At 63.6% G+C, this 56119-nt stretch carries 49 protein-coding genes (1 of these 49 only partly in view); 38 read left to right on the top strand and 11 right to left on the bottom strand.

Features of this window, described 5'->3' with window-relative positions:
- From RMO89_RS10635 to RMO89_RS10690, 12 genes are all read left to right on the top strand, one after another.
- Positions 1-450, top strand: the 3' portion of a protein-coding gene (locus tag RMO89_RS10635) for a pyridoxal-dependent decarboxylase, exosortase A system-associated (protein ID WP_310533013.1). 777 nt of this gene lie to the left of the window's left edge; the window shows 450 of its 1227 coding nt (coding positions 778-1227); its start codon lies beyond the left edge, outside the window; the stop codon is at positions 448-450.
- A gap of 200 nt (positions 451-650) precedes the next feature.
- Positions 651-1295: an XrtA/PEP-CTERM system exopolysaccharide export protein gene (locus tag RMO89_RS10640; protein ID WP_310533014.1), complete on the top strand. Its 645-nt coding sequence runs from the start codon at positions 651-653 to the stop codon at positions 1293-1295.
- A 23-nt stretch (positions 1296-1318) separates the two neighbouring features.
- A complete protein-coding gene (locus tag RMO89_RS10645; RefSeq protein ID WP_310533015.1) occupies positions 1319-2839 on the top strand; it encodes an XrtA system polysaccharide chain length determinant in 1521 nt (506 codons plus the stop codon).
- A gap of 10 nt (positions 2840-2849) precedes the next feature.
- On the top strand, positions 2850-3917 hold the full coding sequence (locus RMO89_RS10650) for an AAA family ATPase (protein ID WP_310533016.1): 1068 nt from the start codon (positions 2850-2852) through the stop codon (positions 3915-3917).
- A 4-nt stretch (positions 3918-3921) separates the two neighbouring features.
- On the top strand, positions 3922-5628 hold the full coding sequence (locus RMO89_RS10655) for a preprotein translocase subunit YajC (RefSeq protein ID WP_310533017.1): 1707 nt from the start codon (positions 3922-3924) through the stop codon (positions 5626-5628).
- Positions 5629-5649: 21 nt separating this feature from the next.
- Complete coding sequence (locus RMO89_RS10660; RefSeq protein ID WP_310533018.1) at positions 5650-6846, top strand: XrtA/PEP-CTERM system-associated ATPase; 1197 nt, start codon at positions 5650-5652, stop codon at positions 6844-6846.
- Between the two features lie 38 nt (positions 6847-6884).
- Positions 6885-7748, top strand: coding sequence for an XrtA system polysaccharide deacetylase (locus RMO89_RS10665; RefSeq protein WP_310533070.1), 864 nt, complete (start codon positions 6885-6887; stop codon positions 7746-7748).
- Positions 7745-8818: a FemAB family XrtA/PEP-CTERM system-associated protein gene (locus RMO89_RS10670; RefSeq protein WP_310533019.1), complete on the top strand. Its 1074-nt coding sequence runs from the start codon at positions 7745-7747 to the stop codon at positions 8816-8818. The genes RMO89_RS10665 and RMO89_RS10670 overlap by 4 nt, the downstream gene beginning before the upstream one ends.
- Positions 8818-10041 carry a TIGR03087 family PEP-CTERM/XrtA system glycosyltransferase gene (locus RMO89_RS10675; protein WP_310533021.1) on the top strand — a complete coding sequence of 408 codons (1224 nt, stop codon included), beginning with the start codon at positions 8818-8820 and terminating at the stop codon, positions 10039-10041. Before RMO89_RS10670 ends, RMO89_RS10675 begins: the two co-directional genes overlap by 1 nt.
- Positions 10031-11590 (top strand): exosortase A, encoded by a 1560-nt coding sequence (xrtA, locus tag RMO89_RS10680; protein ID WP_310533022.1) that lies wholly within the window; start codon positions 10031-10033, stop codon positions 11588-11590. The genes RMO89_RS10675 and xrtA overlap by 11 nt, the downstream gene beginning before the upstream one ends.
- An 11-nt stretch (positions 11591-11601) precedes the next feature.
- Positions 11602-13497 carry an XrtA/PEP-CTERM system amidotransferase gene (locus tag RMO89_RS10685; RefSeq protein ID WP_310533023.1) on the top strand — a complete coding sequence of 632 codons (1896 nt, stop codon included), beginning with the start codon at positions 11602-11604 and terminating at the stop codon, positions 13495-13497.
- Positions 13498-13628: 131 nt separating this feature from the next.
- Positions 13629-15854, top strand: coding sequence for an EAL domain-containing protein (locus tag RMO89_RS10690; RefSeq protein WP_310533024.1), 2226 nt, complete (start codon positions 13629-13631; stop codon positions 15852-15854).
- 418 nt (positions 15855-16272) lie between these two features.
- Here RMO89_RS10690 and RMO89_RS10695 read toward each other — a convergent pair whose 3' ends face one another.
- From RMO89_RS10695 to RMO89_RS10710, 4 genes are all read right to left on the bottom strand, one after another.
- Positions 16273-16971, bottom strand: coding sequence for a pirin family protein (locus tag RMO89_RS10695; RefSeq protein WP_310533025.1), 699 nt, complete (start codon positions 16969-16971; stop codon positions 16273-16275).
- A 72-nt stretch (positions 16972-17043) separates the two neighbouring features.
- Positions 17044-18159, bottom strand: a complete 1116-nt coding sequence (zapE, locus tag RMO89_RS10700; RefSeq protein ID WP_310533026.1) for a cell division protein ZapE — start codon at positions 18157-18159, stop codon at positions 17044-17046.
- Positions 18156-18620: a PaaI family thioesterase gene (locus RMO89_RS10705; RefSeq protein WP_310533027.1), complete on the bottom strand. Its 465-nt coding sequence runs from the start codon at positions 18618-18620 to the stop codon at positions 18156-18158. The genes zapE and RMO89_RS10705 overlap by 4 nt, the downstream gene beginning before the upstream one ends.
- Positions 18621-18639: 19 nt before the next feature.
- Positions 18640-19422 (bottom strand): succinate dehydrogenase iron-sulfur subunit, encoded by a 783-nt coding sequence (locus tag RMO89_RS10710; RefSeq protein ID WP_310533028.1) that lies wholly within the window; start codon positions 19420-19422, stop codon positions 18640-18642.
- Between the two features lie 357 nt (positions 19423-19779).
- Between RMO89_RS10710 and RMO89_RS10715 the strand changes: the two genes are divergently transcribed.
- On the top strand, positions 19780-21711 hold the full coding sequence (locus RMO89_RS10715) for an acyltransferase family protein (protein WP_310533029.1): 1932 nt from the start codon (positions 19780-19782) through the stop codon (positions 21709-21711).
- Between the two features lie 33 nt (positions 21712-21744).
- Here RMO89_RS10715 and RMO89_RS10720 read toward each other — a convergent pair whose 3' ends face one another.
- A complete protein-coding gene (locus RMO89_RS10720) occupies positions 21745-25008 on the bottom strand; it encodes an amidohydrolase family protein (protein WP_310533030.1) in 3264 nt (1087 codons plus the stop codon).
- Between the two features lie 158 nt (positions 25009-25166).
- Between RMO89_RS10720 and RMO89_RS10725 the strand changes: the two genes are divergently transcribed.
- From RMO89_RS10725 to RMO89_RS10745, 5 genes are all read left to right on the top strand, one after another.
- A complete protein-coding gene (locus tag RMO89_RS10725; RefSeq protein ID WP_310533031.1) occupies positions 25167-25886 on the top strand; it encodes an SDR family NAD(P)-dependent oxidoreductase in 720 nt (239 codons plus the stop codon).
- A 10-nt stretch (positions 25887-25896) separates the two neighbouring features.
- Positions 25897-26343 (top strand): cupin domain-containing protein, encoded by a 447-nt coding sequence (locus tag RMO89_RS10730; RefSeq protein ID WP_310533032.1) that lies wholly within the window; start codon positions 25897-25899, stop codon positions 26341-26343.
- Entirely contained in the window at positions 26340-26975 is a 636-nt protein-coding gene (locus RMO89_RS10735) for a glutathione S-transferase family protein (protein WP_310533033.1), read from the top strand. The genes RMO89_RS10730 and RMO89_RS10735 overlap by 4 nt, the downstream gene beginning before the upstream one ends.
- A 19-nt stretch (positions 26976-26994) precedes the next feature.
- Positions 26995-27945 (top strand): alpha/beta hydrolase, encoded by a 951-nt coding sequence (locus tag RMO89_RS10740; protein ID WP_310533034.1) that lies wholly within the window; start codon positions 26995-26997, stop codon positions 27943-27945.
- A gap of 81 nt (positions 27946-28026) precedes the next feature.
- The gene (locus RMO89_RS10745; RefSeq protein WP_310533035.1) at positions 28027-30204 is read left to right on the top strand and encodes a molybdopterin-dependent oxidoreductase; all 2178 of its coding nucleotides are present in this window, start codon (positions 28027-28029) and stop codon (positions 30202-30204) included.
- 64 nt (positions 30205-30268) lie between these two features.
- On the opposite strand, the gene RMO89_RS10750 is transcribed toward RMO89_RS10745, so the two are convergent.
- Both RMO89_RS10750 and RMO89_RS10755 read right to left on the bottom strand, forming a co-directional pair.
- Positions 30269-33088, bottom strand: coding sequence for a ribonuclease E/G (locus RMO89_RS10750; RefSeq protein WP_310533037.1), 2820 nt, complete (start codon positions 33086-33088; stop codon positions 30269-30271).
- Positions 33012-33548 (bottom strand): hypothetical protein, encoded by a 537-nt coding sequence (locus tag RMO89_RS10755; protein ID WP_310533038.1) that lies wholly within the window; start codon positions 33546-33548, stop codon positions 33012-33014. The genes RMO89_RS10750 and RMO89_RS10755 overlap by 77 nt, the downstream gene beginning before the upstream one ends.
- On the opposite strand from RMO89_RS10755, the gene RMO89_RS10760 reads away from it, so the two are divergent.
- From RMO89_RS10760 to RMO89_RS10790, 7 genes are all read left to right on the top strand, one after another.
- Positions 33547-34413: an N-acetylmuramoyl-L-alanine amidase gene (locus RMO89_RS10760; RefSeq protein ID WP_310533039.1), complete on the top strand. Its 867-nt coding sequence runs from the start codon at positions 33547-33549 to the stop codon at positions 34411-34413. The two genes, RMO89_RS10755 and RMO89_RS10760, sit on opposite strands and share 2 nt — an antisense overlap.
- A gap of 46 nt (positions 34414-34459) precedes the next feature.
- Entirely contained in the window at positions 34460-37006 is a 2547-nt protein-coding gene (locus RMO89_RS10765; protein ID WP_310533041.1) for a transglycosylase domain-containing protein, read from the top strand.
- A 47-nt stretch (positions 37007-37053) separates the two neighbouring features.
- On the top strand, positions 37054-37617 hold the full coding sequence (locus RMO89_RS10770; RefSeq protein ID WP_310533043.1) for a peroxiredoxin: 564 nt from the start codon (positions 37054-37056) through the stop codon (positions 37615-37617).
- 157 nt (positions 37618-37774) lie between these two features.
- The gene (gene prfB / locus RMO89_RS10775; protein ID WP_310533044.1) at positions 37775-38902 is read left to right on the top strand and encodes a peptide chain release factor 2; all 1128 of its coding nucleotides are present in this window, start codon (positions 37775-37777) and stop codon (positions 38900-38902) included.
- A gap of 26 nt (positions 38903-38928) precedes the next feature.
- Positions 38929-39618 carry a class I SAM-dependent methyltransferase gene (locus RMO89_RS10780; protein ID WP_310533045.1) on the top strand — a complete coding sequence of 230 codons (690 nt, stop codon included), beginning with the start codon at positions 38929-38931 and terminating at the stop codon, positions 39616-39618.
- Positions 39619-39631: 13 nt separating this feature from the next.
- Positions 39632-41038: a nitronate monooxygenase gene (locus tag RMO89_RS10785; protein WP_310533046.1), complete on the top strand. Its 1407-nt coding sequence runs from the start codon at positions 39632-39634 to the stop codon at positions 41036-41038.
- The gene (locus RMO89_RS10790) at positions 41038-41751 is read left to right on the top strand and encodes an alpha/beta fold hydrolase (RefSeq protein WP_310533047.1); all 714 of its coding nucleotides are present in this window, start codon (positions 41038-41040) and stop codon (positions 41749-41751) included. The genes RMO89_RS10785 and RMO89_RS10790 overlap by 1 nt, the downstream gene beginning before the upstream one ends.
- Here RMO89_RS10790 and RMO89_RS10795 read toward each other — a convergent pair.
- From RMO89_RS10795 to RMO89_RS10805, 3 genes are all read right to left on the bottom strand, one after another.
- Positions 41736-42818 carry a glycosyltransferase family 1 protein gene (locus RMO89_RS10795; protein ID WP_310533048.1) on the bottom strand — a complete coding sequence of 361 codons (1083 nt, stop codon included), beginning with the start codon at positions 42816-42818 and terminating at the stop codon, positions 41736-41738. The two genes, RMO89_RS10790 and RMO89_RS10795, sit on opposite strands and share 16 nt — an antisense overlap.
- The gene (locus RMO89_RS10800; RefSeq protein ID WP_310533049.1) at positions 42815-43675 is read right to left on the bottom strand and encodes a UDP-2,3-diacylglucosamine diphosphatase; all 861 of its coding nucleotides are present in this window, start codon (positions 43673-43675) and stop codon (positions 42815-42817) included. Before RMO89_RS10800 ends, RMO89_RS10795 begins: the two co-directional genes overlap by 4 nt.
- 149 nt (positions 43676-43824) lie before the next feature.
- Positions 43825-45129 (bottom strand): ammonium transporter, encoded by a 1305-nt coding sequence (locus RMO89_RS10805; protein ID WP_310533050.1) that lies wholly within the window; start codon positions 45127-45129, stop codon positions 43825-43827.
- A gap of 170 nt (positions 45130-45299) precedes the next feature.
- Here RMO89_RS10805 and RMO89_RS10810 point away from each other — a divergent pair, with 170 nt between their 5' ends.
- Entirely contained in the window at positions 45300-45782 is a 483-nt protein-coding gene (locus tag RMO89_RS10810; RefSeq protein WP_310533051.1) for an SH3 domain-containing protein, read from the top strand.
- Positions 45783-45950: 168 nt separating this feature from the next.
- Here the strand turns inward: RMO89_RS10810 and RMO89_RS10815 are convergent, their stop codons facing one another.
- Positions 45951-47144 carry an acetyl-CoA C-acyltransferase gene (locus RMO89_RS10815; RefSeq protein WP_310533052.1) on the bottom strand — a complete coding sequence of 398 codons (1194 nt, stop codon included), beginning with the start codon at positions 47142-47144 and terminating at the stop codon, positions 45951-45953.
- A 166-nt stretch (positions 47145-47310) separates the two neighbouring features.
- On the opposite strand from RMO89_RS10815, the gene RMO89_RS10820 reads away from it, so the two are divergent.
- The 12 genes from RMO89_RS10820 to RMO89_RS10875 form a co-directional block, all read left to right on the top strand.
- Positions 47311-48720 (top strand): coniferyl aldehyde dehydrogenase, encoded by a 1410-nt coding sequence (locus tag RMO89_RS10820; RefSeq protein WP_310533071.1) that lies wholly within the window; start codon positions 47311-47313, stop codon positions 48718-48720.
- Positions 48721-48822: 102 nt separating this feature from the next.
- Positions 48823-49197, top strand: coding sequence for an NADH-quinone oxidoreductase subunit A (locus RMO89_RS10825; protein ID WP_310533053.1), 375 nt, complete (start codon positions 48823-48825; stop codon positions 49195-49197).
- Between the two features lie 4 nt (positions 49198-49201).
- Positions 49202-49744, top strand: a complete 543-nt coding sequence (locus tag RMO89_RS10830; RefSeq protein ID WP_310533054.1) for an NADH-quinone oxidoreductase subunit B family protein — start codon at positions 49202-49204, stop codon at positions 49742-49744.
- Between the two features lie 11 nt (positions 49745-49755).
- Positions 49756-50601 carry an NADH-quinone oxidoreductase subunit C gene (locus RMO89_RS10835; RefSeq protein ID WP_310533055.1) on the top strand — a complete coding sequence of 282 codons (846 nt, stop codon included), beginning with the start codon at positions 49756-49758 and terminating at the stop codon, positions 50599-50601.
- Positions 50598-51809 carry an NADH-quinone oxidoreductase subunit D gene (locus RMO89_RS10840; RefSeq protein ID WP_310533056.1) on the top strand — a complete coding sequence of 404 codons (1212 nt, stop codon included), beginning with the start codon at positions 50598-50600 and terminating at the stop codon, positions 51807-51809. Before RMO89_RS10835 ends, RMO89_RS10840 begins: the two co-directional genes overlap by 4 nt.
- A complete protein-coding gene (locus RMO89_RS10845; protein ID WP_310533057.1) occupies positions 51806-52138 on the top strand; it encodes a hypothetical protein in 333 nt (110 codons plus the stop codon). Before RMO89_RS10840 ends, RMO89_RS10845 begins: the two co-directional genes overlap by 4 nt.
- Complete coding sequence (locus RMO89_RS10850; RefSeq protein WP_310533058.1) at positions 52131-52481, top strand: nuclear transport factor 2 family protein; 351 nt, start codon at positions 52131-52133, stop codon at positions 52479-52481. Before RMO89_RS10845 ends, RMO89_RS10850 begins: the two co-directional genes overlap by 8 nt.
- Before the next feature lie 217 nt (positions 52482-52698).
- Positions 52699-52902: a hypothetical protein gene (locus RMO89_RS10855; protein WP_310533059.1), complete on the top strand. Its 204-nt coding sequence runs from the start codon at positions 52699-52701 to the stop codon at positions 52900-52902.
- Positions 52895-53563, top strand: coding sequence for an NAD(P)H-dependent oxidoreductase subunit E (locus RMO89_RS10860; protein ID WP_310533060.1), 669 nt, complete (start codon positions 52895-52897; stop codon positions 53561-53563). Before RMO89_RS10855 ends, RMO89_RS10860 begins: the two co-directional genes overlap by 8 nt.
- 1 nt (position 53564) lies before the next feature.
- Positions 53565-54851, top strand: a complete 1287-nt coding sequence (gene nuoF, locus RMO89_RS10865; protein WP_310533061.1) for an NADH-quinone oxidoreductase subunit NuoF — start codon at positions 53565-53567, stop codon at positions 54849-54851.
- The gene (locus RMO89_RS10870; RefSeq protein WP_310533063.1) at positions 54848-55579 is read left to right on the top strand and encodes a hypothetical protein; all 732 of its coding nucleotides are present in this window, start codon (positions 54848-54850) and stop codon (positions 55577-55579) included. The genes nuoF and RMO89_RS10870 overlap by 4 nt, the downstream gene beginning before the upstream one ends.
- Positions 55579-56119 (top strand): 2Fe-2S iron-sulfur cluster-binding protein (locus tag RMO89_RS10875; RefSeq protein ID WP_310533064.1); only part of this gene is annotated, 541 nt, incomplete at its 3' end. The genes RMO89_RS10870 and RMO89_RS10875, both read left to right, overlap by 1 nt.

Consider the following 56119-nt stretch of genomic DNA (forward strand, 5'->3'; position numbering starts at 1 on the left):
GCCGTTGGGGCGGCGCTGGATGCTCGCTTCGCCGCGCTTCCGGAGGTTTTGCGCGATACCCGCTTCAATATCGAGTTGGGACGCTATCTTGTCGGCGAAGCCGGGATTTACCTGACCCGCATTGTCGATCGCAAGATGAGCCATGGCGAAGTCTTCCTCGTCACGGACGGCGGACTGCATCACCAACTGGCCGCTTCGGGCAACTTCGGCACCGTCGTTCGCCGCAATTACCCGGTGGCCATCGCCACGCGCTTCGGCGCGCCGGTCGAGGAAGAGGCGAGCGTGGTCGGCTGCCTGTGTACGCCAATGGACAAGCTGGCTGAAAAAGCCGGTTTCCCTCGTGCCGAGGTTGGTGATCTCGTCGCCATATTCTGTGCCGGGGCTTATGGGGCCAGTGCCAGCCCGGCGGCTTTCCTGGGCCATGGTCCGGCGCAAGAAATGCTCGTTTAGAGTTAAGGAATAGACTGTCCCATTAAGGGATTGTCCCTCAAAAAGCCGCCTGAATTCCGGAATATCCGTTCAAGGATAACGGTATGTTCACCCTTTTTGGCGATAGCCGCAGCTGAACTGGCGGCATGCCATGTGCACCAATGGGACGGGCCCGTCGTATTCTGCACCTCACAAGCCGCCACAACTGAGGGTGTGCTTGTATGCCGACCGATCGTTTGTCCCGACTGCTAGCCGGTACTGCCGTGGCCAGCCTGATGCTGACCGGCTGCGCCGGTTCGTCGAGCGGACCGCAGCTTCCTGCGGCCAGCTTCGTGTCGATGCAGGAAGGTCCGGGCGAGGAATACGTGATCGGGCCGCTTGACGAGTTGACCGTATTCGTCTGGCGCAATCTGGAGCTTGGCGCGAACGTGCAGGTCCGCCCTGACGGCCGCATCACCACGCCGCTGATCACCGACATGCCGGCCGTGGGCAAGACCCCCTCGATGCTGTCGGAAGACATCAAGCTCCAGCTTTCGCAGTACATTCAGGACCCGCTGGTCTCGGTCATCGTCAACAAGTTTGCCGGCACGTTCAGCCAGCAGGTGCGCGTGATCGGCGCGACCGAGAAGCCCGCATCGCTGCCATACCGCGCAAACATGACTCTGCTCGACGCGATGATCGCGGTGGGCGGCCTGTCCGAATTCGCCGCCGGTAACCGCGCCAAGCTGATCCGATTCGACAAGTCGACCGGCAGCCAGAAGGAATTCGCGCTGCGGCTCGGCGACCTGCTCAAGAAGGGCGAGAGCAAGGCCAATGTCATGCTGATGCCCGGTGATGTGATCATCATCCCCGAAAGCGCGTTCTGAGAGCGGTTGGGGCGGGGCAAGACATGAACTCGATCTTCGACGAACTCCGCTCGGCGGTTTACAGCGTCTGGCATCGCCGGTGGGTGGTGCTGGCCGTTGCCTGGGCCGTCTGCATGTTGGGCTGGCTGGTCGTGGCAATGATCCCGAACAGCTATGAATCGCGTGCCCGCATCTTCGTTCACCTCGACGATCCGCTGGCCGAACAGATCGGCGTTGGCGTCAACGATCGCAAACGCGACATCGAACGCGTTCGCCAGACACTGACCGGCGCGGTGAACCTGGAAAAGGTCGTCCGCTCCACCCGTCTTGGCGACGGCGTCACCACGCCCAAGCAGATGGAATCGGTGATCCAGTCACTGTCGAAGAAGATCAAGGTCGAGAGCGAGCAGGACAATCTGTTCAAGATCAGCGCTGTCGCCAGCGACGGATCGCTGTCCGATGCCGAAACTGCCAAGCTGGCGCAGGACATTGTCCAGAAGCTGATCGACATTTTCCGCGAGGAAAACCTCGTTGGCGGCAACGGCGCCATGGGCTCCAATCTCGAATTTCTCGACCAGCAGCTGGCATCGCGCCAGAAGGCGCTTGAGGAAGCCGAAAAGAAGCGCACCGAGTTTGAAGCGCGCTTCCCCGAGCTCGCTCAGGGCGGTTCGTCGGTGCTGCAGCGCATGGAGGCCAGCCGGTCTGAACTGCGCGGCATTGATGCTGACCTTGCGGCTGCACAAAGCGCACTTGCGGCCATCAATGGCCAGCTTGCCGGCACGCCGCAGACCCTGCAGGGTGTGGGCCAGTCAGGCGGCGCCCGCGGTGCACTCGCAGAAGCGCAGGGCCAATTAGCCGGAATGCGCGCGCGCGGGCTGACCGATAACCACCCGGACGTCATCACGCTCAAGAACCAGATCGCCTCGCTGCGTTCCGCCGCCGCCAATGAAGGCGGCCCGGTGGGCCAGCCGAACCCGGCCTATTCGTCGCTGGTATCGATCCGTGCCGAACGCCAGGCCAATGTCCAAGCGCTGCAATCACGCCGCGCCTCGATGCAGACCGAGATGGCGCAGGTCATGGCCAAGCAGATCCAGAATCCAGAGGTTGCCGCTGAAGCGCAGCGCATCAGCCGTGACTACGAACAGCTAAAGACGCAATACGACAAGCTGTTCGCCGACCGCGAGGCTCTGCGCCTGCGCGGCCAGGTGGAAACCGAACAAGGCACCGCCAAGTTCCAGATCATCGATCCGCCGACCACGCCGCGCGGCCCTGCGGCGCCCAATCGTCCGCTGCTGCTGTTCGGCGTACTGGTCATGGGTATCGGTGCCGGCGTCGGCGCGGCTTTCGCGGTTGGCCAGTTGCGCTCGACTTTTGCGACCACGGCCAAGCTGGAGCGCTCGCTTGGACTGCCAGTGCTTGGCGCGATCAGCCAGACGCTGAACGAGGCCGGCCGTGCGCTGCGCCGCAAGCGGATGAAGCAGTTCTATGCGGGCTGCGTCGCGCTGCTCGGCGTCTTCGTCCTGCTGCTGGTTTCAGAGATGATCCAGGTCGGCATGGTGGCGTGAGGGTGAAACGATGACCGAACAGACCAAAATCCCCCTTCCGTCAGATGCCGTGCAGCCGCGCCGCAAGTCGTCGCTCGAACGCGCAAGCGAAGGGCTCGACCTCGCTTCGCTGGGCGGCATGCCGATCCCGGCAGAACTGATCCCGCCGCGCCGGCAACTGCGCAAGGTGCGGCGTATGGACGAACAGCCGTTGGAAGCTGCGCCAGCCGCTCCCGAGCCTGCTTCGGCCCGCTTCGAGCGGATCAAGGAAGCACCTGCCGCGCCTATTGCTGCGCCGGCTCAGGCCCCAATTCCTGCCGCTCCCGCCGCGCCGGCGATCGCTGTCGAGCCGGTCACGTTCACCGGCCCGAACCACAAAATCGATCGCGCGCTGCTTCGCCAGCAAGGCATGATCCAGCCCGAAGGCGGCGTTTCCGGCCTGTTGGAAGAATTCCGCATCATCAAGCGGCAGCTTCTGCTGCAGGCCAAGGAACTGGCGCGCGGCGGCATGGGCTATGCCGCCCAGCGTATCCTCATCTGCTCGCCGCTTCCGGGCGAGGGCAAGACCTACACCTCGGTCAACCTTGCGCTGTCGATTGCGGCAGAGAAGGAAAGCGAAGTCGTGCTGGTCGATGCCGATTTCGCCAAGCCGTCCGTGCTGTCAACGCTCGGCCTGCCGGGCGGCAAGGGGCTCATGGATGCCTTGACCGATCCTTCGATCGACGTCGCGGATTGCGTGATTGGCACCGATGTCGGCGGCCTTTATGTGCTTCCGGCGGGGTCGATGACCAACAGCGATACCGAACAACTGGCCTCCTCGCACACCGCGCAGGTGCTCGACCGGCTGGTGCAGGGCGCGCCGAACCGCATCGTCATATTCGATTCCCCCCCGGCGCTGGCAGCTTCGCCTGCCGCTGAACTTGCCAAGTATGCCGGTCAGGCTGTTGTGGTCGCCCGGTGCGACAAGACCGGGCAGGGTGCCCTGGAAGACGCAATCTCGCTGCTTTCGGCCTGCCCAAACATCCAGCTGCTGCTCAACGGGGTGCACTTCAGCCCCAGCGGCCGCCGTTTCGGTTCCTATTACGGATACAGGGGATAGTGCGATGAACACGCGCACCAGCAAACTCGTACTCGCATCACTTGGCATGGCGCTGGCCTTGCCGCTGCACGCCCATGCGCAGACCATGTCCTACGACGGGTCGAGCAAGGTCGGTAGCAGTGACGATGACGGTGATGATGCCAAGTCGAGCGATTCGCGCGGCAAGCGCGGCCGCTCGGGCAAGAAGGTGTCGATCACGCCGTATATCGAGGCATCGCAGGTCGCCACGGCCGAACTTTCGCCCGGCAGCGATTTCCTCACGTACTCGGCGATTGCCGCCGGCCTTGATGCCAGCATCGAAGGCCGCAACACCAAGGGTGCCGCTTCGGTCCGCTATGAGCGCCGCTTCGGTTACGGCAAGGCAGCTGATGGTGACACGATCAGCGGCATCGCCCGCGTCGGTGTGGCAGTCGTGCCCAATGCGCTGAACTTTGAAGCCGGCGCCATGGCGGCGCGCTCCAAGGTAGAAGCCAACGGTTCGATCACCCCGGGCGGACGCTTTGTCGGCGGTGGTTCGACGCAGGTCTGGTCAGTCTACGGCGGCCCGACGATCAAGTCGCGCGCCGGCGATGTTGCTATCGATGCCGGCTACCGCATTGGCTATACCAAGGTCGGCACGGACAGCTCGATCGCCAATGCTGTGGGTGGACCGGCGGTCGACGTGTTCGATCATTCGACCTCGCACAACGCTGAGCTGCACGCCGGTGTCAGCCCCGGTGCCATGCTGCCGGTCGGCATCGGTGCCGGCGCCGGCTATTACCAGGAAGACATCTCCAACCTCGATCAGCGGGTAAAGGACCTGCATGCCCGGGTCGACGTGACCCTGCCGGTGTCGCGCGATCTCGCGCTGGTTGGCGGCGTCGGTTACGAAGACGTCGAGATTTCCGCGCGCGACGTTCAGCGCGATACGCTCGGCGCACCGATCCGCGGATCGAACGGCCGTTACGTCACCGACAAGTCCAGCCCGCGCGTGCTCGCATATGACACCAGCGGCTTCATCTGGGATGCCGGTGTGATGTGGCGCCCGTCCAAGCGCACCGCGCTCGAAGCCCACGTCGGCAAGCGGTACGGCACGACAAGCTATTACGGCACATTCGCCTACGCGCCCAATCGCCGCATGAGCCTGAACGTCGCCGTCTACGACAACATCGCCGGCTTCGGCGGCCAGTTGAACAAGGCACTCGCCAACCTGCCGACGAATTTTCAGGCCAACCGCAATCCGCTGACCGGTGATCTCAACACCTGCCTGTCGAGCATGGAAAGCGGCAACTGCCTCGGCAATGCGCTCGGTTCTGTACGCTCTTCGACCTTCCGTTCGCGTGGTGTCGCGGCGAGCTTGGGTTACGACCTCGGCAATCTGGAAGCAGGCGTCGGCCTTGGCTACGACCGCCGCAAGTTCATCGCTGCTCCGGGGACGATCCTCGCCTCCGCCAATGGTTTGGTGGACGAGAACTACTGGATGTCGGCCTATCTCAATGGCCGGATCGACGCGAACTCGCGCTTTGCCACCAACGTCTATGCGACCTGGTTCAATTCGGGCTTCGTGACGGCCGAGGACGGCACGACGCTGGGCGCCAGCGCCGCCTATTTCCGCAACATCACCGATCATCTGACGGCAAATCTCGCCGTCGGTGTCGATGGACTGAATCGCGAAACCCTGCCTGACCTGTGGAGCGCCTCGGCGCTGGTCGGCGTCCGGTATTCGTTCTGAGCCTGCTAGGGGAAGCTGACCATGTTTGATGATTTCTATGGCCTGAAGGGCAAGCCGTTCCAGCTGACGCCGGATGCGACATTCTATTTCGAGAGTGGAACGCACCGCAAGGCGCTGTCCTATCTGTCCTACGGTCTGGCCCAGGGCGAAGGCTTTGTGGTCATCACCGGTGAGGTGGGCGCGGGCAAGTCCACGTTGGTCGCGCATTTGATGGCGACAATCGACCCGGCGCGGCTGACCGCAGCGCAGGTCGTCACCTCGTCGCTTGATGGCGAAGAGATCATCCATGTCATCGCGCAAGCTTTCGGTCTGATGATCGAAGGCCATGACAAGGCCGCCGCGCTCGGCGCGATCGAGGGCTTCCTTCACGAAGAAGCCCGCGCCGGTCGCCGCTGCCTGCTGGTGGTCGACGAAGTGCAGAACCTGTCGATCAGTGCACTTGAAGAGCTGCGCATGTTGTCCAACTTCCAGCTTGGCGCGCATCCCCTGCTGCAGACGCTGCTGCTGGGGCAGCCGGAATTCCGCGACCTGATCCAGCTTTCGCCGCAGCTTGAACAGCTGCGCCAGCGCGTGATTGCGGCGCATCACCTGGATGCAATGCAGCCCGCCGAAGTGCAGCCCTATGTCGAACACCGCCTGTCGTGCGTCGGCTGGCAGGGCAACCCCAGCTTCGATCAGCGCGTCTTCTCCGAGCTTTATGAAGCTTCGGGCGGCGTTCCGCGCCGGATCAACCAGATCTTCAACCGCCTCATGCTGCTCGGCGCTGTCGAGGAACGAACGCGCATCGATGCCGCCATGCTGCAGCAAGTGCTCGCAGAGCTGGCCGACGATACGGCGTTGCCGCTATCGACCCGGCGGCCCCGTCCCGAGCCGGTCCGCGCCCCCGGCAATTTGCCGCGCCCTGCCGCCCACGCCGATGCTGCACCCGCTTATCAGGCAGTGGCTGTTGCCGAAGCGGCCCCCAGCAATGCGGATTTCGAAGCCGCTCTAGCCGCGCGCGACGCGCAGATAGCCGAGCTACAGCAGGCCGTGCTCGAACTCGCGAATGGCAGCGAGCATTCCGCGCCTGTGGTGAGCGTAGACAATGGCGCTGTCGATGCGCTCAACCAGCGGATCGAGGAACTCGAGGCGCGGCTTGTCGAACAGGAACAGACCGTTCGACACACGCTCGCCATGCTGGTCGAATGGCTTGAGGCCGACGAACAGATTGCAGCCTGATCGGGCGAAGAGGGGTCGCGCTCTTGGATCGTCAAGCGATCATCAACGGCCTGTCGGTCGACGTCGAGGAATGGTTCCAGGTCGGCGCCTTTGAACGCACCATCGCGCGTTCGGAGTGGGACGGTCATGCCAGCCGGGTCGAGCGAAATTGCGACCTGATTCTCGGTCTGTTTGATGATGCCGGCGTGAAGGCGACGTTCTTCACGCTGGGCTGGGTGGCAGAGCGTCATCCCGCCATGATGCGGCGCATTGCCGATGCCGGTCACGAAATCGCCAGCCACGGCTGGGATCACGCCCGAGTCTTCACGCTGGGGGCTGAGGCTTTCGCCGCAGACCTGAAGCGCGCCCGCGAGGCGATTGAACAGGCAAGTGGTCAGGCCGTCACCGGCTACCGCGCACCGAGTTTCTCGATCGACCAGCGAACACCCTGGGCCTTCGAGGTGCTCGCCGAGCAGGGCTACACCTATTCCTCAAGCGTCGCGCCGATCGCGCACGATCACTACGGCTGGCGCGCCGCGCCGCGCTTTGCCTTCCAGCCGTTGGAGGGTTCGGACCTGATCGAAGTTCCGGTGACCACCGCCGAATTTGCCGGTCGGCGCCTTGCCGCAGGTGGTGGGGGTTTCTTCCGCGTGCTGCCCTACGCTTTTTCGCGCTGGGCGATCCGTCAGGTGAATGAACGAGACCGCCGGCCCGCAGTATTCTATTTTCATCCGTGGGAGGTCGATCCCGACCAGCCGCGCATGAAGAATGCGCCGTTCAAATCGCAATTCCGGCATTACACCAACCTCGACGTCATGGCCGCGAAGCTGCGCCTGCTCCTCGGCGACTTCGCCTGGGGCCGGATGGATGCGCTGGTGGTCGGCGAGGCATCGCGCGCTGCGCCGCTCAGGCTTGCGGCATGAACGCGCCGTTTCGTCCGGAAGCAATAACGTTGCGCCAGATCGATCCCGCCGACGCCGGCGAGGCAGCGCGCATCGAAGGCTTTCTTGCTGACCATCCCGGCGCAACCCCGTTCCATCGCCCGGCCTGGCTCTGCGCCGTTGCCGATGGCACCGGCAACCGCGCGCTGGGGCTGGTGGGCGAACGGGGCGGGTCAGTCTGCGCCTGGCTGCCGCTGAACGAGATCCATTCGCCGATCTTCGGCCGGATGCTTGCATCGAGCGGATTTGCGGTTGGTGGCGGCCTCCTGACAGCCGGCTGCGACGGGGACGCGGTTCTGGCCGAGGCCGAGCGGCATGCGCTCATGCGCTCATGCCCATCAATCGAACTGCGCGGCGGCGACCTGCCGCAGGACCTCGTCGGCTGGGTGATCAAGACCGAATCGCATTGCGGCTTCGCGCGTCCACTCGCTGCCGATGATGAAGCTGAACTGCTTGCCATTCCGCGCAAGCAGCGCGCTGAAGTCCGCAAAGGCCTGGAGAAGGACCTGCGGGTTGAGATCGGCACTTCGGCAAAGGACCGCGCGGCCCACTACGCCGTCTACGCCGAATCGGTTCGCAACCTTGGCACGCCGGTATTTCCGCGCGCACTGTTCGATGCCGTCCTCGACCGGTTCGGTGACGCTGCCGATATTCTGACGGTCTATGAAGGCGAACGCTCGGTCGCTTCGGTCCTCTCGGTGTACCATCGCGGTGCGGTCATGCCCTATTGGGGCGGCGGCACGTGGGACGCACGGCGGCTGCGTGCCAATGACCGGATGTATTTCGAGCTGATGCTTCACGCCCGCCGCCGGGGTTGCTCCTCGTTCGATTTCGGCCGGTCGAAGACGGGCAGCGGTGCCTATCACTTCAAGCGCAACTGGGGCTTTGAGCCTGAGCCGCTGTCCTATGCCGCCTGGACTGCACCCGGCCAGCCGGTGCGCGATGCCGATCCGACGAGCGCCAAGCACGCCATGCAGATCGCCGTCTGGCAGCGTCTGCCACTCGCCGTAGCCAACCGGTTGGGGCCGCTGATTGCCAAGGGGCTCGGCTGATGGGAGAGATTCTGTTCCTCGCCCACCGCATCCCGTTCCCGCCCGACCGGGGCGACAAGATCCGCTCGCACCATGTACTGAAAGCACTGGCGAAGCTTGGTCCGGTCCATGTCGCGACTTTCGCCGATGACGAAAACGATGCCGAAGCCCAGCGCGATCTGGAAGCTCTGGCGCGAACCAGCTTTGTGGCAGAGCGCACGAAGCCGATGTGGCGCGCCGGGGCAGAGGCCGTTCTCCGGCGCCAGCCAGTCAGCCTGACCGCCTTTCACGATCCCGCTATCGAACAGTTTGTTGAGCGCACGCTCCGCACGCGCGACATTTCGGCGATCTACGTCTTCTCGGGCCAGATGGGACAATATGTCCCCGCTGACTGGCGCGGGAGGCTGGTGATCGATTTCGTCGATGTCGATTCGGCCAAGTTCGAAGCCTATGCTCAAGTAGGCAATCCGGCGATGCGTCTGATCAATGCGCGCGAGGGCCGGGTACTCAAGGTTGAGGAGAACCGCCTCGCCGCCCGCGCCGACACCAGCCTTCTCGTGTCGCACGAGGAGGCTAAGCTTTTTGCCAGCCGGCTTTCGGTGCCGGCGCGCGTCGAGGCGCTGGAGAACGGAATTGATTCGGCGACTTTCGACCCATTTTCTACGCTGCCGGACACAGTCTTTGCTGGCCTGCCCGGGCACAAGATCGTGTTCACCGGGCAGATGGACTACGCGCCCAATGTAGCCGCTGTCCTGCGGGCCGCGCGCAGTCTGTTGCCGCGCATCCGCTCGGTCATTCCCGGCGCGCAGCTTCATATCATCGGTCGCAATCCGACCGCGCAGGTCAAGGCGCTCGACGGCGTCGATGGCTGCCGGGTCTGGGGCAGGGTCGATTCCATGCCCGCCTATTTGCGCGCGGCTGACCTCGCGCTCGTCCCGCTAGAAATCGCGCGCGGGGTACAGAACAAGGTGCTGGAGGCGATGGCGATGGCCGTGCCCGTCGTCGCCTCAGAAGGCGCAGCTACCGGAATAGGCGCGCAGCACGGGCGCGAGATCATGATTGGTGAGGACGACGACGCACTTGTCCGCCACACCATTACCCTGCTGCGCGACCGTCAGCGTGCGAAGACCATGGGGCTAGCCGCGCGGCGCTACCTGCAGGACCGCCGCTCGTGGCAGGCAGTTCTGGCGCCGCTTCCTGGAATCCTCGGGATGACCGGGCAGGGTGAGAGCCATGCCGCCTGAAGCGCCGGCCATCGACTTTCCCCGCACTTATATCGACCGAATCCCGGCGCATTGGCGTGAACCGGCGGCGGGGCTGGCCGTTTCCTGGCTCCTGCTGATCACCTGCTTTGCACGCGATTGGGCGGCGATGTTCGACCAATGGTGGAACATTTCGACTTATACCCACGTGCTGCTTGTCCCGCCGATCATCGGTTGGCTGGTCTGGCAACGCTGGCCGCAACTGCGCGAAATGACGCCAATCGGCTGGCGGACCGGCCTTTGGTTATTTGCCTGTGCTGCGATCCTTTGGGTGCTGGGGGCCTTTTCGGGATTCAATCTGATTCGACAGTGCGCAGCCGTCGCTATGCTGGGTGCAAGCGCACTGGCCATTCTCGGCCCTAAAGTTGGCCGGGCGCTCCTATTTCCGCTGGGCTACATGGCATTCCTCGTGCCCTTCGGCGACGAGCTGGTACCAGCATTGCAGATGATCACCGCTGAAATGGTGATTCTGCTGACTCACTTGTCCGCCATTCCCGCCGTGATTGACGGCGTCTTCATTGATACGCCCGCGGGCCTGTTCGAAGTGGCAGAGGCCTGTTCGGGGGTAAAATTCCTCATCGCCATGATCGCCTTTGGCGTGCTGGCGGCGCATGTCTGTTTCATCAGCTGGAAACGGCGCATTGCCTTCCTTGTTCTGGCGATAGCCGCGCCGATCCTGGCCAACGGGGTACGCGCCTGGGCGACGATCTACGTCGCGCAGTTCAAGGGCGCCGAATATGCCACCGGCTTCGATCACATCGTCTACGGGTGGTTCTTTTTCGCGCTGGTGATCGCGCTGGTCATCGTGCTGGGCTGGCATTTTTTCGACCGTCCGCCCGGTGCGCCGATGATCGATGGCGAGGCTATCCTTGCCTCGCCGCTGCTCGATCGCTGGTCGCGGCGCTCGGTCGGCATCCGCCCGGCGCTGGTCATCATGGGCTTGGCCGTACTTGGCGCGACGAGCTGGGCGATGGCGGCCGAGCGGCTGTCCGCGCGTTTGCCCGAACAGCTGTTCCTGCCTGACGTCCCTGGATGGCAGCGCGCCGACTATGCGCCGCAAGCCCCTTGGGAGCCCCGCGCTTCCGGTGCGGAACACCGTCTGCTGGGCCGCTATGCGAATGCGCAGGGTGAGACTGTGGACGTTTTCTATGCGCTCTATTCGGGCCAGTCCGAAGGGCGCGAGGCCGGCGGCTTTGGCGAGGGCGCGCTGATGCCGCAATCCGAATGGTCGTGGCTTTCGCCGGGTCCGGCGCTTGATGCTTCAAAGGCAGACCGGCTGCTGGCACGCGGCCAAATCGAGCGGGTTGCCTTTACATGGTACCGCAGCGGCGGAACGCTCACTGGCAGCAATTTCCGCCTGAAATTGGCCAACACGCTGGATCGTCTGCTTTTGCGATCGCGGCCGACTGCCGTGCTTATTATTTCCTCGGAAAAGACGGGAACCCTGAAGCCTGAAGCCAGCGTCGCGCGCTTCCAATCCGCCATCGGCCCTGTCGACGTGTGGATGGACCGCGTCGGCGCGATCCGGTAGGCGCGCGGCATATGTGTGGAATTGCAGGAATTTTCCATCTCGAAACCCCAAAGCCGGTCGATCCGGCGCGGGTGGAAAAGATGTGCGACGCGATCGCGCACCGCGGGCCCGATGGCTCCGGGGTCTGGACCGCGCCGGGCGTCGGTCTAGGCCACCGGCGCCTGTCGATCATAGATCTCGCCGGCTCGCCGCAGCCCATGGCCTCGACCGATGGCCGCGCGATGCTGGTGTTCAACGGCGAGATTTACAATTACCGCGAACTTCGCGCCGAACTGGCCGGTCATGGCGCCGTATTCCACACCGATGGCGACAGCGAGGTCATTCTCGCCGCATGGCAGAAATGGGGGCCTGACTGCCTGCCCAAGCTGCACGGGATGTTCGCCTTCGCCATCTACGACCAGCCGAGCCGGCAGCTTTTCCTAGCCCGTGACCGGTTCGGGGTGAAGCCGCTGTTCCACGCCTCGCTGAGCGACGGAAGTGTAATTTTCGGTTCCGAACTCAAGGCTTTGCTCGCCCATCCGCTGCTGCGGCGCGAGGTCGATCCGCTGGCGATCGAGGATTACCTCGCTTGGGGTTATGTCCCAGACACGCGCTCGATCATCAAGGGCGTGCGCAAACTGCCGGCGGCGCATTCACTTCTACTGGCGCACGGCAAGCCGCTACCTGAGCCGAAGCGCTGGTGGGACATCTCCTTTGCTGATCGTCACAAGGGCAAGGAAGCCGATCTCGAAGCGGAATTGCTGCACTTGCTGGGCCAGGCCGTAACTTCACGCATGGCTGCCGATGTGCCGCTGGGCGCGTTCCTGTCAGGCGGTGTCGACAGCTCCAGCGTGGTCGCGCTGATGGCGGAAAGCAGCAGCCAGCCGGTCAAAACCTGCTCGATCGGCTTCGACGCCAAGGGTCTCGATGAGAGCAATTATGCGGCGCAGGTAGCAAAGCGCTTCGCCACCGATCACCGCGCCCGCAAGGTTTCGCCTGACGACTTCGAAGAGATCGACACGCTCGTCGCCATGTTCGACGAGCCGTTTGCCGATGCCTCGGCGCTGCCCACCTGGCGCGTTTGCCAGCTGGCGCGGGAATCGGTCACGGTGGCGCTTTCGGGCGACGGTGCGGATGAAGCGCTGGGCGGATATCGCCGGCACCGCTTCCAGTTGAATGAGGACCGGTTGCGCGGGCTACTACCGCAAAGCATCCGCTCGCCCTTGTTCGGCTCGCTTGCGTCGGTATGGCCCAAGGTTGACTGGGCACCGCGTCCGCTCCGCGCGAAATCCACATTTGAATCGCTCGCCTCGTCGAGCGAGGCGGCTTACGCGAAGTCGCTCTGCGTGATGGCGCCGGGCCTGCGTGACAGCCTGTACAGCCCTGATTACCTCACCCTGCGCGGGAATTACCGCGCCGAGCAGCCGATGATCGAGCTGATGCGCGGAGCACCCGCTCGTTCAGGGCTGGACAAGGCGCAATATGCCGATCTGGCGTTTTGGCTGCCCGGCGACATTCTGACCAAGGTTGACCGCGCTAGCATGGCGGTGGGACTTGAAGCACGCGAACCGTTGCTCGATCATCGCCTCGTTGAATTTGCGGCACGCCTGCCAGAGCGGATGCGTATTCGCGGCATGGACGGCAAATGGCTGATGAAAAAAACCATGTCGCGGCATTTACCCGACGATATCCTCTATCGACCGAAACAGGGCTTCGTCACGCCGATCGCTGAGTGGTTCCGCGGGCCTCTGGCCGGTGAGGCCCGAGGCATCGCCAAGGGCGCAGCGCTGGCCCGCACGGGGTGGATGGTGCCGGAACGAGTCGCCCAGATGGCCGAAGCGCATATCGGTGGGCGAAGTGACCATTCGCGCACCCTTTGGCAGCTGCTGATGCTTGAAAAATCGCTCACCCAGCTCGGCCTCGCCTGACAAGTGAATGGAGTTCCAGCGGAATTCCGGCAGGGACAATGGTAAGCAGATTTTAAACCAATTTTCCTACAGTCCTGTTGTTATGGATCCAAACTGAGCAGGAAATGCGGGCGTTTCTTAAAAAACCCCTTGTGATTGCGACACTTGTCGCATGCCTGTTCGGGCTGCTGAAGCTTGGCCAGCCGATTGATCATGCATACTGGAATGCCCGTTTCCGCCTGGAAAGGATCGAGGCACCGCAGTCGATCATCCTCGTCACGACCCCGCGGGGCTCCCGCTATACCGAATTGTCTGACGTCGCGCAGGCTAATCTGATCGAACAAGTGGTCGCACAAGCGCCCAAGGCGATCTATTTCGATCAGCCGATCAATTTCGGAGCGGAGAGCGAGACCGCGAAAGAGATCCGGGCGCTCGGTTCCAAGATCACTGTCGTGACCCGGCCTGCCAGCGTCGAGCGATTTGATCCGGAAGCTGTCCAGATCCCTGATCGCAGCGTTATCGGTGACGCGCGGGTCGCCTATTCGGGCTGGTTCGTAAACTTCCTGAGCTACGCCCAAGGCTCGCCTAACGCCGTAAAGGCGGGTGGAAAGGTCTATCCTTCGCTCGCGGTTGATCTGGCAGGCGGCGAGGCATCACCCAGCGCTTACTTCATTCCCAATTTTGCGGTTGATCCGGAATCGATCCGCATCGTTTCTGCGCGCCAATTGTCATCCGGCGAGATCGCAACCGGCTTGTTGACCGGCCGGTCAGTGATCATTTCGGCAGACCGCACGGCGGCTGACTCGCAGATTGGGTACTTCGGGCATGGCCGGGTCAATCCTGTTGCCATGGACATTGCCGGTGCCGTCAGTGTTAGCGCTGCCCGCAGCAACAACATTGGCGACCTGCCGATGCTCTTTGTATTTGTGCTGGGGGCCCTGGCAATTTCGCGGATAGGCCACACGCACTTCCGCCGGTCGGCCTATGCGGTCCTGGCGATCGGGGTCTTTGCTGCACCGGCCGTTCTGCAAAGCTTCGGTTTCTATTCGCCCCCGTCCACCGGGGTGATTGCCCTGTCGATCTTTGGTGCCTTGACGCTGTGGAGCAAATGGCGCCGCCGCGTGTTGCAGACCAGTGCCTCGGGCCTCCCGAATTTCGTCGCGCTCAGCGATGCGAAATTGCCGCCCAACCACGATATCGTGGTTGCGGTGATCGGCCGGTACGAGGAGTTTCTCGCTACACTCCCGGCCAGCCTCCATGCCGAATGCGCCGCGCAGGTTGCACGCCGCTTTGCCGTGGGTAGCGGAATTCAGCAGATATATCACGGCGAAAACGGCCATTTCGCGTGGTTCGAGTATTCCTGTCCGCTGGACCAGCAGACCGAACATTTCGAAGGCATGCGCGCCTTGTTTGCCGCGCCGCTTTTGGTCGGTGGACACATGTTCGATACGAACGTGCACTTCGGACTTGATCGAAATTACCACCTCGACGCCGTTACCCGGCTGAATACCGCACTGGCCAGCGCCAACGAAGCGCTCAAGGCAGGGCGGACGATCGAGCAGTTCGAGGCATCGCGCCTTGCCGATGCACCTTGGGAGCTTTCGCTTCTCGCCCGGATCGACGAGGGCATGAAGAACGGCGACATCTGGCTCGCTTACCAACCGCAGTGGGACTATCGTGGGGCACGTGTTTGCGGTGCCGAAGCTCTGGTGCGCTGGAATGATCCGGTTCGTGGCCCAATCCGGCCGGATGCTTTCATTGTCCAGGCCGAGAAGGCCGGGCGTATCGATGCGCTGACCTATTGGGTGTTTGAAGAGGCCATCACCGCGGCCCAGGCCATGTCAGGCATCCTGCCGGGCTTCCAGATGAGCATTAACCTGTCAGCCCAGCTGGTCGACAAGCCATCGCTGCTGTCATCAATTTCGGAAATAGTCCGTCGCCGCGGCATCGATTGCCGCGAATTCACGATCGAGGTGACCGAGACCGCTGCGGTCTATAATCGCCCCGCAGCCGTTCAGAACCTGCAGCAACTGCGCGCCATGGGCTTCCGCTTGGCCATCGACGATTTCGGCACCGGCGAATCCAGCCTGCTCTATCTGGCTGAACTGCCGAGCGACGAGCTGAAGATCGATCAACACTTCGTATCGCGAATTCTTACCGGTGAACGCGAACGTGAAATCGTCAAAAGCACAATCTCGTTGGCGCACGCGCTCAAGCAGAGCATTGTTGCCGAAGGCATCGAGGATCAGGCGACATTCGAGCTGCTCTCTCGGATGGGCTGTGACACCGGTCAAGGATTCTTCATCGGCCGGCCGGAAGGCTTCGAGCAGTTTCGCCAGAGCTGCCTTGCAATGCAATTAAGCAAGGTTGGAAGTTAACTACTTGTTAACCGAATAAATTAGGCGTAGATCATGGGTGTCCAATTTTTTGGAGACTCGCAATGGACTTTGGTTGGTCGATCTGGAAGTGGCTCTTCCAGTAAAAGCTAAATCTCTGAATTGAAACGGATTCCTAGAATCCCGGACATCAGGGGTCGATAAGAGATTGGCTTGGCGAATCACCAGAGGGTGAGGAGTTAGGGCAGTTAACCGAACGGAATGTGTTAAGCATTTCCGATCATTCAGCACCCCGGCCCTAGGCTGGGGTGTTTGTACATGTGGCCATCGAAATTTTCGCCAATCCGGTAGGAGCGCGAATCCGATAGAGGCATGTAACCGATTAGGCCGTGAAGCGGTGCAGTGCTGCAGACACACCGGATCTGCAGCACTGGTTTCGGGGCCCTTGCCCGCCGCTGGATTAGCGCGAGTCGACCATGACGATTTCGGTATCGTCGAGGGCTTCGACAACGATCGTTGTCTCTCCTGTCACGGCGATCCCGTCGCGAGGTTCCGCCGGCATTCCGTTGACCTTGACCCGGCCGACCGGTGCCACGAGGTACTGGTGCCGCGCCGGATCGGCAGAATAGGTAATCGTGGAGCCTGCCGTCATCGTTGCCGCCATGACGCGCGCATCGGCGCGGATCGGAAGCGCATCGTCACCTTCAGGATCGCCGCTGGCGAGAATCTCCCACTTTCCCGATCGATCTCCGCGCGGAAATTCGCGCTGGCCCCAATGAGGCTCGCCGCCGCGTTGGTCCGGCAGGATCCAGATCTGGAACAGCGTCGTGGCTTCGTCCTCAAGGTTGTATTCGGCGTGGACGACCCCGCTGCCTGCACTCATCACCTGAACGTCGCCGGCGCCGGTGCGGCCTTCGTTACCCATCGAATCACGGTGCGTGATCGCGCCGGAGCGGACGAAGGTGACAATTTCCATGTTGTTGTGCGGGTGCGGGTCAAAGCCCTTCTTCGCCGCGATCGTATCGTCGTTCCATACGCGGATCGCGCCCCAACTCATGCGGGCGGGATCGTGATAATTCGCGAAGCTGAAGTGATGGCGTGCATTGAGCCAACCGTGGTCGGCAGCGCCAAGGCTGGCGAAAGGACGAATATCGATCATTGGATTATCCACCTCGGCGGGGAGTGACCGCCGGAATATCCGCCATATGGGGCGGCAAGGCAGAGTTTCAAGTCAGTCCTCGCCGTGACCCAAGGCGAGGTATTCGGCGCTCTGCATTTCCATCAGGCGGCTGATGGTGCGGTCAAATTCAAAGCGGCCGTCACCCGCTTCGTACAGGTCTTCAGGGTCTGCTGCCGCTGTTGCCAGCAGCTTGACCTTGTGTTCGTACAGCGCGTCGATCAGCGTGACGAAACGTGCAGCCTCGTTGCGGTTTTCCGGACCCATCTTCGGGATGCCGACGAGGATGACGGTGTGGAACTTCTGGGCGATCGCCAGGTAGTCCGGCGCGCCGCGGGCCTCGGCGCAAAGCTTCTTGAAACTGAAAACGGCGACGCCCTTGAGCGTTTTGGGCACGGTCAGTTTGCGCCCGCCGCCGACATCGAGTTCCTCCGAAGGGACGTGCAGGTAGTCCTCAGGCGAGTAGTCGGTCAGGCGGAAAAACGCCTCGCGCACCTGTGCCGTTGCCGCTTCTCCCAGCGGCACATGCCATGTGGGCATGCCGCCAAGCCGTTCGAGCCGGTAATCTACCGGACCATTAAGTGCCAGCACGTCAAGTTCGCGTTCGATCAGCGCGATGAAGGGCAGGAAGTGCTCGCGGTTCAGTCCGTCCATGTAAAGCTGCGACGGCGCGCGGTTGGAGGTCGTCACCACGGTCACGCCTTCGTCACGGATCAGCGCGGTGAACAGCCGGCTCATGATCATGGCATCGGCGCTGTTGTTCACCACCATTTCGTCAAAGGCGAGACAACGGATGTGTTCGCCAAGAGCCTTGGCGACCGGCGGGATCGGATCGCCCTCTTCCTTCTTGCGCTCTTCGCGGAGCAAGGCGTGGACTTCCATCATGAAGGCGTGGAAGTGGACCCGGCGCTTGCGGCGGATGTTCAGGTTTTCATGGAACAGGTCCATCAGCATGGACTTGCCGCGCCCGACGCCGCCCCACAGGTATATGCCCTTGGGGGCAGGGGGCTTGCGGGTGAACAGCTTGCCAAGCACCCCGCGCGGGGCGGCGGTCGATTCCAGTTCGCGCTGCAAGCTGGCCAGCCGTTCGGCAGCTGCCGCCTGTTCCGCATCGGGGCGCAGTTCGCCCGATGCCACCAGCGCTTCGTATCGTTGAATCAGGCCTGTCATGGTCGACGTGTAGGCTTGCGGCCGATCGATGAAAAGCTGGCGACGAGGTCGTCATCCTGCACGAGCTTACCGCGCAGAAATATCAGCCGGCCAGTTTCCCGCAGCACTTCGACGACCAGATCGAGTGACCGCTTGCCATCGCCCGGGCCGATGAACTGGCACTGCAGGTCGACCGAGACCGCGCCCGCCGGCTCGATACCGCACAGCACGTAGGCCCCGGTAAACATCCCGACATCGATAAGTCCGAGCACGATGCCGCCATGGATGCGGCCGGCGGAATTGATGTGGTGCGGCCGGATCGGCAACCGGACTCGGCAGGTATCGCCTTCGCGGCGGCACAAGAGGTTGCCGAGGACTGCCCGGTTGTAAGCGTCTTCGGGGCCAAGTTCATAGATCAGCCACCCTGGATTGGCAGGGTCAGGCTCACAGCGCAAATGAACAGGCTGGTCGGCTTCAGTCATGGCTTAGCCGCAGCGCCTGTCAAACGTGCCGTTCGACTTGCATCTTCTTGATTTCAGCGATGGCCTTGGCGGGCGAGAGACCCTTGGGGCAGACGTTCGCGCAGTTCATGATCGTGTGGCAGCGATAGAGGCGGAAGGGATCTTCCAGCTCGTCGAGCCGTTCGCCGGTCATTTCGTCGCGGCTGTCCGCCAGCCAGCGATAGGCCTGAAGCAGGATCGCCGGGCCGAGGAACTTGTCCGAGTTCCACCAGTAGCTTGGGCACGAGGTCGAGCAGCAGGCGCACAGGATGCACTCGTAAAGGCCATCCAGCTTCTCGCGCTGTTCCGGCGACTGCAGGCGCTCCTTGCCCGAAGGCGTCGGCGTGACCGATTGCAGCCAGGGGCGGATCGAGGCGTACTGCGCGTAGAAATGGGTAAAATCGGGGACAAGGTCCTTGATCACTTCCATGTGCGGCAGCGGGGTGATGCGGATATCGCCCTTGAGGTCTTCGATCGCGGTGGTGCAGGCAAGGCCGTTGCGGCCGTTCATGTTCATCGCGCAGGAACCGCAGATGCCTTCGCGGCACGAGCGGCGGAAAGTCAGCGTCGGATCGACCTCGTTCTTGATCTTGATGATCGCGTCGAGGACCATCGGGCCGCACTTTTCGAGGTCGATCTCGAAGGTGTCGTAACGCGGGTTCTGGCCCGAATCCGGGTCATAGCGATAGACGGTGAACTTCTTCACCTTGGCGGCGCCCTCAGCCTTGTGGTGCTGGCCCTTGCCGCTGATCTTGCTCTTCGCGTCGAGGAAAAATTCGGCCATGAATCCGGTTCCATCCTATGCTTTGCGCACCCCTCTAGCGATTCAGCGCGGCGGGGCAAGGGGGCAGGGAATTTGAGGGCAGGCAACGCAGGTGCGAATTGCGCCTCCCTGCTTGCAGGAAATGCAAGTTGATGAAGTACAGCCGCAGCGCAGTGTCTTTCGCGCGCGAGGGCTGGATGTGCGAAAGCCGCGCTGGTGGGCGCGGCTTTTCGGGTTTCGGTTGGTCTGGACAGGTCAAAGAGCCAGCCGACCTTGGCAGACCGCAGCCGTGTAGGAAAGCGCGCTAAAGCGCAGACAAGTTGGAAAACGGACCCTTCGGTTCTGGCCATGTGCGGACATCTGGGCCAAATCGCGGACATGCAGTCCGCGCGCGAGCACCGTTTCGATATTCAGGTCCTGCGCGGGATCGCGGTGCTGTTTGTGCTGGCTTTCCACGCTTTCCCCGAAATCGCGCGCGGCGGATTCCTTGGCGTCGACTTGTTCTTCGTTCTGTCCGGCTATCTCGTCACACGCATCATTCTGGAAGGGCTGGAGCGCGGGACATTCACTTTCGCCAGCTTCTACCTGCGCCGGGCGCGCCGCCTGCTTCCTGCCGCATGGACGACGCTTCTCGCCACGACCGTGCTGGGCTGGCTGTTGATGACCTCGGCGCAGTGGCACGATTATCTGCGCCAGCTTTACGGAGCGCTGGCCTTCGTCGCCAATGTCGCGCTGCTGTTCGAGGCGGGTTATTTCGATAGCGCGGCGGCGACAAAGCCGTTGCTGCACACCTGGTCGCTTTCGCTGGAGGAGCAGTATTACCTCGTCCTCCCGGTCGCGCTGTTGTTCACGCCGCGCCGCTGGCGACTCGCGATGATCCTCGCCGGGCTGCTGGCCAGTCTGGGAATCGCAGTGATCTGGACGACGTTGGCAGGCAAGGCGAACCTGGCGTTCTATCTGCTGCCGGCACGCGCCTGGGAACTGCTGGCCGGATCGCTGTGTGCGTGGCTGGCGATCTATCGACGCCCTGCCGTGAGCGCGCTGTGGAAAGGGCTGGCGCTGGCCGCCATCATCGCCATCTGCGCATTGGCATCGGATCATACCCAGCCGGGCTGGCCAGCGATTGCGGTCTGCGCGGCGACAGCGGTGATCCTGCTGGGACGGGATGGCTGGCTTCCGGCCAATCTGGTCACACGGACCACCGCACGGATCGGCGACTGGTCCTATTCGATCTACCTGATCCACTGGCCGCTGCTGTGCTTTGCGGGGCTCGTGTATCTTGGCAACCCGCCACTCTGGCTGAAATGCTTGGTTCTGCTAATTTCTGTCGGTCTTGGCTGGTTGCAATATCGCCATGTCGAACAGCCGCTACGCCGCGCGGAATTCTGGGCGAAGCGCGGCCGCGCCTTTGCCGTGCCAGTTGTCATGCTCGCCGCTATTGCCGCAGTCAGCCTGCCGATGGCGATCGGCGGCGCGCGAGGAACGGGGGCAGAGCTTGCCCATGAATTGCGCCCCAATCGCGGGCTGGCGAAAGATTGTGGCGAGCTGGGCAATCGCTGGCAGCCGGCTGAGGTATGCCGCAGCGGTCCAGCTCCAAGGGTCGCCATCTGGGGAGACAGTTTCGCCATGCAGCTGGTGCCCGGCCTGCTGGCCGATCCGGCCATCGCCAATTCCCTGCTGCAAGTCACGCGCAGCGCCTGCGCTCCGATCCCCAAGGCGGCGGAGCTGCGCCCGGGCTACTCCCGCATCGCCATGGATAATTGCGTTGAGTTCACGGATTCGGTGCTCGTTCAGCTGGCGGCGATGGACGCAGTCGATGTCGTCGTCATCAGTTCGCGCTTTCGTCTGCTGACAGGTGACACGCCGTTCCTGCTTGGTGGGCGCACCGATGCCCGGCCCGAGGAACTGGTTGCCGCATTGGAAGCGGCAATCCGCCAGCTCCAGGCCAGCGGCAAGCGCGTCATCCTCGTCTCGCCCGTGCCGCATGCGACATTCAATCCTGCCGAGTGCGAGGTCCTGCAGCGCGAAGGCCTGCCAAACCTTTCCGTGAAAAGCTGTGCCTTTACCTTGCAGGACATTCATCCGCAGGTGCGCCGCGTCAGCGAACTGCTGGACGAAGTGGCGCAGCGGACCGGGGCAACATTTGTTCGGCTCGACAAGGCGGTATGCCCGGAAGGCGTTTGCCGCACCGCAATCGAGGGGAAATTGGTGTTCCGCGACCGCAGCCACCTCAGCGTCGAAGGTGCGCGCCGTCTGGTGCCGCACAGCGGCCTGATCGAGGCAATTGGTCCGCTGCCGGACCGCCGCTGAAGTCCAGCAGCGGCCCGGCTTCCGGCAAGCGGTTCAGTCGACGTGCGCGCCCAATCCGCCCGAAGGACCGGTGAAGCCGGCAGCGCCGCCTTCGCCTTCCCACCAATAAGCTGGCCGCTTGCGGGTGCCGGTGACTTCCTCGTTCAGCGTCGCCGCGTCGTAGAGGCGGCCGCCGATCATGACCTTGGCGATCTTGTCAGAATTGCGGATGTCCTTGGTCGGGTCGGCATCGAGCACGACGAGGTCGGCCAACTTGCCCGGTGCAAGGCTGCCGATGTCAGCGTCAAAGCCAAGGCTGCGGGCGCTTTCGATGGTGCCGGCGCGCAGGGCCTCCACTGGCGTCATGCCGCCGCGCACGAAGGACCACAGTTCCCAGTGAGCGGCGATGCCGGCTTCCTGACCATGCGCGCCGATCGATACCGGCACGCCGAGCCGGGCCAGCTTGGCCGCCTCGCGGGCGTTGTTGTCGTCGACATAGTCTTCTTCGGGAGCGATTTCGCGGCGCGCGCCGGCGGCGGCGAGGGCAGAGGCCGGCTCATGCTTCTGGAGCAGCGGGTGCTTCCAGATCTCGGTATGCGAGCGCCAATAGGGATCGCCCGCCGGGCCGCCATAGGTCACAACCAGCGTGGGTGTGTAGCCAACTTTCGAGCGCGAGAAGTACTGCTGCACGTCCTGGTACATCACGTCGACCGGGATGTTATGCTCGATCGTGGTGTTGCCATCGGCGATCAGCGACATGTCGAAGCCGAACAGCGAACCGCCCTCGGCCACCGAACGCATGTTCTCGGCAATGGCGGCGCGCATCACTTGCTGGCGCTGTTCGCGCCGGGGCTGGTTGTAGTTCTTGATCGAGAACGCCCCTTGCGCCTTCAGTCGGCGGACATGGGCAAGCGCGTCCTCATAGGAGTTGATCTCGGCGTAGACGCCCGGGCTCTTCGCGCCATAGACGATCTCTCCGGTCGAGAAGCTGCGCGGGCCGAGGACGAGGCCGGCGCGTTGCATTTCCAGCTGCGGGAAGACCAGCGCCGAACGGCTTGACGGGTCGTGGCGGGTGGTGACGCCGAGCGCGAGGTTGGTCAGTTCCGACCAGTTCGCCTGCAGGGTCAGCTCATCGATGCCGTAGGGGCCGTGGGCGTGGGCATCGACGAGGCCGGGGATGATCGTCTTGCCGGCGGCATCAACCGTTGGCGTGCCTGACGGAACCGCGACGGAAGCGCGCGGGCCGACAGCCTTGATGCGGTCGCCCTCGATCAGGATCGTGCCATCCTCGATCACGCCGCCATCCGCGCCGTTCATCGTGACGATCCGCGCGCCGGTGATGGCGACCGAACCCTTCGGCTTGTCGAGCGTGACCGGCATCGACAACGAGACACCGGTTGCAGGCGGGGTGTACTTCGCCGCGCGCGGGCCGGGGGCATTGGCGAAGAACGTGGCGCGGTCAGCGGTGTAGAGCACCGGGCCGAGCGACCAGTGCAGCTTGTTGCCGGCATTCGACCAGTGGATCCAGTCGGCCCCGTCGCCGCTGGCCTTGGTCACTGGCAGCGGCGTTCCCGAAGGCTGGGCGGACAGCGTCTGCGTGCCCGGCAGCATAGGCATGACGAAGGCCTGATAGTTCTGGCGGAAGGCGAAGAACTTGCCATCGGGCGAGACGGCATAGTCGTTCACCAGCTCGCCCTCGGCATGGACGCGCTTGGCCTCGCCACCCAGATCGGTGCTGACCAGCTTGCCCTTGCCGCCTTCATAGACATAGGCAAACACGCGGTCGCTGGCCGCGCCGAACTGCGGGTGGCCGCCATCGCGCAACACGCGAGTGACCGCACCGCCGCTCGCAGCGACCTTGTAGAGGCCGGGTTCGGCCGAATTGCGGGGCGAGACGAGTCCGCCGCCCTGCTGCTTTTCGAAGACGATCGTTCGGCCATCGGGGGAAAAGGCGGGGCGGGCGTAATGACCGGGGTTTGCCGTGACGGTTGCCGCGCCCGAGCCATCAGCGCCGACCGTGCGGATCTCGCCAAGGCCGGTGTCGGTCCAGCGGACGAAAGCCACGCGGCGGCTGTCAGGCGACCATGCGGGATAGGCTTCCATCGCCTCGGTCTCGCTGGTCAGACGGCGGGCCGTGCCGCCGGTTGCAGGCTTGACCCACAGCTTGCCGAGCGTCTCGAACACGATCTGGCTGCCATCGGGCGAAACCGTAGCGCCGCGCGGGATCGATGTGTTGAACGTCGCCGGAGCCACCGGGATGGCTGGGCGCGGCGGATCGACGACAAGCCGCGTGTCATTGACGCGGAAGGGGATTACGCTGGCTTTCGCCGATGCGAGGTCGAGCCGGTTGAGCTTGCCGCCCGCCCAGAACACGATCGCCTTGCTGTCAGGCGTCCAGGCCATGTTGGGATAGACGCCGGTGACCGCCCAGGTTTCCTGCACGTCCTGATCGAGCGTATCGTAAACCTTGCGGTCGGTGCCGGTGACGAGGTCGCGGACATAGAGCTTCGACTTCGTCCGTTCGCGCCGGACATAGGCGATCTTGGTGCCATCGGGCGAAGGGGTGGGCCGCACCGCGCCGCCTTCGCCGCCGATTTCCTGATCGGTTTCGCCCGTCTCAAGGTCATAGCGTTCGATGGCGAACAGCTGGGTATTGCTGTCCTGCGCGTAGATGAAGGTGCCGCCCGGCGTGGTGTTACGGGTGAAATAGACATGGCGGCCATCGGGGGCGAAGATCGGTTCGCCCAGTTCCTTCTGGTGCGTCTCGTTGGGCCGCTTGACCAGTTGCACGCCGGCACCGCCCGATACGTGGTACATCCAGCCCTCCCCGGTGCCAAGCGAGCGCTGGGTGGTGAAGTGCTTCTTGGCGACGATGTACTGCCCGTCCGGGCTCCAGCTTGGCTGGTTGAGCAGGCGGAAATTCTCGGTCGTCAGCTGGCGCTTGTCGCTGCCATCGGCGTTCATGATCCAGATGTTGTCACCGCCGCCCCGGTCAGAGGTGAAAACGATCCGCTTGCCATCGGGCGAGAAGCGCGGCTGCGTTTCATAGGCGAGACCCTCGGCAATGCGCGTCGGTGTGCCGCCCTCAATCGGCAAGGTGTAGATATCCCCCAGCAGGTCGAACGCCACGCGCTTGCCATCGGGCGAAACATCGAGGTTCATCCACGTGCCCTCGGCCGTGTCGATAGCAATGGGCCGCGTCTTCATCCCCGGCGGGGCGTTGACGTCCCACTTGGCTTCCTTGGCCGGTTCAGCGGCAAGCGCGGGGGTGGAAATGGCGATGGCGAGAGTTGAAACAGCAGCAAAAGTGCGAAACATGCGACAGGTGTCCCCAATTCGGAATGGGCGCAACATCAGGCTACTGTCACCAATGTCAACGCCTGTCCGATGAACGTGCAAGGCGGCTTGCCGGATGACTTGGGCTGTGGTCCCTTGGTTCACATGAAACTGTCTGTTTTCAGTCCCGGTGCACGGCCATGACCATGCGCGCCTGCGTGTTCGGTGCCTCGGGCGGCATCGGAGCGGCGCTCGTCGCCCGGCTGGCCGCGCGTGATGATGTATCGGAGGTGTTCGCCCTCTCTCGTCGGCCGACTGAGGGTGGGGGCAAGGTCACGAGCCTCGCCTTCGATCTCACCGACGAAGCCTCGATTGCGGCGGCAACGAAGCGTATGGGTGAGGGCGGGGCGATCGATCTTGCGATTGTCGCCACCGGCATTCTCTCGCTGGGAGAAGGCAAGGGCCCGGAAAAGAGCGTCTCGCAAATCGATGGCGCGGCGATGGCGCAGGTCTTTGCGCTCAACACCATTGGCCCCGCGCTCATCATGAAGCATGTCATGCCGCTGCAGCCCCGCGAATCCCGCGCGGTGCTGGCCGTGCTATCGGCGCGCGTCGGATCGATTGGCGACAACAAGCTCGGCGGCTGGCACTCCTACCGCGCATCCAAAGCCGCGCTGAACATGCTGGTGCGCAACTGCGCGATCGAACTCGCCCGCACCCGGCCCAAGGCCATTGCGGTTGCCCTCCATCCGGGGACGGTCGACACCGCCCTGTCCCAGCCATTCCAGCGCGGCGTTCCGCTGGACAAGCTGTTCACGCCGGATCGCTCTGCCGGGCACCTGCTCGAGGTCATCGACGGGCTGGCCCGCGAAGACAGCGGCGGACTGTTTGCGTGGGACGGCCAGCGCATCGAATTCTGAGAGGGTACACATGGCGAAGGCAGATTTCAGCTCGGAAAAGGCGCACGGTGGCCCCAGCTCCTACCCGTCGCCGCATGGCGAGAAGCTGGAAGGGCGCAAGTCGTGGATCGTCACCCGCGAATTCGGCCTGACCCAGTTCGGCGTCAACCGCGTCGAACTCCCACCCGGCGGCTGGTCGTCAAACCGCCACTGGCACCGGACCAATGACGAGACGGTGATCGTCATCTCGGGCGAACTGGTGCTGGTCACCGACGATGGCGAGGAAGTGCTGCGCGCGGGGGATTGCGTCGCCTTCAAGGCCGGAGTCGCCAATGCCCACCATTTGCAGAACCGTTCCGACGCCCCGGCCATCTACTTCGATATCGGCGGCCGCGATCCCTACGATGTATCGACCTTCCCCGACATCGGGCTTGAGGCGCGCACCCGGATGGCCATCGAATTCCGCGAGATCAAATGACGCTCACCCTGCACATGTTCCCGACGCTTAACGCCCACAAGGTGACGATCGCGCTTGAGGAAATGGCGTTGGCCTATGAAATTGTGTTCGTCGATATTCTCAACGGAGGTCAGGACGATCCGGCCTTTCGCGCGCTCAATCCCAACGGGCGGATTCCGGTGCTGACTGACGGGCCAGTGACCGTGTTCGAAAGCGCGGCGATCCTGCAGTACCTTGGGCGCAAGTCCGGGCGGTTCTATCCGGCGGACGAAGTCAAACGGGCCGAAGTCGATTCATGGCTGTTCTGGCAGATGTCCGGACTGGGGCCGTCATCGGGCAACGTCAACTGGTTCACCCGTGCAGCGCGCAAGGACGGCCGCGATCCCTTGGAAACCGGCTTGGCAAGCCATCGCTTCACCAAGGAAACCGCGCGGCTGTTCGACGTGCTCGAAATCCGGCTGGCAGGCCGCGAATACTTGTGCGGTGCCTATTCGATTGCCGACATGGCCTGCTGGACATGGATCGACAAATACCCCGAGAACGGCGGCGGACTTGCCAGCCGGCCCCGGCTTGCCGCATGGCATGCATCAATATCGGCCCGTCCCGCCGTGCAGCACGCGCTGGGGGTCGGTCAGGAATTCGTAAAACCATAACTGACCGGAGAGATCACCCGTGAGCTACCATACCGTCCGTCCCGACGTTCAGGCTTTCCTCGACATGATGAAGGCCAACCCGCGCCCGCCGATGAGCGACGAGCTGGTCGCCTATATGCGCAGCCTGCCGCCGGGCGCGATCCCGTCGCTCGACCTGCCTGTCGGTGATCTGGCGGTGATCCGCGACCTGACAATGCCGGGGCCGGGCGGCGACATTCCGTTGCGCCTGTTTGACGCGCAGGCAGAGCGCGCACCCGGCCCAGTGGTGGTCTATTACCACGGCGGCGGCTTTGCTGCGGGTTCGATCGACAGCCACGCCGCCGTTTGTGCCGACATGGCCCGCTCGCTCGACCTGCCGGTAGTTTCGGTCGAATACCGCCTCGCGCCTGAAAACCCATGGCCCGCCGCGCCCGATGATGCCGAAGCAGCGGCGCGCTGGGTGGCGGAGAATGGCGCGGCTCTTGGCATCAAGCCAACGGCGCTGGTGCTGGCCGGCGACAGCGCAGGGGGCAACCTCGCAGCTGTAACGGCGATTGCCTTGCGCGATGCGCCGGCGGTGCTGCCGGTGCTGTTCCAGTTCCTGATCTACCCGGTCACCGATTCGCACACCCGCCACCCATCACGTGATACCTTCGCCGACGGGTTTTTCCTCAGCAGCAGCGACATGGGCTATTTTGACCGCGCCTACGCCAGCGACGTTTCACACTGGCGCTCATCGCCCGCGCTGGCTGATCTGGCCGGATTGCCGCCGACGCTTGTCGTCACCGCCGGGCTTGATCCGCTACGCGACGAAGGCCGCGAATATGCGCGGTTGCTGGAAGCGGCAGGGGTGCCGACGAAGCTGCTGGAGGCGGACGGCACGATCCACGGCTTCTTCACCTATCGTCTGCACATCCCCTCGGCGCGCGACGATTTTTCCGAAGCGCTCGAACTGGCGAACGCCATGTTGCTCGAGGCTGGCGGAGCCTGACGCCTGACCCTGTCGGCGTTTCGGCTTGATCTTGCGACGGTGCGCCCTTGCGGTGCAGCGACACGCGGCTAGCCTGCGCCGATGGAGAGGCACACCGCCAAGACCTTCTGCCGCAATTGCAGCGCGCACTGCGCGATGGAAGTCGACGTGGTCGATGGCCGGCTGGCGGGCGCACGGCCCGATGGCACGCTCTCGCCCTATGGCGCTTACCTGTGCCCCAAGGGGCTCGCTTCGGTCGACTTTCACAACGGGGCCGAAGGGCGGTTGCTGGCCAGCCTGAAGCGGACAGGCGAGGGTGGCCACGCGCCCATCGACAGCCACGCCGCGATGGCGGAAATCGGCGACCGGCTTGCTGCCATCGTGGCCGAACATGGCCCGCGCGCGGTGGCGGTCTATCACGGCACCGGGGCCTACCGCAGCGTGCTCGGCAATATCATGGAGCGCGCCTGGGTGGCGCAGCTCGGCACGCCCAATTTCTTCTCGACCATGACCATCGACCAGTCTGGTAAATGGGTGTCCGCCGCGCGCATCGGCATCATGGCGAGCGGCAAACATGCGATCCGCGATGCCGATCTCGCCGTGCTCAGCGGTGGCAATCCGGTCGTCTCGCATCAGGGTGCGCCTTATGCCGTGGCGGAAAGCGGCGCGCCGGGGCGGTCATTCGAACGGCTGAAGGAACGCGGCGGCAAGGTCGTGCTGATCGATCCGCGCCGCACCGAAACCGCGCGCTATGCCGATCTCCATATCCAGCCGAGACCGGGGCAGGATACGGCGATATTTTCCGCAGTGGCCCACGCCATGCTGCGTGACGGTACGTGGGACCGGGACTTTGTGGCGCGCCATTGCAACGGGTTGGAAGACCTGCGCGCGGCGGTCGCCCCGTTCACGCCTGAAGTGGCCGCCGCGCGCGCGGACGTGCCAGTGGAGCAGATCGAAACGCTCGCCCGCTGGCTCGGCGAGGCCAAGCGCCCGGTCGTGGGCAGCGGCACCGGCCCATCGATGGCGGACCATTCCAACCTTGCCGAAACGATGATCGACATCGTCGGCCTGCTGGCCGGAGGATACCGCCGCAAGGGCGACCTTGTCCGCAATCCGGGGACGCTCAAGCCCAAGGTCGTGCGCGAAATGGCGCTGGCGCCCACCCGCAGTTTCGAGAAGGCGCCGTTCTGTCTGTCGGAACCGGTCGGGCCATTGATGCACGAACTACCCTCGGCACTGATCCCGCGCGAGATCATGATCGACCACCCTGACCGCATTCGCGCGCTGGTGGTGTTCGGCGGCGATCCGCTGATGGCGCTGGGCGATCCCGGCGTGGCCAAGCCGGCATTCGAGGCGCTCGACCTGCTGGTGTCGCTCGATTGCCGGATGACCGAGACCGGCAAACTGGCCGACTATGTCGTGGCAGCCAGCCAGCCGTTCGAGCGGCATGAGCTGACCTTTGCCGCCGATGCGCTTTATCCCGAACCCTTCGCGCAATACTCGCCGCCGCTGGTGGCGAAGCCCGGCGATGTCGTCGATGACTGGGAGTTTTTCTGGTCGATCGCCGCGCGGATGGGGCTGGAATTGACGTTCAAGTATTGGGGCTATGGGCTGGACTATGGTTCGATCCCGGGTGGGCTGGCGCTTTCATGCGAGGAGCGGCCAGACCCGGAGGACTTATGCCGCTTCCTGTGCAGCGACGGCGCGGTGACGTTCGACGAACTCGCCGCCAATCCGGGCGGTTTGCGCCCGCAGCGCGAGCCGGTGTACGTGCTCCCCGCGCCTGAGGGCTGGGACCAGCGGCTTGAGCTATGTCCGCCCGATGTGGCGGCGGAACTGACCGTGGTGGCGCAAGAAACGCTCGAACCTGCGCCGTTCCGCCTGACCTGCCGGCGCGTGCTGCACGCGCTCAACGGCGCATTCCGGGAGTCACGCGGCAACCGTAAGCGGCATCCTGTCAATCACGCCTTCATGGCCCCGGCGGACTTGGCGGACCTGTCTCTGGTGGACGGCTGTGAGGTGGAGATCGCTTCGGCCCACGGCGCGATACGCGCCTTCGTGAAGGGCGAGGACCGGCTGCGGCGCGGCGTTGTCTCGATGACGCATATGTTCGGCACACTGGAAGGCACATCGGGAGGTATAAGCGATCCTCGCGGCGAGGGCGGGAGCAATGTCGGGCGGCTGACCTCGCTCAGTGACCATGTCCAGCCGATCAACTTCATGCCGCGCTTTTCGGCCGTGCCAGTGGAAATACGGCCGGTGGAAATCAGAAAGCTCTGACCCCCAAACCAAAATCCCCTCCCGGCCGGGTGGCGGGGAGGGGACTGTTCGTTGGCGCTAAGGCTTATTCGCCGAAGGTGCGCTGCCACCAACCGCGACGGGCAGGACCGGAAGCGGGGGCTTCCTCGCCAGCATCGTCGACCAGATCAGCGGCGGGCCGCGGTTCGGCTTCGGCTGCTACCTCAGCTTCCGCTTCGACGGCAACTGCCGGCTCGGCATCGGCCTTCTTCTTGCGGGTCCGCTTCGGCTTGGCTTCGGCAACTGGCTCGGCGGCCACTTCGGCTTCTGCTTCGGCGACTGGTGCCGGAGCTTCCACTTCGGCTTCAGGTTCAACCTTCTTCTTGCGCGAACGCTTGGGCTTTTCGGCCACCGGCGCTTCTTCCGCGACCGGCGCTGCTTCAGCTTCAGCCTCTACGGCTTCTGCCTCGACATCGGCCTTCTTGCGGCGGGTGCGCTTCTTGGGAGCGGGTTCGTCGGCAGGAGCTTCCTCAGCCGAAGGGGCTTCGTCAGTACCTTGCTCAGACTGCTCGCCGTCCTCGCCGGCACTTTCCTCGCTGCCGCCTTCGCCACCCTCTTCGCCGCGACCACGGCCGCCACGCCGGCGACGACCACGACGGCGACGCTTGCGCGGTCCTTCGCCATCGCCTTCACCTTCGGCGCGCTCTTCGCGGCCTTCGGTTTCCTCGTCGTCGTCGCGTCCGGTTTCGCCTTCAGCGTCGTCTTCAGAGCGCCCGTCTTCACGGTCCTCCTCGGGGCCATTTTCCCGGCCTTCCTCACGATCGCCTTCTTCGCGATCGCCATCACGGGCACGGCCCTTGCCGCCACGGCGGCGACGACGGCGCTTGCCGCGATCTTCACCTTCACCCCGTTCACTGCGCTCGCTACGTTCACCGCGGTCGCTGCGCTCGCTGCGATCTTCGCGCTCTTCCTCTTCGTCCTCGTCAGCGAAATCCTCGTCGACGATATCGTCTTCCTCGGGCTCAACGATGGGCTCGAACCGCGGCATGACCGTCGGGCGCGGGCCGGACGAGGCGACGCGCATCTTCGCGCCTTCGTTCTCGCCTTCGGGGATGACCTGAACCTGGACGCCGTAGCGTTCCTCGATCTCGTGCAGGTCCGAGCGCTTGGTGTTGAGCAAGTAGATCGATGCCTCGGTCGAGGCATAGAGCGTGATCACCGTACCGCGGCCCTTGCCGGCTTCGTCTTCAATCAGGCGAAGAGCAGCAAGGCCCGAGCTCGATGCCGTACGGACCAGGCCGACGCCGTCGCAGTGCGGGCAGGCGCGGGTCGAGGCTTCGAGAACGCCGGTGCGCAGGCGCTGGCGGCTCATTTCCATCAGGCCGAAGCTGGAGATGCGGCCGACCTGGATGCGGGCGCGGTCGTTCTTCAGCGCGTCCTTCATGGCCTTCTCGACCTTGCGGACGTTCGAGCCATATTCCATGTCGATAAAGTCGATCACGACAAGCCCGGCCATGTCGCGCAGGCGCAGCTGGCGGGCGATTTCGCGCGCGGCTTCAAGGTTGGTGCTGAGCGCCGTCGCCTCGATGCCGTGTTCCTTGGTGGAACGGCCCGAGTTGATGTCGATCGAAACCAGCGCCTCGGTCGGGTTGATCACCAGATAGCCGCCGCTCTTGAGCTGGACGACCGGTTCGAACATCGCCGTCAACTGGTCTTCCGCGCCATACCGCTGATAGAGCGGCACCGCATCTGAATAGGCCTTCACGCGCTTGGCGTGGCTGGGCATCAGCAGCTTCATGAAGTCTCGGGCGGCCCGGTAGCCGCCTTCGCCTTCAACGATGACTTCCTCGATATCCTTGTTGTAGATATCGCGGATCGCCCGCTTGATCAGGTCGCTGTCCGAATGAATCGCCGCCGGCGCGCTGGAGCGCATCGTGGTCTCACGAATGCCATCCCACAGGCGGGCAAGGTAATCGAAGTCACGCTTGATTTCGGTCTTGGTGCGCTGCAGGCCTGCCGTGCGGACGATGCAGCCCATCGACTTGGGCAGATCCATCTCGGCGATGATGCCCTTGAGGCGCTTGCGGTCAGCCGCCGAGTTGATCTTGCGGCTGATACCACCGCCATGGCTCGAATTCGGCATGAGCACGCAGTACCGGCCGGCAAGGCTGAGGTAGGTGGTAAGCGCCGCGCCCTTGTTGCCGCGTTCTTCCTTGACGACCTGGACGAGCAGCACCTGGCGGCGCTGGATGACGTCCTGGATCTTGTAGCGACGGCGCAGCGCCATGCGCTTGGCGCGCAGGTCGTCGGCTTCCTTGGCGTGACCGCGATTTCCGCCGCCACTACCCTGACGCCGGCGTCCACGGCCGCGACCGCGACGATCATCGCCGCCTTCGCTTTCTTCGGCTTCTTCACCATCGTGATCGAAGCCGTTTTCAACGTGGCCGTCCTCGATAGTCGCGACTTCGTCCTTTTCGGCCGTGTCGACTTCCATCACGCCGCCAAAATCGTCGCCGTCGTGATGATGTTCGTGGCTGGTGCCGGCCATGTCGTCAGCGAGGGTTTCGCCCAGCTCGTCGTCGCCAACGAAGTCTTCCTCACCCTCGGCCTTGGCGCGCAGGGCGGCCTCTTCCTCAGCGTGAGCAGCTTCTTCGGCAAGCAGCTGTTCGCGATCCTCTTTGGGGATCTGATAGTAGTCGGGATGGATTTCGCTGAAAGCCAGAAAGCCGTGCCGGTTTCCGCCGAAATCGACGAAAGCGGCCTGCAACGATGGCTCTACGCGTGTAACCTTGGCGAGGTAGATGTTGCCCTTGATCTGCTTGTGTTCAGCAGATTCAAAGTCGAACTCCTCAATCCTGTTTCCCTTCAGCACCGCCACCCGGGTCTCTTCCTGGTGGCGCGCATCGATAAGCATGCGCGTTGTCATTGGTATTACTCCATGCGCGCCGCCGCACTTCCATCGGGAGAAGGGCGGCGCGTCCATATGCAAACACGCCATGGCCGGTGGAGCAGGATGAACCTGCCTTGCTGGTCATGGCGATGTGGGTGTTTCCGCGCTGCCGAAATGCGCGCGCGGGCTGGCCAGATGGCCGTGTTGCGACTGCGGGATAGACAAGGCGCGGCGAAAAATTGCGCGCATCGCATTGCGATTCCAGCACCGTCAGCGTTGCCCGCGCCGTGGGGCGCAGGGCTTGGCAAAACGGTGAAAGGCTTGTCATTCCAGCATCAACCTGTTCGAATCCGGAACTCTTTCGGTCCGGCATGGCGGAACATTCATGCTCCGGCGCGGGTCTGCTAGCACTGCTGGTGCTGCCCCGCAAGGATTGAGGATGAATAGCGCGCAGCGATTGCGACAGGCCTAACAAGCGCTTAACGGGAAATCCCATGCGTCGCACTCCGCCGTTCATCCTGCTGTTCCTGATCCCCGTCGCGGTGCTGGCGGGGCTGGTCTGGCTCGACAGTGCTTTCGGCTTTGCCGGGCGCGGGCGTGACTATGTTATCCGGCTCGATCTGCCGCCACCGGCGGGCGAGGTCGGACTGCCGCCCATCGAAGGCCCGCTCGATCCCAGCCGGCCATTGGTGGTGATCGATGCCGGTCACGGCGGTTTTGATCCCGGGGCTGGTAGCGAGCGGGTGCGCGAAAAGGATGTGACTCTGGCTCTCGCCCGCGCACTGCGTGACCGCCTGATCGAAGGCGGCGGCGTGCGGGTTGCCCTGACGCGCGGCGACGACAAGTTCCTGGTGCTTGAAGAGCGCGCCGGAATTGCCCGCCGGCTTAAGGCGGACCTGTTCATTTCGATCCACGCCGATGCCGCGCCGACAGACGAAGCGCGCGGCGGCACGGTCTATGTCCTGTCGGAACGCGGATCGAACCAGACGGCGGCGCTGCTGGCTGAGAAGGAAAACCGCGCCAACGTTATCAATGGCGTGCAGCTTTCGCGCCAATCCGGCGACGTCAGCTCCATTCTGGTCGATCTGGCGCAGCGTGAAACGCTGGCGCAATCCGAGGATTTCGCCGCGCTGATCCTGCGCGAAGGGCGCGGCGAAATGCGGTTCCGCGAATCCGCCATCCAGTCCGCAGCCTTTATCGTGCTGAAAAGCGCCGACCTGCCTTCGGTGCTGTTCGAGGCCGGCTACATCACCAACCCCGAGGATGCGACATGGCTCAAGTCCGGGGAAGGGCGTGACGCCTTTTCGAAAAGCGTTGCGAATGCAATCCGCGTCTATTTCGCGCGTCACCAGCCCGGCTGACAAATGACTGTGGCAAGGGCGCGCGCCCCCATGCTAGGAGCCGGCGATGGCCGACGAGACTGCCCCTGAATCGAGCCCTGAATCGAACCTGGCTTCGACCCGCCTGCGCATCCGCCGCGAGGCTAGCGGCGCGGCCGAATGGTTTCGTTCGAACTGGCGGGAAAGCCGGCGTTTCCGGCTGGGCGGCTACCTGCTGGGAGCACTGCTGACGATCTATGCGGTGATCTGGTTGGCCATCCTGCGCACGCTGCCCTCGGCCGAAAGCCTGCTGACCTACCAGCCGCCGCTGCCCACCATGGTGCGCGGTGTGAACGGCGAAATTGTCTATTCCTATGCGCGTGAGCGGCGCGTGCAGCTGCGCTTCGTCGATTTTCCCAAGCCGGTGATCAATGCGTTCCTCTCGGCGGAGGACAAGACCTTCTGGAGCCATGGCGGCATCGATTACACCGGCATAGCCGGCGCCGTGGTCGACTATGTCACCAAGATCGGTTCGGGAAACCGCGCGCGCGGTGGCTCGACCATCACGCAGCAGGTGGCGAAGAACATCCTGATCGGCGACGAATATTCGCTGGGCCGCAAGTTCAAGGAAATGGTCCTCGCCGGACGTATTGAATCGGTGCTCAACAAGCAGCAGATTCTTGAGCTTTACCTCAACGAAATTCCGCTTGGTCGGCAGAGTTTCGGCGTGGAAGCGGCGGCGCTGGCCTATTTCGGCAAGGACATTGACCAGTTGTCGCTGAGCGAAGCCGCGTTCCTCGCCATCCTGCCCAAGGCGCCTGAACGCTATGGCCGTGCGAAATATGCCGAACACGCGATCGAGCGCCGCAATTGGGTGCTGGATCAGATGGCCGACAATGGCTGGGCGACTCCCGAACAGGTGGCCGAGGCCAAGGCGCAGCCGCTGGGTATCATTGCTCGCCGGGTGGAAAGCTATGACCCCTCGAACGGCTATTTCGTCGAGGAAGTCCGCCGGCGACTCGCCGAGAAATACGGCGAGACAGCCGACAGGGGCCCGAACAGCGTCTATTCGGGCGGCCTGTGGGTGCGCACCTCGCTCGACCCGCAGTTGCAGAAGGCCACCGAAGAAGCGCTGCGCACCGCCCTGCTGCGCTATCATGGCGGGCGGGGCTGGGTCGGCCCGATCGACAAGCTGGATGTGACGCCCGACAAGTGGCTCGGACCGCTCGTGGCGGCGAACCATACCATCCATTATCAGGACTGGCGCATTGGCGTTGTCACCCAGCGCGACGGCGCGCGGGCGACGATCGGCTTCCCCGATGGCTCGACTGCGCCGCTGGTCGGCTTGCCTCAGGCGATCAAGGCAGGCGATGTAACCGCCGTCTCTCCGGCCGGCAACGCCTGGACCGTGCGCGCCGTGCCAGAGGTTTCGGGCGGCATGCTGTTTCAGGACGCCACCACCGGGCGCGTTCTGGCGATGCAGGGCGGCTTCGATGCCGGTCTGGGCAGTTTCAACCGCGCGACCCAGGCACAGCGCCAGCCGGGCTCGACGATCAAGCCTTTCGTTTATGGCACAGGCCTCGATTATGGCATGACACCAGCGACGATGGTCCCCGATCAGGCCTTCTGCGTCTATCAGGGCGCGGCGCTGGGGCAGAAGTGCTTCCGCAACTTCGACATGCGCGGCGCTGGCGGGGTTCACACCATGCGCTGGGGCCTCGAACAGTCGCGCAACCTGATGACCGTTCACATTGCCAATGACACTGGCATGGACCGGGTCGTCAAGACGATCGACCGCGTCGGCATCGGCAAGTACGAACCCTACCTCAGTTTCGCGCTGGGTGCCGGCGACACCACAGTGTCTCAGATGGTCAATGCCTATGCGGCGCTGGCCAACAATGGCGTGCAGTTCAATCAGTCGATGATCGACTATGTGCAGGACCGCAACGGCAAGGTCATCTGGCGCGCGGACGAGCGGCGCTGTGAAAAGTGCAACATGGCCGAATGGGATGGCAGCGCCATGCCGCGTTTTGCTTCGCGGGGGCGTGAAGTGATGGATCCGCGCACCGCTTACCAGGTGGTGCACATGCTCGAAGGCGTGGTCACGCGCGGCACGGCGATTGCCCTGGCCGATCTGGGCCTGCCGTTGTTCGGCAAGACCGGCACGACCTCGGGCCCGACCAATGTGTGGTTCGTGGGCGGCAATCAGGACACAGTCGGCGGCGTCTATATCGGTTACGACCAGCCGCGTTCGCTCGGCGGTTATGCGCAGGGCGGCACCATGGCAGCGCCGATCTTCAAGCAGGTTGTGATGGCCACCAAGCCGCGCTGGTCGCGCCTGCCATTCACCGCCCCACGCGATGTTCACATGGTCAAGGTCGACCGCATCACCGGCAAGCAGGTATTCGGCGGGACTGCGATCAACGAAGGCAAGTCGGCGATCATCTGGGAAGCCTTCAAGGCTGAGGCCGAACTGCGCGAGGCCAGCCGCGAGGATAAGCTGAAGGAGCAGCGCGATTCTCTAGTCGCCGCGGTGCGCCGCGTGCGCAAGGCGTCGGAACCGCAGGGAGCGGAAGCCGCGCCCAAGGAAGAGCCGCCAGCCGAACCCGCGGCTGATCCGGTCGGGCTTTACTGATCGGGTTTGACTTTACTGATGACATCACCGGGCGCATACCCGGTGCCATGAACTCACGCCGACTTGTCCCGCTCGCCCCGCTGGCCGCTCTTGCCGCCATGCTCGTATCCGCTCCGGCTTCGGCTGAACTCGCCGTTGGTGCCAAGGCACCGAACTTCACCGCTCAGGGTGCGCTGGCCGGGAACCCGATCGACGTGTCGCTGGCCAAGCGGCTCAAGCAGGGGCCGGTGGTGCTCTATTTCTATCCCAAGGCTTTCACGCAGGGCTGCACCCTCGAAGCTCACGCCTTTGCCGAAGCGAGTGATGATTTCGCCAAGGCCGGGGCCAGCGTGGTTGGCATGTCCAACGATGATGTGCCCACCTTGCAGAAGTTCTCCAAGGAAGCCTGCCGTGACAAGTTCGCCGTTGCATCAGCCACGCCGCAGATCGTCGCCAAATATGATGTTGCGCTCGCCCGCCCGGGCATGCCGGCAGGTCTGACCAAGCGCACGTCCTATGTCATCGGGAAGAACGGACGGGTGGCTTTCGTTCATTCCGACCTCGACTGGCGCGATCACGTGAAGCTGACGCTTGAGGCCGTGCGCAGGATGAAGGCCGGCAAGAAGGGCTGAGGCTCCCGGCATTCCCATCACAGTCGGGCCCATCACAGTCGGGCCCATCACAGTCAGGCCCATCTAAATCGGGGCGGCCTTTACTTTCAGGTCCCTTTCGCTAAGCGGGGCGGCGCAGGTGCCGCCCTGCTTTTTCGTGTTCTTGGAGTGACGAATCATGCGTGCCGAAGGGCAGGCCCATATTGACCGGATCAATGCCGCACTCGCACTGGTCCGCAAGTTCCTCGACTGGGAGCGCGCTCTGCGCCGCCTCGATGAATTGAACGCCCGGGTCGAAGATCCCAAGCTCTGGGACAATCCCAAGGATGCCGAGGCGGTCATGAAAGAGCGTCGCCGGCTCGAAGCGTCGATCGGCGCGGTAAAGGACATTTCGCAGGAAATGTCCGACGCGGTCGAATATGTCGAACTTGGCGAGATGGAAGGCGACGAGGCGACGGTCCAGGAAGGGCTCGATGCCCTTGCCGCGCTGGCGCAGCGCGCCGACCGTGACAAGGTTCAGGCCCTGCTCGCAGGTGAGGCTGACAGCAACGATACCTATATCGAAATCCACGCCGGCGCGGGCGGTACCGAAAGCCAGGACTGGGCGGAAATGCTGTTCCGCATGTACACCCGCTGGGCCGACAAGCGCGGTTTCAAGACCGAGACGATCGAATACCAGGCGGGGGATCAGGCTGGCATCAAGTCCGCGACGATCCTCATCAAGGGCGAGAACGCCTATGGCTATGCCAAGACCGAAAGCGGTGTTCACCGCCTCGTCCGCATCAGCCCCTATGACAGCTCGGCGCGCCGCCACACCTCGTTCAGCTCGGTCTGGGTGTTCCCGGTGATCGATGACAATTTCAATATCGAGATCAATCCGGCCGACCTCAAGATCGATACCTATCGCGCCTCGGGCGCTGGCGGTCAGCACGTCAACACCACCGATTCAGCCGTGCGCATGACTCACGTGCCCTCGGGCATCATCGTCGCCAGCCAGCAGGATCGCAGCCAGCACAAGAACCGCGAGATCTGCATGGGGATGCTCAAGTCGCGGCTCTACGAAGCCGAAATGCAGAAGCGCGAAGAGGCCGCCAACGTTGAATTTGCGGCGAAGAGCGACATCGGCTGGGGCCATCAGATCCGTTCCTACGTCCTCCAGCCATACCAGATGGTGAAGGACCTGCGCACCGGCGTTACCAGCCCGACGCCGGACGATGTGCTTGATGGCGATCTCGACCAGTTCATGGCGGCGGCCCTGTCGCAGCGCGTGACCGGCGAAAAGGTAGAGGTGGAGGACGTCGATTGAGGCGACTTGCTGCCTCGCTCCTGACGATGATCGCTCTGGCTGCCTGTTCGAAGCAGCCGGCCCAGTCTCCGACGTTTCCCAAACCCGACCGTCCGGTTTCGGCCGTCGGTGCCACCGAGTTTTCGACCGAAGTCCAGCGCGACAAACTGGGCGAGGCCAACATGGTGATGGACCTGGCGAAAATCGGCGAGGGAACCACCGTGGCCGATCTGGGTGCGGGCGAGGGCTATTACACGGTCCGTCTGGCCGAACGCGTTGGCACCAAAGGCAGGGTGCTCGCAGTCGATATCGATCCCGGTGCGATCCAGCGACTTGGCCAGCGGGTCGAGCGCGAACGGCTCGATAATGTCTCGATCAAGACCGGGCTTCCGGAAAATCCACGCTTGCCAGATGCTTCGTTTGACCGGGTGTTCATGGTCCACATGTATCATGAGGTCGCCGACCCCTATGGCTTCCTGTGGAACATGCGTCCGGGGCTGAAAGCAGGAGGGCAGGTTATCGTCGTTGACGTGGATCGTCCGACCGACAAACACGGCATTCCCCCGGCGCTTTTGTTTTGTGAAATGGGCGCTGTGGGCTTTCGCTTGGTGCAATTTGTCCGTAAGCCGGAACTGACCGGCTATTACGCGCAGTTCGAGGCTGTGGGCGCTCGCCCTGAGCCTTCTGCGATCAAGCCGTGCAAGTTGGGCGCAGACGGCACTGCAGTGCAGCGCTGACAGAGGAAGTACAATGAGTTTCAAGGGGTTAAAGCCGATTTCCTACGGCGGACGCGAAGTCTGGCCGCTGGTGGAAGGCGGCAAGGGCGTTTCGGCCACCAATCACATGAGTTCGGGTGCCTGGGCGGCTGCTGGGGGTATCGGCACGGTTAGTGCCGTCAATGCTGACAGCTATGATCCCGAAGGCAAGATCATTCCGCAGGTCTATCAGGCGCTGACCCGCAAGGAACGCCATCTCGAGCTGATCCAGTACGGCATCGATGGCGCTGTCGAACAGGTCAAGCGCGCCTATGACGTGTCGAACGGCAAGGGCGCGATCAACATCAACATCCTGTGGGAAATGGGCGGCGCACAGCCAATTCTCGAGGGGATTCTTGAACGTACCAAGGGCCTGATCACCGGCGTCACTTGCGGCGCGGGCATGCCTTACAAGCTGGCCGAGATCGCCCAGCGCTTCAACGTATACTATCTGCCAATTGTCAGCTCCGCGCGCGCGTTCCGTGCCTTGTGGAAGCGGTCCTATTCCAAGGTCGCCGATCTGCTCGGCGCGGTGGTCTATGAAGACCCGTGGCTCGCAGGTGGTCACAATGGCCTGTCCAACGCCGAAGATCCGCGCAAGCCCGAAGATCCCTATCCCCGCGTCAAGGCGCTGCGCGATACAATGCGCGCCGAAGGCGTGCCGGATTCGGTGCCGATCGTCATGGCCGGCGGCGTCTGGTTCCTGCGCGAGTGGGACAACTGGATCGACAATCCCGAGCTTGGCCAGATCGCGTTCCAGTTCGGCACGCGCCCACTGCTGACCGAAGAAAGCCCGATCCCGATGGGCTGGAAGGACGCCCTGCGCGACATCGAGCCCGGCGACGTGTTGCTGCACAAGTTCAGCCCGACCGGCTTCTATTCCTCCGCCGTCCGCAACCCGTTCCTGCGCTCGCTCGAAGGGCGCAGCGAACGCCAGGTGCCCTATTCGAAGGTCGCTGCGGGTGAACACACGGTGCAGCTTGACGTTGGCGTAAGGGGCAAGAACTTCTGGGTCACCCCCGCTGACCTGAACCGCGCCCGCGCATGGTTCGGCGCCGGCTTCACCGAAGGCCTGCGCACGCCTGACGACACCATCATCTTCGTCTCGCCGGCCGAACGCGCGGTGATCAAGCAGGACCAGTCGGACTGCATGGGCTGCCTGTCGCACTGCGGGTTCTCGTCGTGGAAGGACCATGACGATTATACGACCGGACGCCTCGCCGATCCGCGCAGCTTCTGCATCCAGAAGACGCTTCAGGACATCGCCCACGGCGGCCCGATTGACGAAAACCTGATGTTCGCCGGCCACGCCGCTTATCGCTTCAAGCAGGACCCGTTCTATTCGAACAACTTCACGCCCACCGTGAAGGAACTGGTCGACCGCATCCTGACCGGGGACTGATGGCCAAGCCTCCTAAACTGGCTCGGCTGCTGCGCGAGCTGGGGGATGTGCCGTTGCTGCTCGCCGCTCGCTTTCGCGGGTCGGCGAAGATTGATCGGCTTGCCCATGGCGAGCCGGTGATGGTCATCCCGGGCTTCCTGGCCAATGATGCATCGACATCGGTGTTGCGCCATACCCTCACGGCAGCGGGCTTTGCGGCTCACGGGTGGGGACGCGGTTCCAACCTCGGGCTCCGTGGCGATCTGCTCATCGCCTTGGTCGCCCGGCTAGCCTTCATCTCGCAATCAGCGGGCGGAGCCAAAGTGATTGTCGTCGGGTGGAGCCTCGGCGGAATCTATGCGCGCGAACTGGCGCATATGGCACCCGAACTGGTCGAGATGGTGGTAACCTTGGGCAGTCCGTTCGAAGGTGACCTGCATGCCAATCACGCTTGGCGGCTCTACAATGCGATCAACAGCCACACTGTCGACAATCTGCCGATCCCCGTTGCCTTCACCCGCAAGCCGCCGGTGCGCACGATCGCAATCTGGTCGCCGCTGGATGGGGTTGTCGCGCCTGAGACTTCCCGGGGCAAACCCGATCAGTCGGACGAACAGATTGAACTTGTATCCACCCACATGGGCTTCGCTGCATCAAAGGTGGCCGCTCGGTCGGTGGCCGGATTGATCGCCGAGCGCCTCGGCAAAGGTGCGTCCGCTCATTCGGCAAATTGAGGTGCGGCGCCGGACCGGGTGCTTGATCCGGCCAAGGCATCCTTGAGCGCGGCAAGGAACTGGTCCGTTGCATGCTCCCAGCTGAACCTCCGCGCGAAAACCGCAGCCGCCCGGCGATCTGATTGCAGAGCCACGGCGATCGCTTGATCTAGCCGGTCATCGCAGCTGCCAATTCGCGCTGGAAAATCGCTGTCAGCTCCGCGGCCCCCTGGTCCGATGATGTCCAGAGGCCCGGATATCGGGAAGGCCGCAACCGGCACCCCGCAAGCCAGTGCCTCGAGCACCACCAGTCCAAAGGTATCGGTCAGGCTGGGAAAGACGAAGCAGTCCGCCGTGCGGTAAGCGCTCGCCAGATCTTCGCCCGCCAGCGTCCCCAGGAAATGGACTTGCGGATATTTGCGGCGGAGCATTTCCTCGTCCGGTCCGCTGCCAACGACGACTTTCGTGCCGGGTACGTCGAGCGCGAGGAAGGCTTCAAGGTTCTTCTCACGGGACACCCGGCCGACATTCAGCAACAAGGGCCGGGGCAGGTCGACCATCGCTGGATGCAATGGGCCTTCCGCGCGGAACAGCCAGTGATCGATGCCGCGGGTCCAGCGGCGAACATGGCCAATGCCGCGCGAAACCAGCTCGTTCTCAAGGCTGGGCGTGGCGGCGAGCACGGCGCGGCTGTGCTTGTGAAAGCGCCGGAATATCGGCCAGAGGCGATCGGCGCTGATGCCGGTGCGGGCTGCAACGTAATCCGGGAACCGCGTATGGAAAGCCGTCGTGTGCGGGACTCCGTGTGACAGGCACCAGTTGCGCGCTGCCCAGCCGATGGGTCCTTCGGTCGGGATGTGGACAACGTCGGGTGCAAAGGCGTTCAGCGTGCGGCGAGCGGTAAAGCGCGGAGCAATGGCGACATCGATCGAGGAATATCCCGGCAGCGGCAAAGTCGTGAACTGCGCCGGCGTGATCAGTTCGACTTCGTAGCCCCGGCGATCAAGTTCGGTGACGGTCGCGGCAAGGGTGCGGACGACGCCGTTGACTTGGGGCAGCCAGGCATCGGTGGCGATGGCCAGTCTCATGCCGCTTGCTCCATCTGCGCCGGAACAATCAGCGGATCGGGTTCGCGGCCCCATTCGATGATCGAGATCTGACCGGCGGCATCCTCCAGCAAGGCGGTGCAGCTTTCGACCCAGTCACCGTCGTTGTAATAGGTGATGCCGTCGATCATCCGGATCTCGGCGCAATGGATATGGCCGCAGACGACCCCGTCAAAACCGCGACTCCGCGCTTCGTGGACGAGCGCTTCCTCGAAATTACAGACGAACTGAACGGCGTTCTTGACCTTCCTCTTGAGATAGGCGGAAAGCGACCAATAGGGCAGGTTGAAACGCCGGCGTACGGCGTTGACCACGATATTTGCCCGCAGCAGCAGCGAATAGGCCTTGTCGCCCAGGAACGCGAGCCAGCGGGCATAGAGCACGACCCCATCGAAACTGTCACCATGGGTGATCAGCAAGCGACGCCCATCGGCAGTGATGTGTTCTGCCTCGAGCGCCAGCGACACGCCGCCAAAGCTCAAACCGGCATAGTCGCGAAGCACTTCATCGTGATTGCCGACGACAAAGATCACCCGTGTATTGCGATGCGCCATCTTGAGGATGCGCCGCACGACTTCGTTGTGCGCATCTGGCCAGTACCAGCCTTTTCGCAGCGACCAGCCGTCAACAATGTCGCCAACCAGATAAAGCGTCTCAGGCTCGATCGACTGGAGAAAATCGACCAGCATCTCGGCCTTGCAGCCCTTGGTGCCGAGATGGATGTCGGAGATCCAGACCGCCCGGCAGCGCCGTTTCGGACGGAACCCTTTCGGTTCGGGCCGCAGGAGCCAGTTGGGGGTGTTTCCCTTGCCGGAGATTCCTCCGGTGAGGCGTTCCATCAAGTCTGTTTCGCCGAGCATATCGTCCAGGTCCCGTGTTTGCTCACACGGGAAACCTAGACTCCTTTGGCGTCGCGCAGATGACTCAACGGCGTCAGTTCGATGACAGTGGCAATCAAATTGAAACCGCCACCGTCCGAATTGCTGGATCAGTCCATTTCCCAGGCGCGTTCGCCGTGGCTGGCAAGGTCAAGCCCTTCGCGCTCGTCGTCCTCGCTCACCCGCATCGGGAAGATCAGGCCAACCGCAACCGCAAGGATGGCGCTGGCAATCGCCGACCACACCGCGACAATGCCGACGCCGGCGATCTGGGCTATCAGCTGCCCGCCGAGCGAATAGGTCGCCGGATCGGCGGTGCCGCCCAATGCCGGATTGTAGAACACGGCCAGCAGGATCGAACCGGTTATGCCGCCCATGCCGTGGACGGCGAACACGTCGAGCGAATCGTCGATGTGGAAGCGGTTCTTGACGATCTGGATCATCGGGAAGCAGACCATCGCCGCGATCAGGCCGAGGAGGAATGCCGCGCCCGGCGAGATAAAGCCGGCGGCCGGCGTAACCGTAGCAAGGCCGGCAATCGCGCCGGTGGCGAAGCCGACGCTGGTTGCCTTGCCCACCTTGATGCGTTCGATCAGCAGCCACATCATCGCAGCGGCGCAGGCCCCTACGTGCGTGTTGATGATGGCCGAAGCCGCGTCATCCGTGGCGGCGAGCGCCGAGCCGCCGTTAAAGCCGAACCAGCCCACCCAGAGCAGCGCCGCGCCGGCCATTGTCAGCGCCGGGCTGTGCGGCAGCATCAGCGTCCTGGGAAAACCGGTGCGCTTGCCGAGCAGGGCGGCCGTGACCAGCGCTGAAACGCCGGCAGTCGTGTGGACGACAATACCGCCCGCGAAATCGAGCGTGCCGAGCTTGGTGGCCATCCAGCCGCCGCCCCAGATCCAGTGAGCCACGGGAACGTAGACAATCAGGCTCCACAGCGCGCTGAATAGCACGACCCACCCGAAGCGGGCGCGGTCAACCCACGCGCCGACCATCAGGGCGGGGGTGATTGCCGCGAAGGTCAGCTGGAACAGGGCAAACGCGCTTTCCGGCACATTGGTGCCTTCGCGGACGTTGCCGATGTTGTTGAGCATCCAGTTGGTCCCAGCGCCCAGCCAGCCGTTGGTCACCGGGCCGAAGGCAAAGGTATAGCCGACGAAGATCCACAACAGCGAAACCACTGCCGCAATCGCGCCGACCTGCAGGCAGACCGACAGGAAATTCTTCGAGCGGACCAGCCCGCCGTAAAACAGGGTAAGTCCCGGCATGGTCATCATCAGCACAAAAGCCGAGGAAACAAGGATCCATGCGGTATCGCCGCTGTCCGCCGCATCAACCACGGCTTCCTGCGCCTGCGCGGCGACCGGGGCGAGCAGCATGCCCAGCGCAGCAGCGCGCGCGATCCACTTGTTCATTGGTGCAATCCCTTCCACCGCGCCGCCTTACCCGGCGCATGTCCTCAAGCCGGCCTCTAGGGCAAGCATATGCCAGCATCAAGGGGGCGCAGCGCAGCATTCTTGCGGAAACGCGTGTAACACGCCGACCTGCCTTGATACGGGACAGCCATCGGCGCTAAGGCAAGCGCATGCGCCGGATTACCCTTTTTGCCACCCTGCTGGCCGCGACTTTTGCCAGTCCGCTAGCTCCCCCCCTAGCCGCTGAAGATCCCGAACCGCCGTTCTGGGCCTCGACCAAGGCGGCGGTGGTCAACATGCGGGTTGGCCCGGGGGAGGATTACCGGGTTCTCTGGGTTTACAAGCGCGTCAACCTGCCGATGAAGGTGGTGCGGACCAAGGAAGGCTGGTGGCGCGTTGAGGATCCTGATGGCGCAACCGGCTGGGTGCTGGGCAGCCTGATGTCGCAGCGCCGGGCCGGGCTGGTGCAGGGCAAAGGCCTCGCCGAGATGCACGAAAAGGCGGAAGCCGGATCAAAGCTCAAGTGGCGGTTGGAGCCGGGCGTTACCGGCAAACTGGGCGAATGCAGCGAAGGCTGGTGCGATTTCAGCTTGCCGACCGGGCATCAGGGCTTCGTGCCGCAGGATCGGCTGTGGGGTGCGCAAAACCCTTAAGTAGCGCATCATCCCGGCGATGGCCGGGACCCAGACCGCGCAAGCAAACGACGTCGCTGTGCCACGGCATTATTTTCAGTGCTGGGTTCCGGCCTTCGCCGGAATGACGCTTTATTCTTTTCGCAGCCGGCCAGCGGTCCCGGGTCAAGCCCCGGGACGACCAGCAAATCAGATCAGTTCGACCGCAACGGCAGTGGCCTCACCGCCGCCGATGCACAGGCTGGCAACGCCCTTCTTCAGGCCCTTGTGCTTCAGCGCGCCGATCAGCGTGGTGATGATGCGCGTGCCCGATGCGCCGATCGGGTGACCCAGCGCGGTTGCGCCGCCGTGGACGTTGACCTTGTCATGCGGGATGCCGAGGTCGTGCATGGCGAACATGGCGACGCAGGCAAAGGCCTCGTTGATTTCGAACAGGTCGACATCGGCAAGGTCCCAGCCGGCCTTTTCCATCAGCTTGTTGATCGCACCGACCGGGGCGGTGGTGAACTTCGAAGGCTCCTGCGCATGGCCGGCAACCGCAACGATACGCGCGACCGGAGTCAGCCCCTTGGCATCGGCAACCGACTGGCGCGTGAGCACCATGGCAGCGGCACCGTCCGAGATCGACGAGGAGGATGCGGCAGTAATCGTGCCATCCTTCGAGAAGGCGGGGCGCAGGGTAGGGATCTTGTCCGGGCGTCCCTTGCCGGGCTGCTCGTCGGTATCGACGATGACTTCGCCGGCGCGGGTCTTGACCGTTACCGGCACGACTTCGCTGGCGAAGGCACCAGTGGCGATGGCTTCCTGCGCGCGGCGCAGCGATTCGATCGAATAGGCGTCCTGCCCTTCGCGGGTGAGTTGGTATTCGTCGGCCGAAACCTGTGCGAATGAACCCATCGAGCCGCCTTCGTAGGCGTCTTCAAGGCCGTCGAGGAACATGTGGTCATAGGCCGTGTCATGGCCCGCACGCGCGCCGGCGCGGTGCTTCTTGAGCAGGTAAGGCGCGTTGGTCATGCTTTCCATGCCGCCAGCGATGACGAGATCGAGCGACCCGGCGGCAAGCGCCTCGGCGCCCATGATCACTGTCTGCATGCCTGATCCGCAGACCTTGTTGACCGTGCTCGCCTGGACCGACTTGGGCAGGCCGGCCTTGATCGCGACCTGGCGGGCAGGGGCCTGGCCGAGACCGGCGGGGAGCACGCAGCCCATGTAGATCCGCTCCACGTCCGCGCCGTCGATGCCCGCGCGCTCGACCGCAGCCTTTACCGCCGTGGCACCCAGATCGGTGGCCGCGACATCGGCGAAAGCGCCGGCAAGGCCGCCCATCGGCGTGCGGGCATAGGACAGGACAACGATCGGATCGGAGGCGGAGATCTGGGCCATGAAAATGCGAAGCCTTCTGCAAGCGGATAGGGTTTGATTCCCCGTGATCCTAATGTTGCACTGCGGCAATGGCAAATTTTGCTCAACCCTTGCCATTCCCGCGTCCAGCCCTGAAAACGCGGTGAAAGTCGCAGGGGAGCCGCGCGTGTCCAGTATCGCCGAGGGAATGAACGCAGCGCTGCGCGCCCAGAAAGCCGCCTTTGTCGCCGCTATGCCCGAATCGCTCGATGTGCGGGATGATCGCCTGAAGCGCGCGATTGCCCTGCTGATCGAGAACAAGGAGCCACTCGCGGCCGCCGTTTCCGCCGACTTTGGCAGCCGCAGCCGTGAACAGACCATGCTGACCGACATTCTCCCGGCGGTGAATGCGCTGCGCCACGCCAGGAAGCATTTCCGCAGCTGGGCGAGGGGGGACAAGCGCCGCCCGCTGTTCCCACTCGGATTTCTAGGCGCGAAGGCAGAGGTGCGTTACCAGCCCAAGGGGGTGGTCGGCATCATGGCGCCGTGGAACTTCCCCATCGGCATGGTGATGACGCCGCTGGCCTGCGTGCTGTCGGCCGGCAACCGCGCGATGCTCAAGCCTTCGGAATTTACCGAGCGCACATCGGACCTGCTGGCGGACCTGGTGGCGCGCTTTTTCGCGCCCGAGGAAGTCGCCGTGGTGACCGGCGGAGTAGAGACGGGACAAGCCTTCGCTGCGCTTTCGTTCGACCACCTGATGTTCACCGGCGCCACTTCAATCGGGCGGCACGTGATGCGCGCGGCGGCGGACAATCTGGTGCCCGTGACGCTGGAACTCGGCGGCAAGTCGCCGACGATCATCGGGCGCAGCGCCGATATCGACAAGGCGGCGGGGCGCATTGCGCTGGGCAAGATGATGAATGCGGGGCAGATCTGCCTTGCGCCTGATTACCTGCTGGTGCCGGCGCAATCCGAGAGCGCGGTTGTGTCGAGCCTCATTGCGCAGGCCTCCGCCATGTATCCGACTCTGCTGGCGAACGACGACTACGCCAGCGTGATCAACGCCCGCCACCGCGACCGGCTGGCCGCCCATGTCGCCGATGCGCGGGCCAAGGGAGCCGAGGTCATCGAGGTCAACCCGGCGGGCGAGGATTTCGCCGCGTCCAACGGCAACAAGATGCCGCTCACCATCCTGCGCGGGGTTAATGACGGCATGACCGTGATGCAGGAGGAGGTCTTTGGCCCGGTGCTGCCGGTGATGACCTATGACGGCATCGACGAGGCGATTGCTTACGTGAACGCCCATGATCGGCCGCTCGGCCTCTATTATTTCGGCCGCGACCGGTCGGAGGAGGAGCGCGTGCTGTTGCGCACCGTTTCGGGCGGCGTAACCGTAAATGATGTCATCATGCACATCTCCAACGATGACCTGCCATTCGGCGGCATCGGACCGTCAGGCATGGGGCATTACCACGGGCTCGACGGCTTCCGCGAGTTCAGCCACGCCCGCGCCGTGTTCCGGCAGACGGGGATCGATGTCGCGGGGATCGCCGGTCTGCGCCCGCCCTATGGCAAGGCGACTGCGGCCCAGCTTCGCCGCGAGTTGGGGAAGTGATGGGAATATGGACCTAACCCCACTTGCGCGCGCCGCGGGGCGGGACTAGGGGCCGGATCAAAGCCTTATCGATGGCGATTCCGCCGCTCACACTGGGTAATCATGGTCGATCTGTCACAATATCTTCCGATCCTCATTTTCCTGGTCATTGCACTGGGTCTGTCGACGGCGTTCGTCTTCCTGCCGATGGGCGTTTCGTACCTTACCGGCACGCACAACCCGAACGCGGAAAAGAACAGCGAGTACGAATGCGGCTTCCCCGCGTTCGAGGATCCCCGCAGCCAGTTCGACGTGCGCTTCTATCTGGTCGCGATCCTGTTCATCGTCTTCGACCTTGAAGCGGCCTTCCTGTTTCCCTGGGCGGTCAGCCTGGACTTCACAGGCTGGCCGGGCTGGATCACGATGATGGTCTTCCTGGGCGAACTGCTCGTAGGCCTCGCCTATGCGTGGAAAGTCGGCGCGCTGGATTGGGAATGATCTGATGAACGCACTCGTCCCCCCCGCCGCTCCGGGCCTGATCACGGCGCCCGACCAGTCGTTCTTCGACGGGCTCAATGCCGAGGTTTCGGACAAGGGCTTCCTTGTCATGAGCACAGAGGAACTGTTCCAGTGGGCCCGCACCGGCTCGCTGTGGTGGATGACCTTCGGCCTCGCCTGCTGCGCGGTCGAGATGATCCACGTGAACATGCCGCGCTATGACATGGAGCGTTTCGGCGCCGCCCCGCGCGCCTCTCCGCGCCAGTCAGACGTGATGATCGTCGCCGGTACGCTGTGCAACAAGATGGCCCCGGCGCTGCGCAAGGTTTACGACCAGATGTCGGACCCGAAGTACGTCATCTCGATGGGTTCCTGCGCCAACGGCGGCGGCTATTATCACTATTCGTACAGCGTCGTTCGCGGCTGTGACCGGATCGTGCCGGTGGACATCTATGTCCCGGGCTGCCCGCCGACTGCCGAAGCATTACTTTATGCCGTGATGCAGTTGCAGCGGAAGATCCGCCGCGTCGGCACGCTTGAGCGCTGAGGTCTGAAGGCATGGCACAGGTCCTCCACTCCGCCCCGAAGTTCGCCAGCAACGATGGCGTGCTGGAAACGCTGACCGCCGCGCTTGGCGCTGCGGTTGTTGCCGCGCGCGAGGAATATGGCGAAGTCGTCATCACCGTCGCCCGCGCCGAGATCGAAAACGTGCTGCGCACGCTGCGCGACGATCACCAGTACCAGCAGCTGATGGAAATCGCCGGGGTCGACTATCCGTCGCGGCCTGAGCGTTTCGACGTTGTCTACATGCTGCTTTCGGTGACGAAGAACCACCGCGTGATGGTCAAGGTCACGGCTTCGGAAAGCACCCCGGTGCCGACCGTCACCACGCTGTGGCCGGTCGCCGGCTGGCTCGAGCGCGAAGTCTACGACATGTACGGCGTGATCTTCGCAGGCAATGCCGACCTGCGCCGCATCCTCACCGACTACGGCTTCGAAGGCCATCCGTTCCGCAAGGATTTCCCGCTCACCGGCTATCAGGAACTGCGCTATTCCGAAGAGGACAAGCGCGTTGTCTATGAACCGGTCAAGCTGGCGCAGGACCTGCGCTCGTTCGATTTCATGAGCCCGTGGGAAGGCGCGGACTATGTCCTGCCGGGTGATGAGAAGGCCGTGCAGGCACCGCCTCCGCCGCCGCCCGCCGCGCCGCCGACCCCCAAGGTCACCGAAAAGCCCGCCGACACCGGCGCTGGTGAAGCGACCAACAAGGCCGCAGCCAAGAAGGTTGCCAAGCCGGGCGCGCCCAAGCGCACGGCCAAGGCCGAACCCGGCGCGCCTGCTCCGACCGAGAGCCGCCCGGCTCGCAAACCGCGTGCGAAGAAGACTGATGGAGGCAAGGCATGAGCCTTCAACTCGAACAGTCGCCGACCACCGGCGATGAGGTCATCACCAACTACACGATCAACTTCGGCCCGCAGCACCCCGCGGCGCACGGCGTTCTGCGCATGGTCATGGAGCTTGATGGCGAGATCATCGAACGCATCGATCCGCACGTCGGCCTGCTGCACCGCGGCACCGAAAAGCTGATCGAGCACAAGACCTACCTGCAGGCGCTGCCCTATTTCGACCGGCTGGATTACTGCTCGCCGCTCGCCATGGAGCACTCCTATGTGCTGGCCATCGAGAAGCTGCTCAACATCGAAGTGCCGGCGCGCGGGCAGTACCTGCGCGTGCTGTTTGCCGAGCTGACCCGCATCTGCAACCACATGCTCAACCTCGGCAGCCACGTTATGGACGTCGGCGCGATGACGCCGAACCTGTGGATGTTCGAAGTGCGCGAGGACTGCCTCAACTTCTTTGAACGCGCATCGGGCGCGCGCATGCACTCGGCATGGTTCCGTCCCGGCGGCGTGCATCAGGACGTGCCGGAAAAGCTGCTCGTCGATATCGGCGTCTGGCTCGACAGCCGCCTGCCACAACTGTTCGAGGACGCGATGAGCCTCGTGGTCGACAACCGCATCTTCAAGCAGCGCAACGTCGATATCGCTACGGTATCCAAGGACGACGCGCTGGCATGGGGCTTCTCTGGCCCGATGATCCGCGGTTCGGGCATTCCGTGGGATCTGCGCAAATCGCAGCCCTATGACGTTTACGCGAAGATGGACTTCGAGATCCCGGTCGGCACTCGCGGCGATTGCTATGACCGCTTCATGGTCCGCGTCGAGGAAGTGCGCCAGTCGGCCCGCATCATGAAGCAGTGCCTGGCCGAAATGCCGGGCGGCCCTGTCGCCTCGGACGACCGCAAGGTCTCACCGCCGAAGCGCGCGGAGATGAAGCAGTCGATGGAAGCGCTGATCCATCACTTCAAGCTCTACACCGAAGGCTTTCACGTTCCGGCGGGCGAAGTCTATGTCGCCACCGAAAGCCCCAAGGGCGAATTCGGCGTCTATCTCGTCGCCGACGGCTCGAACAAGCCCTACCGCTGCAAGATCCGCCCGACCGCCTTCAGCCACCTGCAGGCGATGGACTTCATGTCCAAGGGCCACATGCTGCCCGACGTCACCGCCATCATCGGCGCCATCGACGTGGTGTTCGGGGAGTGCGACCGGTGATTGGCGCAGTCCGCAAGGTTGTTCGGTTCACGACGAAAATCGTGGAATATGAGCTGCCGTTTGAGAACTCGTTTTCTGGCGCTACGCTGATGTTTTGCGTTGGTTTGGCGATCCAGACCGCGATTTTGGCCGGAATTTTGTGGCTGGTGAATGCTTTGATCGCGTTTGTTGCTCCGGAAGCAAGAGTCCGTGAAATGCTGTCTGAGAACATTTGGCCAGTTGCGATTGGCATGCTCGTGGCTCTCTATGTCATTGGGTATTTTGTGGGAATGCGTCGGGAACTGTCGGGTCCAATCTGGGTAAAAAAGTCTGGCGGTGACAATGACTAACCTCGAAACCGCCAAGGCCATGATCGCCGCCTACAACGCGCAGGACGTGGACACCTACGTCTCGTTCATGACCGACGACGCCTGCGAGGCAAACTATCGCGGTGCGGTCGTGCGTGAGGGCAAGGAAGGCACGCGCTCCGGCCTCGCCGCCGCTTTCGCCAAGTGGCCGCAGAACCATGCCGAGATCGTCGAGGCGCAGGCCATCGGCAGCTATGTCCTCATGCGCGAACACGTGACGCGCGGTCCGGCCACCGATGGTTCGGAACTGGTGGAGCCGTTCGACGTGGTCGCAATCTATTCTTTCGAGGGCGGCAAGTGCTCTCGCGTGGAGTTTGTCCGGTGATGGCTGCAGCAGTCATTCAATCAACCAACCCCGTCACCCTGAACTTGTTTCAGGGTCCATCGGGCCTTGTATTCCGCCGCTGGGGCTGGATGGACAACGGCGCCGTTGCGCTCCTTGACAGGGCTTCGGCGCGTTGTGCGCAATGGATCCTGAAACACGTTCAGGATGACGATCAAAAATCAGTCGGAAGCGCGGCTTCCTGCGTGGAGTTTGTCCGGTGAATTTCACTCCAGTTGAACAATTGCGCGTTCTTGCGGCGGTCACCGGCATAGTGCTCGCGCTCGCGGCCATTGCGCTTGGCCTTTTTGGTAGCGCCGACTTCGAGATGGTCTCGTCGCTCGCCGCCGCGATCGCCGGGTTCGAGGTGTTCTTCTTCGGCCAGCAATTCGCCCAGCGCCGCCGGAACCGCAGCCGTGGCTGAGCGCCGCCTCGCCCCCGATACGCCGACCTTGCGCGAGCGCTGGTCCGGCTTCGCCTTCAATCCCGCGTGGGATGCCAAGGCCAAGGCCGCCGTCGCGCGCTATCCCGCCGGGCGCCAGCGCTCGGCCGTGATGGCGCTGCTCGACTATGCCCAGCGTCAGGTGGGCGAGGAAACCAACACGCAGGGCTGGCTGCCGATCCCGGTGATGGAATATGTCGCCAGATACCTCGACATGCCGGTCATCCGCGTGGTCGAGGTCGCGACCTTCTATTTCATGTACAACCTTGTGCCGGTCGGCAAATTCCACGTGCAGGTCTGCGGCACCACGCCGTGCATGCTGCGCGGCTCGGACGACCTGTTCACCGCCTGCGCCAAGCGCGGCATGGAGATCGGCCACACCACCGACGACGGACTGTGGACGCTGACCGAGGTCGAATGCATGGGCAACTGCGCCTCGGCCCCGATGGTCCAGATCAACGACGACAACTTCGAGGACCTCACCGCCGAACGCCTCGATGCCGTGCTTGATGCGCTGGCCGCCGGCAAGCAGCCCAAGGCTGGCACGCAGGAACCGGGACGCCACACGGTGGAGCCCGCCGGCGCGCTCTCGACGCTCCAGGCGATGGCGACCGAAAATCACGATTACCGAGGTGAGTGGTAAGATGGCACTCCGCGACAAGGACCGCATCTTCACCAACGTCTACGGCTATCAGCCGTGGAGCCTTGCGGCTGCCCGCAAGCGCGGTGACTGGGACAATACCAAGGCGATCCTCGCGCGTGGCCGCGATGCCATCGTGCAGGAAGTCAAGGATTCCGGCCTGCGCGGGCGCGGCGGGGCAGGCTTCCCGACCGGCCTGAAGTGGTCGTTCATGCCCAAGGAATACCGGCCGGATCGTCCGGGCTTCCTAGTCATCAACGCCGACGAGAGCGAACCCGGTTCGTGCAAGGACCGCGAGATCATCCGCCACGATCCGCACAAGCTGATTGAAGGCGCGCTGGTCGCCGGTTTCGCCATGGGCGCGCGCGCCGCCTACATCTACATTCGCGGCGAATACATCCGCGAGGCCGAGACGCTGTTCGCTGCCGTGCAGGAGGCTTATGACGCCGGCCTGATCGGCAAGAACGCCTGCAAGTCCGGCTACGATTTCGACGTCTTCGTCCACCGCGGCGCCGGTGCCTACATCTGCGGTGAAGAAACCGCGATGATCGAATCGATCGAAGGCAAGAAGGGCCAGCCCCGCCTGAAGCCGCCGTTCCCGGCTGGCGCGGGCCTCTATGGCTGCCCGACCACGGTCAACAACGTCGAATCGATCGCCGTTGCCCCCACGATCATCCGGCGCGGCGCGGCGTGGTTTTCCTCGTTCGGCCGCGAAGGCAACAAGGGCACCAAGCTCTTCCAGATCAGCGGCCACGTGAACAAGCCCTGCGTCGTTGAAGAGGAAATGAGCATCCCCTTCAGCGAACTGATCGAAAAGCACTGCGGCGGCATTCGCGGCGGTCGCGACAATCTGCTCGCGGTGATCCCCGGCGGTTCCTCGGTTCCGCTGGTCCCCGCCGACCAGATATGGGACGCGCCGATGGACTTCGACGGCCTGAAAGCTGTCGGATCGGGCCTCGGAACGGCGGCGGTCATCGTCATGGACAAGTCGACCGACATCGTCCGCGCCATCAGCCGCCTCTCCTACTTCTACAAGCATGAAAGCTGCGGCCAGTGCACCCCCTGCCGCGAAGGCACCGGCTGGATGTGGCGCATGATGGAACGCCTGCGCACCGGCGACGCCGAGATCGGCGAAATCGACATGCTGCAGCAGGTGACCAAGCAGGTCGAAGGCCACACCATCTGCGCGCTCGGCGATGCGGCGGCATGGCCGATCCAGGGCCTGATCAAGCACTTCCGCCCCGAACTCGAACGCCGGATCGCGGAAAACGTGCGGGAGGCGGCGGAGTGAAGCTGACGCGAACCCTTCTTGGCCTCTGCGCCGTTGCGGTGGCCCTGCCGGTGCAGGCGGCCGAACCGCCGTCGATCGGTCAGATCCGCAAGTTCCTTGCCGATTACGGCCAGTGCGTTGCCAAGCGTGAGCCTGAACTGGCGCGCAAGGCCGTGGTTTCCGGCGCAAACTTCAAGCGTGAGAGCCCCGAAGGCAAGCGCCTGATGCAGCGCGAGTGTATGGACGAAGACATTCTCGCCAACGCTACGTCGGGCTTTCAGGGCCGCCTGCGTATGCGGATGGACGATGACACCTATCGCGGCGTAATTGCAGAAGCGCTGGTCGCCAAGGGCGCACCGGCGCTCACGGTTGACGGCCTCAAGGTCGTGCCGATCCTTACTTATGACGAACCGCGCCCGCTGCGCCTCCAGTACCCTGACGGAAAAGCGATCCCCGAGGAAAAGCTCGTCCGCCAACGCGCCGCCATCGCCCGCAAGACCGAAGCCATGCTGATGGGCAAGCTTGGCGAATGCGTCGTGCGGAACGCCCCCGTCCAGTCGCGAGCGGTCCTTGCGACCAGCCTCGAAACGCCGCCCGAATTGCAGTCGATCAATGCGCTCGGCGCAACGCTCGGCCAGTGCATCAAGGCTGGTGAAACCGTCTCGCTCGACCGCATGAGCGTGCGCGGCGCGCTCGCCATTGCCTATTACCGCCTGTCACAGGCCCAAGGTTCCGGAGCCTCCCTGTAATGCCTAAGGTCACCGTCGACGGCATCGAACTCGAAGTTCCGCAGGGCGCCACCGTCCTGCAGGCCTGCGAGCTGGCCGGCAAGGAAATCCCGCGCTTCTGCTATCATGAGCGCCTGTCGATCGCTGGCAATTGCCGCATGTGCCTGGTCGAGGTTGCCCCCGGGCCGCCGAAGCCGCAGGCAAGCTGCGCGCTGCCCGCCGCCGATGGCCAGAACATCCGCACCGACAGCGAAATGGTCAAGAAGGCGCGCGAAGGGGTGATGGAGTTTCTCCTGATCAACCACCCGCTCGATTGCCCGATCTGCGACCAGGGCGGCGAGTGCGACCTGCAGGACCAGGCGATGGCCTATGGCCGCGGCGCCAGTCGCTATGACGAGAACAAGCGCGCGGTGACCGAGAAGTACATGGGGCCGCTGATCAAGACCACGATGACCCGCTGCATCCAATGCACCCGCTGCGTGCGCTTCGCCACCGAGGTCGCCGGCGTGCCGGAACTCGGTGCGACCAACCGCGGCGAGAACATGGAAATCGGCACCTATG

The sequence above is a fragment of the Novosphingobium sp. genome (assembly GCF_031424035.1).
In the GTDB taxonomy this organism is placed as follows: domain Bacteria; phylum Pseudomonadota; class Alphaproteobacteria; order Sphingomonadales; family Sphingomonadaceae; genus Novosphingobium.

What these genes read in the sequence shown, in the direction of transcription:
- RMO89_RS10640 (WP_310533014.1), top strand. Translation starts at nt 651, where the DNA reads ATGCCGACCGATCGTTTGTCCCGACTGCTAGCCGGTACTGCCGTGGCC.
- RMO89_RS10645 (WP_310533015.1), top strand. Translation starts at nt 1,319, where the DNA reads ATGAACTCGATCTTCGACGAACTCCGCTCGGCGGTTTACAGCGTCTGG.
- RMO89_RS10650 (WP_310533016.1), top strand. Translation starts at nt 2,850, where the DNA reads ATGACCGAACAGACCAAAATCCCCCTTCCGTCAGATGCCGTGCAGCCG.
- RMO89_RS10655 (WP_310533017.1), top strand. Translation starts at nt 3,922, where the DNA reads ATGAACACGCGCACCAGCAAACTCGTACTCGCATCACTTGGCATGGCG.
- RMO89_RS10660 (WP_310533018.1), top strand. Translation starts at nt 5,650, where the DNA reads ATGTTTGATGATTTCTATGGCCTGAAGGGCAAGCCGTTCCAGCTGACG.
- RMO89_RS10670 (WP_310533019.1), top strand. Translation starts at nt 7,745, where the DNA reads ATGAACGCGCCGTTTCGTCCGGAAGCAATAACGTTGCGCCAGATCGAT.
- RMO89_RS10675 (WP_310533021.1), top strand. Translation starts at nt 8,818, where the DNA reads ATGGGAGAGATTCTGTTCCTCGCCCACCGCATCCCGTTCCCGCCCGAC.
- xrtA (WP_310533022.1), top strand. Translation starts at nt 10,031, where the DNA reads ATGCCGCCTGAAGCGCCGGCCATCGACTTTCCCCGCACTTATATCGAC.
- RMO89_RS10685 (WP_310533023.1), top strand. Translation starts at nt 11,602, where the DNA reads ATGTGTGGAATTGCAGGAATTTTCCATCTCGAAACCCCAAAGCCGGTC.
- RMO89_RS10695 (WP_310533025.1), bottom strand. Translation starts at nt 16,971, where the DNA reads ATGATCGATATTCGTCCTTTCGCCAGCCTTGGCGCTGCCGACCACGGT.
- zapE (WP_310533026.1), bottom strand. Translation starts at nt 18,159, where the DNA reads ATGACAGGCCTGATTCAACGATACGAAGCGCTGGTGGCATCGGGCGAA.
- RMO89_RS10705 (WP_310533027.1), bottom strand. Translation starts at nt 18,620, where the DNA reads ATGACTGAAGCCGACCAGCCTGTTCATTTGCGCTGTGAGCCTGACCCT.
- RMO89_RS10710 (WP_310533028.1), bottom strand. Translation starts at nt 19,422, where the DNA reads ATGGCCGAATTTTTCCTCGACGCGAAGAGCAAGATCAGCGGCAAGGGC.
- RMO89_RS10715 (WP_310533029.1), top strand. Translation starts at nt 19,780, where the DNA reads ATGCAGTCCGCGCGCGAGCACCGTTTCGATATTCAGGTCCTGCGCGGG.
- RMO89_RS10720 (WP_310533030.1), bottom strand. Translation starts at nt 25,008, where the DNA reads ATGTTTCGCACTTTTGCTGCTGTTTCAACTCTCGCCATCGCCATTTCC.
- RMO89_RS10725 (WP_310533031.1), top strand. Translation starts at nt 25,167, where the DNA reads ATGACCATGCGCGCCTGCGTGTTCGGTGCCTCGGGCGGCATCGGAGCG.
- RMO89_RS10730 (WP_310533032.1), top strand. Translation starts at nt 25,897, where the DNA reads ATGGCGAAGGCAGATTTCAGCTCGGAAAAGGCGCACGGTGGCCCCAGC.
- RMO89_RS10735 (WP_310533033.1), top strand. Translation starts at nt 26,340, where the DNA reads ATGACGCTCACCCTGCACATGTTCCCGACGCTTAACGCCCACAAGGTG.
- RMO89_RS10745 (WP_310533035.1), top strand. Translation starts at nt 28,027, where the DNA reads ATGGAGAGGCACACCGCCAAGACCTTCTGCCGCAATTGCAGCGCGCAC.
- RMO89_RS10750 (WP_310533037.1), bottom strand. Translation starts at nt 33,088, where the DNA reads ATGACAACGCGCATGCTTATCGATGCGCGCCACCAGGAAGAGACCCGG.
- RMO89_RS10760 (WP_310533039.1), top strand. Translation starts at nt 33,547, where the DNA reads ATGCGTCGCACTCCGCCGTTCATCCTGCTGTTCCTGATCCCCGTCGCG.
- RMO89_RS10755 (WP_310533038.1), bottom strand. Translation starts at nt 33,548, where the DNA reads ATGGGATTTCCCGTTAAGCGCTTGTTAGGCCTGTCGCAATCGCTGCGC.
- RMO89_RS10765 (WP_310533041.1), top strand. Translation starts at nt 34,460, where the DNA reads ATGGCCGACGAGACTGCCCCTGAATCGAGCCCTGAATCGAACCTGGCT.
- RMO89_RS10770 (WP_310533043.1), top strand. Translation starts at nt 37,054, where the DNA reads ATGAACTCACGCCGACTTGTCCCGCTCGCCCCGCTGGCCGCTCTTGCC.
- prfB (WP_310533044.1), top strand. Translation starts at nt 37,775, where the DNA reads ATGCGTGCCGAAGGGCAGGCCCATATTGACCGGATCAATGCCGCACTC.
- RMO89_RS10780 (WP_310533045.1), top strand. Translation starts at nt 38,929, where the DNA reads ATGATCGCTCTGGCTGCCTGTTCGAAGCAGCCGGCCCAGTCTCCGACG.
- RMO89_RS10785 (WP_310533046.1), top strand. Translation starts at nt 39,632, where the DNA reads ATGAGTTTCAAGGGGTTAAAGCCGATTTCCTACGGCGGACGCGAAGTC.
- RMO89_RS10790 (WP_310533047.1), top strand. Translation starts at nt 41,038, where the DNA reads ATGGCCAAGCCTCCTAAACTGGCTCGGCTGCTGCGCGAGCTGGGGGAT.
- RMO89_RS10795 (WP_310533048.1), bottom strand. Translation starts at nt 42,818, where the DNA reads ATGAGACTGGCCATCGCCACCGATGCCTGGCTGCCCCAAGTCAACGGC.
- RMO89_RS10800 (WP_310533049.1), bottom strand. Translation starts at nt 43,675, where the DNA reads ATGGAACGCCTCACCGGAGGAATCTCCGGCAAGGGAAACACCCCCAAC.
- RMO89_RS10805 (WP_310533050.1), bottom strand. Translation starts at nt 45,129, where the DNA reads ATGAACAAGTGGATCGCGCGCGCTGCTGCGCTGGGCATGCTGCTCGCC.
- RMO89_RS10810 (WP_310533051.1), top strand. Translation starts at nt 45,300, where the DNA reads ATGCGCCGGATTACCCTTTTTGCCACCCTGCTGGCCGCGACTTTTGCC.
- RMO89_RS10815 (WP_310533052.1), bottom strand. Translation starts at nt 47,144, where the DNA reads ATGGCCCAGATCTCCGCCTCCGATCCGATCGTTGTCCTGTCCTATGCC.
- RMO89_RS10820 (WP_310533071.1), top strand. Translation starts at nt 47,311, where the DNA reads ATGAACGCAGCGCTGCGCGCCCAGAAAGCCGCCTTTGTCGCCGCTATG.
- RMO89_RS10825 (WP_310533053.1), top strand. Translation starts at nt 48,823, where the DNA reads ATGGTCGATCTGTCACAATATCTTCCGATCCTCATTTTCCTGGTCATT.
- RMO89_RS10830 (WP_310533054.1), top strand. Translation starts at nt 49,202, where the DNA reads ATGAACGCACTCGTCCCCCCCGCCGCTCCGGGCCTGATCACGGCGCCC.
- RMO89_RS10835 (WP_310533055.1), top strand. Translation starts at nt 49,756, where the DNA reads ATGGCACAGGTCCTCCACTCCGCCCCGAAGTTCGCCAGCAACGATGGC.
- RMO89_RS10840 (WP_310533056.1), top strand. Translation starts at nt 50,598, where the DNA reads ATGAGCCTTCAACTCGAACAGTCGCCGACCACCGGCGATGAGGTCATC.
- RMO89_RS10850 (WP_310533058.1), top strand. Translation starts at nt 52,131, where the DNA reads ATGACTAACCTCGAAACCGCCAAGGCCATGATCGCCGCCTACAACGCG.
- nuoF (WP_310533061.1), top strand. Translation starts at nt 53,565, where the DNA reads ATGGCACTCCGCGACAAGGACCGCATCTTCACCAACGTCTACGGCTAT.